The 55,657-nt window shown below is 60.3% G+C and carries 53 protein-coding genes, 2 tRNA genes, 3 pseudogenes and 1 riboswitch (1 of these 59 cut by a window edge); of the genes and pseudogenes, 33 read left to right on the forward strand and 25 right to left on the reverse strand.

All coding sequences use genetic code 11. The annotated features are described in order from the left end of the window. Nucleotides 1-237: 237 nt before the first annotated feature. The 4 genes from KGB07_RS16275 to KGB07_RS16290 form a co-directional block, all read right to left on the reverse strand. The gene (locus KGB07_RS16275) at nt 238-1,602 is read right to left on the reverse strand and encodes a DUF1329 domain-containing protein (protein ID WP_223465954.1); all 1,365 of its coding nucleotides are present in this window, start codon (nt 1,600-1,602) and stop codon (nt 238-240) included. A 28-nt stretch (nt 1,603-1,630) separates the two neighbouring features. Beyond that, nucleotides 1,631-3,535 carry a DUF1302 domain-containing protein gene (locus KGB07_RS16280; RefSeq protein ID WP_046041896.1) on the reverse strand — a complete coding sequence of 635 codons (1,905 nt, stop codon included), beginning with the start codon at nt 3,533-3,535 and terminating at the stop codon, nt 1,631-1,633. A 338-nt stretch (nt 3,536-3,873) separates the two neighbouring features. Then, nucleotides 3,874-5,556, reverse strand: a complete 1,683-nt coding sequence (locus KGB07_RS16285) for a fatty acid--CoA ligase (protein WP_046041895.1) — start codon at nt 5,554-5,556, stop codon at nt 3,874-3,876. 161 nt (nt 5,557-5,717) lie between these two features. Then, entirely contained in the window at nt 5,718-6,347 is a 630-nt protein-coding gene (locus KGB07_RS16290) for a LysE family translocator (protein ID WP_046041894.1), read from the reverse strand. Nucleotides 6,348-6,438: 91 nt separating this feature from the next. Between KGB07_RS16290 and KGB07_RS16295 the strand changes: the two genes are divergently transcribed. From KGB07_RS16295 to KGB07_RS16305, 3 genes are all read left to right on the forward strand, one after another. Then, entirely contained in the window at nt 6,439-7,404 is a 966-nt protein-coding gene (locus KGB07_RS16295; protein WP_046041893.1) for a 2-hydroxyacid dehydrogenase, read from the forward strand. A 34-nt stretch (nt 7,405-7,438) separates the two neighbouring features. Beyond that, nucleotides 7,439-8,437 (forward strand): class I SAM-dependent methyltransferase, encoded by a 999-nt coding sequence (locus tag KGB07_RS16300; RefSeq protein WP_008045980.1) that lies wholly within the window; start codon nt 7,439-7,441, stop codon nt 8,435-8,437. 52 nt (nt 8,438-8,489) lie between these two features. Beyond that, a riboswitch (yybP-ykoY riboswitch) is annotated at nt 8,490-8,612 on the forward strand. Between the two features lie 90 nt (nt 8,613-8,702). After that, nucleotides 8,703-9,287: a TMEM165/GDT1 family protein gene (locus KGB07_RS16305; protein ID WP_008016665.1), complete on the forward strand. Its 585-nt coding sequence runs from the start codon at nt 8,703-8,705 to the stop codon at nt 9,285-9,287. A gap of 184 nt (nt 9,288-9,471) precedes the next feature. Here the strand turns inward: KGB07_RS16305 and KGB07_RS16310 are convergent, their stop codons facing one another. Next, on the reverse strand, nt 9,472-10,290 hold the full coding sequence (locus KGB07_RS16310; protein WP_046041892.1) for a M48 family metallopeptidase: 819 nt from the start codon (nt 10,288-10,290) through the stop codon (nt 9,472-9,474). 1,360 nt (nt 10,291-11,650) lie between these two features. Between KGB07_RS16310 and KGB07_RS29740 the strand changes: the two are divergent. Both KGB07_RS29740 and KGB07_RS29745 read left to right on the forward strand, forming a co-directional pair. Continuing rightward, nucleotides 11,651-11,848: pseudogene (locus KGB07_RS29740) on the forward strand (HAMP domain-containing protein); the annotation flags it as partial. A gap of 111 nt (nt 11,849-11,959) precedes the next feature. Next, nucleotides 11,960-12,703, forward strand: a complete 744-nt coding sequence (locus tag KGB07_RS29745) for a methyl-accepting chemotaxis protein (protein ID WP_411741538.1) — start codon at nt 11,960-11,962, stop codon at nt 12,701-12,703. A gap of 57 nt (nt 12,704-12,760) precedes the next feature. Here the strand turns inward: KGB07_RS29745 and KGB07_RS16320 are convergent, their stop codons facing one another. The 3 genes from KGB07_RS16320 to KGB07_RS16330 are packed head-to-tail and all read right to left on the reverse strand — an operon-like array spanning nt 12,761 to nt 13,872. Beyond that, nucleotides 12,761-13,384, reverse strand: coding sequence for an SOS response-associated peptidase (locus KGB07_RS16320; RefSeq protein WP_046041890.1), 624 nt, complete (start codon nt 13,382-13,384; stop codon nt 12,761-12,763). Nucleotides 13,385-13,419: 35 nt separating this feature from the next. Then, nucleotides 13,420-13,680, reverse strand: coding sequence for a putative signal transducing protein (locus KGB07_RS16325; protein WP_008045983.1), 261 nt, complete (start codon nt 13,678-13,680; stop codon nt 13,420-13,422). A gap of 9 nt (nt 13,681-13,689) precedes the next feature. Beyond that, a complete protein-coding gene (locus KGB07_RS16330; RefSeq protein WP_046041889.1) occupies nt 13,690-13,872 on the reverse strand; it encodes a CPXCG motif-containing cysteine-rich protein in 183 nt (60 codons plus the stop codon). Nucleotides 13,873-14,011: 139 nt separating this feature from the next. Here KGB07_RS16330 and KGB07_RS16335 point away from each other — a divergent pair, with 139 nt between their 5' ends. Then, the gene (locus tag KGB07_RS16335; protein WP_046041888.1) at nt 14,012-15,178 is read left to right on the forward strand and encodes a 1-acyl-sn-glycerol-3-phosphate acyltransferase; all 1,167 of its coding nucleotides are present in this window, start codon (nt 14,012-14,014) and stop codon (nt 15,176-15,178) included. 143 nt (nt 15,179-15,321) lie between these two features. Here KGB07_RS16335 and KGB07_RS16340 read toward each other — a convergent pair whose 3' ends face one another. Then, entirely contained in the window at nt 15,322-15,600 is a 279-nt protein-coding gene (locus KGB07_RS16340; RefSeq protein WP_223465956.1) for a hypothetical protein, read from the reverse strand. A gap of 190 nt (nt 15,601-15,790) precedes the next feature. On the opposite strand from KGB07_RS16340, the gene KGB07_RS16345 reads away from it, so the two are divergent. After that, entirely contained in the window at nt 15,791-15,997 is a 207-nt protein-coding gene (locus tag KGB07_RS16345) for a hypothetical protein (RefSeq protein ID WP_033052291.1), read from the forward strand. Between the two features lie 102 nt (nt 15,998-16,099). Here the strand turns inward: KGB07_RS16345 and KGB07_RS16350 are convergent, their stop codons facing one another. Continuing rightward, nucleotides 16,100-16,684 (reverse strand): YajG family lipoprotein, encoded by a 585-nt coding sequence (locus tag KGB07_RS16350; protein WP_046041886.1) that lies wholly within the window; start codon nt 16,682-16,684, stop codon nt 16,100-16,102. A gap of 205 nt (nt 16,685-16,889) precedes the next feature. On the opposite strand from KGB07_RS16350, the gene KGB07_RS16355 reads away from it, so the two are divergent. Together KGB07_RS16355 and mqo are read left to right on the forward strand one after the other, a co-directional pair. Next, complete coding sequence (locus tag KGB07_RS16355) at nt 16,890-17,129, forward strand: hypothetical protein (protein ID WP_223465958.1); 240 nt, start codon at nt 16,890-16,892, stop codon at nt 17,127-17,129. A 737-nt stretch (nt 17,130-17,866) separates the two neighbouring features. Further along, nucleotides 17,867-19,375 (forward strand): malate dehydrogenase (quinone), encoded by a 1,509-nt coding sequence (gene mqo / locus KGB07_RS16360; RefSeq protein WP_046041884.1) that lies wholly within the window; start codon nt 17,867-17,869, stop codon nt 19,373-19,375. A gap of 92 nt (nt 19,376-19,467) precedes the next feature. On the opposite strand, the gene KGB07_RS16365 is transcribed toward mqo, so the two are convergent. The 4 genes from KGB07_RS16365 to KGB07_RS16380 form a co-directional block, all read right to left on the reverse strand. Then, on the reverse strand, nt 19,468-19,755 hold the full coding sequence (locus KGB07_RS16365; RefSeq protein ID WP_046041883.1) for a PA4642 family protein: 288 nt from the start codon (nt 19,753-19,755) through the stop codon (nt 19,468-19,470). A gap of 63 nt (nt 19,756-19,818) precedes the next feature. Further along, nucleotides 19,819-20,304: a hypothetical protein gene (locus KGB07_RS16370; protein WP_046041882.1), complete on the reverse strand. Its 486-nt coding sequence runs from the start codon at nt 20,302-20,304 to the stop codon at nt 19,819-19,821. Nucleotides 20,305-20,474: 170 nt separating this feature from the next. Continuing rightward, nucleotides 20,475-20,948, reverse strand: a complete 474-nt coding sequence (locus KGB07_RS16375; RefSeq protein ID WP_046041881.1) for a WbuC family cupin fold metalloprotein — start codon at nt 20,946-20,948, stop codon at nt 20,475-20,477. Between the two features lie 3 nt (nt 20,949-20,951). Continuing rightward, a complete protein-coding gene (locus KGB07_RS16380; protein ID WP_046041880.1) occupies nt 20,952-21,509 on the reverse strand; it encodes a hypoxanthine-guanine phosphoribosyltransferase in 558 nt (185 codons plus the stop codon). Nucleotides 21,510-21,684: 175 nt separating this feature from the next. On the opposite strand from KGB07_RS16380, the gene upp reads away from it, so the two are divergent. After that, on the forward strand, nt 21,685-22,323 hold the full coding sequence (gene upp / locus KGB07_RS16385; RefSeq protein ID WP_046041879.1) for a uracil phosphoribosyltransferase: 639 nt from the start codon (nt 21,685-21,687) through the stop codon (nt 22,321-22,323). Between the two features lie 2 nt (nt 22,324-22,325). Beyond that, complete coding sequence (locus tag KGB07_RS16390; protein WP_046041878.1) at nt 22,326-23,600, forward strand: uracil-xanthine permease family protein; 1,275 nt, start codon at nt 22,326-22,328, stop codon at nt 23,598-23,600. Nucleotides 23,601-23,703: 103 nt separating this feature from the next. Here KGB07_RS16390 and hemH read toward each other — a convergent pair whose 3' ends face one another. Beyond that, entirely contained in the window at nt 23,704-24,726 is a 1,023-nt protein-coding gene (gene hemH / locus KGB07_RS16395) for a ferrochelatase (protein WP_046041877.1), read from the reverse strand. 13 nt (nt 24,727-24,739) lie between these two features. After that, complete coding sequence (locus KGB07_RS16400) at nt 24,740-25,642, reverse strand: TIGR01777 family oxidoreductase (protein WP_223465960.1); 903 nt, start codon at nt 25,640-25,642, stop codon at nt 24,740-24,742. A gap of 196 nt (nt 25,643-25,838) precedes the next feature. Here KGB07_RS16400 and KGB07_RS16405 point away from each other — a divergent pair, with 196 nt between their 5' ends. The 7 genes and pseudogenes from KGB07_RS16405 (at nt 25,839) to KGB07_RS16435 (ending at nt 31,255) form a co-directional block, all read left to right on the forward strand. Further along, a complete protein-coding gene (locus KGB07_RS16405; protein WP_046041875.1) occupies nt 25,839-26,825 on the forward strand; it encodes an NAD(P)/FAD-dependent oxidoreductase in 987 nt (328 codons plus the stop codon). A 197-nt stretch (nt 26,826-27,022) separates the two neighbouring features. Further along, a pseudogene (locus KGB07_RS16410) lies at nt 27,023-27,565 on the forward strand (YbgA family protein); the annotation flags it as partial. Continuing rightward, nucleotides 27,565-28,506 carry a MerR family transcriptional regulator gene (locus KGB07_RS16415; RefSeq protein WP_046041874.1) on the forward strand — a complete coding sequence of 314 codons (942 nt, stop codon included), beginning with the start codon at nt 27,565-27,567 and terminating at the stop codon, nt 28,504-28,506. The pseudogene KGB07_RS16410 and the gene KGB07_RS16415, both read left to right, overlap by 1 nt. A gap of 21 nt (nt 28,507-28,527) precedes the next feature. Beyond that, a complete protein-coding gene (phrB, locus tag KGB07_RS16420) occupies nt 28,528-29,970 on the forward strand; it encodes a deoxyribodipyrimidine photo-lyase (RefSeq protein ID WP_046042017.1) in 1,443 nt (480 codons plus the stop codon). A gap of 2 nt (nt 29,971-29,972) precedes the next feature. Further along, nucleotides 29,973-30,071 (forward strand): annotated as a pseudogene (locus KGB07_RS16425) (nuclear transport factor 2 family protein); the annotation flags it as partial. Then, nucleotides 30,068-30,850, forward strand: a complete 783-nt coding sequence (locus KGB07_RS16430) for an SDR family NAD(P)-dependent oxidoreductase (RefSeq protein ID WP_046041873.1) — start codon at nt 30,068-30,070, stop codon at nt 30,848-30,850. The pseudogene KGB07_RS16425 and the gene KGB07_RS16430, both read left to right, overlap by 4 nt. A gap of 99 nt (nt 30,851-30,949) precedes the next feature. Continuing rightward, on the forward strand, nt 30,950-31,255 hold the full coding sequence (locus tag KGB07_RS16435; protein WP_007981864.1) for a YkgJ family cysteine cluster protein: 306 nt from the start codon (nt 30,950-30,952) through the stop codon (nt 31,253-31,255). Nucleotides 31,256-31,398: 143 nt separating this feature from the next. Here KGB07_RS16435 and KGB07_RS16440 read toward each other — a convergent pair whose 3' ends face one another. The 6 genes from KGB07_RS16440 to hemA form a co-directional block, all read right to left on the reverse strand. After that, entirely contained in the window at nt 31,399-31,917 is a 519-nt protein-coding gene (locus KGB07_RS16440; RefSeq protein WP_046041872.1) for an acyloxyacyl hydrolase, read from the reverse strand. A 123-nt stretch (nt 31,918-32,040) separates the two neighbouring features. Next, the gene (murI, locus tag KGB07_RS16445) at nt 32,041-32,832 is read right to left on the reverse strand and encodes a glutamate racemase (protein ID WP_046041871.1); all 792 of its coding nucleotides are present in this window, start codon (nt 32,830-32,832) and stop codon (nt 32,041-32,043) included. Beyond that, nucleotides 32,825-33,580 carry a molybdopterin-synthase adenylyltransferase MoeB gene (locus KGB07_RS16450; protein ID WP_046041870.1) on the reverse strand — a complete coding sequence of 252 codons (756 nt, stop codon included), beginning with the start codon at nt 33,578-33,580 and terminating at the stop codon, nt 32,825-32,827. Before KGB07_RS16450 ends, murI begins: the two co-directional genes overlap by 8 nt. After that, the gene (prmC, locus tag KGB07_RS16455) at nt 33,574-34,404 is read right to left on the reverse strand and encodes a peptide chain release factor N(5)-glutamine methyltransferase (RefSeq protein WP_223465962.1); all 831 of its coding nucleotides are present in this window, start codon (nt 34,402-34,404) and stop codon (nt 33,574-33,576) included. The genes KGB07_RS16450 and prmC overlap by 7 nt, the downstream gene beginning before the upstream one ends. Continuing rightward, complete coding sequence (gene prfA, locus KGB07_RS16460) at nt 34,405-35,487, reverse strand: peptide chain release factor 1 (protein ID WP_046041868.1); 1,083 nt, start codon at nt 35,485-35,487, stop codon at nt 34,405-34,407. After that, complete coding sequence (gene hemA / locus KGB07_RS16465; RefSeq protein ID WP_046041867.1) at nt 35,484-36,773, reverse strand: glutamyl-tRNA reductase; 1,290 nt, start codon at nt 36,771-36,773, stop codon at nt 35,484-35,486. Before hemA ends, prfA begins: the two co-directional genes overlap by 4 nt. Before the next feature lie 233 nt (nt 36,774-37,006). On the opposite strand from hemA, the gene KGB07_RS16470 reads away from it, so the two are divergent. The 8 genes from KGB07_RS16470 (at nt 37,007) to ychF (ending at nt 43,924) form a co-directional block, all read left to right on the forward strand. After that, a complete protein-coding gene (locus KGB07_RS16470) occupies nt 37,007-38,731 on the forward strand; it encodes a tetratricopeptide repeat protein (protein WP_046041866.1) in 1,725 nt (574 codons plus the stop codon). A 4-nt stretch (nt 38,732-38,735) separates the two neighbouring features. After that, nucleotides 38,736-39,353 (forward strand): lipoprotein insertase outer membrane protein LolB, encoded by a 618-nt coding sequence (lolB, locus tag KGB07_RS16475; RefSeq protein ID WP_046041865.1) that lies wholly within the window; start codon nt 38,736-38,738, stop codon nt 39,351-39,353. A gap of 1 nt (nt 39,354) precedes the next feature. Then, nucleotides 39,355-40,206 (forward strand): 4-(cytidine 5'-diphospho)-2-C-methyl-D-erythritol kinase, encoded by an 852-nt coding sequence (ispE, locus tag KGB07_RS16480; RefSeq protein ID WP_046041864.1) that lies wholly within the window; start codon nt 39,355-39,357, stop codon nt 40,204-40,206. A gap of 36 nt (nt 40,207-40,242) precedes the next feature. Beyond that, a tRNA-Gln gene (locus tag KGB07_RS16485) sits at nt 40,243-40,317 on the forward strand. 46 nt (nt 40,318-40,363) lie between these two features. Further along, entirely contained in the window at nt 40,364-41,305 is a 942-nt protein-coding gene (locus KGB07_RS16490; protein WP_003208392.1) for a ribose-phosphate pyrophosphokinase, read from the forward strand. Nucleotides 41,306-41,447: 142 nt separating this feature from the next. Continuing rightward, nucleotides 41,448-42,047: a 50S ribosomal protein L25/general stress protein Ctc gene (locus KGB07_RS16495; protein ID WP_046041863.1), complete on the forward strand. Its 600-nt coding sequence runs from the start codon at nt 41,448-41,450 to the stop codon at nt 42,045-42,047. Between the two features lie 169 nt (nt 42,048-42,216). Continuing rightward, nucleotides 42,217-42,801 (forward strand): aminoacyl-tRNA hydrolase, encoded by a 585-nt coding sequence (gene pth, locus KGB07_RS16500; protein ID WP_046030136.1) that lies wholly within the window; start codon nt 42,217-42,219, stop codon nt 42,799-42,801. Between the two features lie 22 nt (nt 42,802-42,823). Then, on the forward strand, nt 42,824-43,924 hold the full coding sequence (gene ychF / locus KGB07_RS16505) for a redox-regulated ATPase YchF (protein ID WP_046041862.1): 1,101 nt from the start codon (nt 42,824-42,826) through the stop codon (nt 43,922-43,924). Between the two features lie 188 nt (nt 43,925-44,112). On the opposite strand, the gene KGB07_RS16510 is transcribed toward ychF, so the two are convergent. Next, entirely contained in the window at nt 44,113-45,330 is a 1,218-nt protein-coding gene (locus KGB07_RS16510; protein ID WP_046041861.1) for an MFS transporter, read from the reverse strand. A 333-nt stretch (nt 45,331-45,663) separates the two neighbouring features. Here KGB07_RS16510 and KGB07_RS16515 point away from each other — a divergent pair, with 333 nt between their 5' ends. Further along, entirely contained in the window at nt 45,664-47,721 is a 2,058-nt protein-coding gene (locus tag KGB07_RS16515) for a methyl-accepting chemotaxis protein (protein ID WP_046041860.1), read from the forward strand. 15 nt (nt 47,722-47,736) lie between these two features. Here KGB07_RS16515 and KGB07_RS16520 read toward each other — a convergent pair whose 3' ends face one another. Then, a complete protein-coding gene (locus KGB07_RS16520; protein WP_223465964.1) occupies nt 47,737-48,642 on the reverse strand; it encodes a LysR substrate-binding domain-containing protein in 906 nt (301 codons plus the stop codon). A 228-nt stretch (nt 48,643-48,870) separates the two neighbouring features. On the opposite strand from KGB07_RS16520, the gene KGB07_RS16525 reads away from it, so the two are divergent. From KGB07_RS16525 to KGB07_RS16550, 6 genes are all read left to right on the forward strand, one after another. Then, on the forward strand, nt 48,871-49,989 hold the full coding sequence (locus tag KGB07_RS16525) for an ABC transporter ATP-binding protein (RefSeq protein WP_223465966.1): 1,119 nt from the start codon (nt 48,871-48,873) through the stop codon (nt 49,987-49,989). Between the two features lie 15 nt (nt 49,990-50,004). Then, nucleotides 50,005-50,925: an ABC transporter permease gene (locus KGB07_RS16530; RefSeq protein ID WP_046041857.1), complete on the forward strand. Its 921-nt coding sequence runs from the start codon at nt 50,005-50,007 to the stop codon at nt 50,923-50,925. Then, nucleotides 50,925-51,731, forward strand: a complete 807-nt coding sequence (locus tag KGB07_RS16535; RefSeq protein WP_046041856.1) for an ABC transporter permease — start codon at nt 50,925-50,927, stop codon at nt 51,729-51,731. Before KGB07_RS16530 ends, KGB07_RS16535 begins: the two co-directional genes overlap by 1 nt. Nucleotides 51,732-51,758: 27 nt before the next feature. Continuing rightward, the gene (locus tag KGB07_RS16540; protein ID WP_223465968.1) at nt 51,759-52,805 is read left to right on the forward strand and encodes an extracellular solute-binding protein; all 1,047 of its coding nucleotides are present in this window, start codon (nt 51,759-51,761) and stop codon (nt 52,803-52,805) included. Nucleotides 52,806-52,865: 60 nt separating this feature from the next. Next, nucleotides 52,866-54,320, forward strand: a complete 1,455-nt coding sequence (locus KGB07_RS16545; protein ID WP_046041854.1) for an amidase — start codon at nt 52,866-52,868, stop codon at nt 54,318-54,320. Between the two features lie 87 nt (nt 54,321-54,407). Then, nucleotides 54,408-54,484 (forward strand) — tRNA-Met (locus tag KGB07_RS16550). 169 nt (nt 54,485-54,653) lie between these two features. On the opposite strand, the gene KGB07_RS16555 is transcribed toward KGB07_RS16550, so the two are convergent. Further along, nucleotides 54,654-55,657 carry the 3' portion of a pyridoxal phosphate-dependent aminotransferase gene (locus KGB07_RS16555; protein ID WP_223465969.1) on the reverse strand. 175 nt of this gene lie beyond the right edge of the window, so the window shows 1,004 of its 1,179 coding nt (coding positions 176-1,179); its start codon lies off the right edge, out of view — the gene reads right to left on this strand; it ends in the stop codon at nt 54,654-54,656.

Genomic DNA, 55,657 nt, shown 5'->3' on the forward strand with positions numbered 1-55,657 from the left:
CCAGCAGTTTGCCTCGGGCTTCCTTCAGATTCGCAGTCACCCGCGACACCCTTGCCTCTGGCTAACACTTCCCCTTGCCGGGTGTGTAGAGGACTTTCACCTCCAAGTCACCAGCGAGGCCACCACAGCCAAGCTGGTTGCGCTTACGCGCAACGCGCCATGCCTGGCGCACAAGCAAAAAAAAGCCCCGAACCAGTCGGGGCGTTTTCAGAGGGTGCGGCTTCTACTCAGTTCACCTTAGCGAACACCGTCCTGACGCAGGGCGGCCGGAGTGAAGTCGCTGGTGGTGGCCTGGAAGCCGAAGTCATAGGCCGACTTCTCTTCGTTCTTCATGCCCAGCGCCAGGTAACGACCCGATTGCAGGTCATACAGGGCTTCGAGGGCATACCACGGCACTTGCTTGTCGTAGTAGTTCTCGGCATGGGCCTCACCTACACGCCACAGTTGGCCACGACCGTCGTAATGGTCAATGACCGCTGCCTGCCAAGTATCTTCGTCGATGTAGAAGTCACGCTTGGCGTAGATGTGACGCTGCCCCTCCTTCAAGGTGGCAACCACATGCCACACACGGCGCAGCTCGTAACGCGCCAGGTCCTGGTTGATGTGACCGGCCTTGATGATGTCGGTGTACTTGAGGCTCGGGTCGTCGAGCTTGTAGGCGTCGGAGGCGATGTACATCTCTTTCTTGCCTTCGAGCTTCCAGTCGTAACGATCCGGTGCACCGTTGAACATGTCCAGGTTATCGGAGGTACGCAGGCCATCGGCCGCGGTACCCGGGCCGTCATAGGACACTTGTGGCGCACGGCGCACACGACGCTGGCCGGCGTTGTAGACCCACGCCGAACGCGGCTCCTTCACCTGGTCGAGGGTCTCGTGCACCAGCAGCACACCACCGGCCAGACGAGCCGGCGCAGTCACTTTCTGCTTGAAGTAGAACAGGATGTTGCCCGGGTTTTTCGGGTCGTAGTCCTTCATCTTGTCGCGGAACACGAACTGGTCCTGGAAATACACCAGGCTGAACGAGCCGTTCGGCTGCGGCGTGGCCTGGGTCACCAGGCGAGTCACGCTGCCCCCGCGATAACGGGTGATGTGGTTCCAGATGACTTCCACACCGCTTTTCGGAATCGGGAACGGCACGGCGGTCTCGAAGTTTTCCAGGCCGTTGCCGCCGGACACCAGGTTGGTGTTGGTGGCGTTGCGCTTGATGGCAGCGAAAACGTCATCCGGCACGGTGGCACCGCGATGGGACGGATAGACCGGCATCTTGAAGGTTTCCGGGTAGCGCTTGAACATCGCGTACTGGCCCGGGGCGAGCTTTTCCTTGTACTGGTCGACGTTCTGCGCCGTGATTGTGAACAGCGGTTTTTCGCTGGCGAACGGATTGGACAGGAAACCTTTGCTGTCGACCGTACCGGCGTTCTTCGCCATAGGCTTCCAGGCCGGGATCGAACCGTCGGCGTTACCCGCCATTTCAGCGCCCATCGGGGTCAGGCTCTTGCCCAGTTTGTCGGCCTCGGCCTGGGGTACCGCCGCGATCACGCTGGTCGCCAGCAGCGAAAGGCCCAGAACACCGGCGTGGAACAGACTCTTTGTTATTTTCATATGTGTGTTCGTCCTGAAAATACTGTGCTTAGAAGTTCACGCCGAGGCTGAGCGCAACGAAGTCGCGGTCATCCACGGTGGTGTACTTGCCGTCGAAGAAGTTGGTGTAAGCCAGGCTCGCGGTATAGGTGTTCTGGTACTCGGCGTCGACACCCAGGCTCACCGCTTTGCGGCCTTCCTCGAAGTTGCCGCCAGGGCCAGGGGAGTAACCGCTCACGTCATGGGACCAGGCAACGTTCGGCTTGAGGTTCACACCAGCAAACACGTCGTTGTATTCCCAGATGGCACGACCGCGGTAGCCCCACGAAGTGGGGGTGGTGAAGCCTTCGTCGGTGCAGTTGCGGCTGCGGTTGTTGGTCGGCGTACCCGGGCCGGCACCGCTGATGGTGCTGTTGTTGAGTGTCACGCAGGTATCGAGCGCGCCAGAGGCTGGCAACTCACCCGGGCCGAAGACCGGATCGCGGCCATAACGAACGTCGGAAGTGCTTTCCAGGCCGCCAACGTGGGTCACGCCTATTTCGCCTACCAGGGTCAGACGGCTGGCGCCCATGACCTGGTCGAAGAAGTGCGTCAGGGTGGTCTGGAACTGGGTGACTTCCTTGCGACGATACCCGTGCAGGTCCTGACCCGGCACACCGGTAAGCAGCGATGCATTGGTCAACGGGTTGTTCGGGTTGTTATTGCCTATAGGACGGACACCGGAGAAGAGGATGTCGGTGGAGTTGAGCTGCACCGGTGCGTTCGGACGGTAGCTGATCTCACCGCTCCACGCCGTACCGGTAGGCAGGGTGGTGGAAAAGCTCAGGCCGTAGAGGCGGATGTCTTCCGGGTATTCGATGAAGTACTGCGAGTTACCCGCCACCAGCAATGGCGCCAGCGCGGCAAACGGGCCACCTTGGAGTGCCGCAGCAGTGTTGTAGACCGACTGCGGCGCACCGGTGGCGCTGAAGATCGGCGCACGGCTGTGGTAGTTCATGAAATAGGCGCCGAATTCGGTGTCCAGCGGGTCGAACATGTACTTGAAGGACGCGCCCCACTGGCCGCTGTCACGGGCATCACGATCGCCGCCGCGACGCACCAGAACACCCTCGTTGTTGACGTCGACGCCGTTGGCGGCCAAAGGCCCCAGGGCGATGGCCGGAATTTGCGAACGCTTGGCCAGTACGCGCAGGTTGTCGTCGCAGCCGTCGGCAACGATGTCCGGCTGGGAGAAGAACGTGCCGCAGTTGTCGACGACGGTCTGGTCCCATTCAATTTGGTAGAACGCTTCGGCCGACAGGTTTTCGGTCAGGCTCTGGGACACATAGAACATGTTGACCGGGATCAGGCCTTCCTTGATCTCGGCACCCGGACGGCGGAACGCGGACACGTCGATCGGGTTGATCGAGTTGATGCCACCACCGATGAAGGTACTTTCACCCCAGCTCACGACCTGCTTGCCCAGACGCACGGAGCCTGGTTGATCGGCAATGGAGTAGTTGTGGTAGACGAAGGCGTCGAGGATCTGGCCGCCGGCGGACTTGGCGCCTTCCTTGCGGCCCTCGTCGCTGATGTCCTTGAACGGACGGCTTTCGTCCTTCAGTTCAAAGTCGTACCAGTATTTGCCACGGACGAAAACACCGGTATCGCCGTATTTCAGTTCAAGGTCATGGATGCCCTTGAAGATCTTCGAGAAGGTTTCTCCGCTCTTGAAGTTCAGGTGACCGTCATCAGAAGTCTGGGACAGACCCTTGCCGCCGTTGTTGACACCAATGAGGTTCTTGTTCGGCTGCTCGGTAGACCAGCTGGCACCAACCGACAGGGATGAGTCGAACTGACCTTCGATTTCACCGACGTTGAAACTGACGCCGAATGCTGGCCCGGCGAGCGTAGAGGCAAGACTGACAGCCAGGGGCAGTTTCGCCCGGCGCCAGAACTGGTTTACTGATGTCATCGACGCTACTCCATGTGCATTTTATTTTTATGGCAAGAGCACTTCTAAAAACGCTGTGGATAACCGGGAGCCATGGCATCCCAAAGTCATTCCAAAGTTGCATCGCCCCGGTTCGTGCGGTTGCCCCGTTCTTAAAAATCCTTGAGCGGACTATAGCCAGCAGGTAGTAGCGCTTGATCCCTCTAAAGTGTGATTTGCAGTTGCCAGCCACTCTGGAACAGTCCTTTCGCCAGTCCGACACCCGTCGGCACGGCAAGGATGGCTGAAAAATTCGATTTGACAAGCCAAGCGCTTGCTTGGTGGGGCTGGCGTGCCCTTTCGGGCACGCCGGGAGACGCTTAAAGCGTCGAGAGGAAGGTGCTGTTGGTGGCTTGCCATTCGCTGATGTCAACACGAATGCGCTTCTTGTCGAGCTTGCCGACGCTGGTCTTGGGAATTTCAGTAACAAGGGCAATCTGACTCGGAATCGCCCACTTGCTCAAGTGTCCCAGCTCCACAAACGGCTTGAGGTGTTCCTTGAGTTCCCGCGCCCCGATTGCGTGACCCTCACGCAGCACCAGCAGGGCAAACGGCCGCTCGCCCCACTGCGGATCGGGGATCCCCACCACTGCTACTTCACGTACCGCCGCATGACGGCTGATCAGGTCTTCCAGGTCCAGGGAGGAGATCCACTCGCCACCGGTCTTGATCACGTCTTTGATCCGGTCACGAATGTCGATCACGCCCATGCTGTCCAGGGTCGCCACGTCACCGGTGTGCAGCCAGCCTCCAGCCCAGAGCTCGGCCCCCTTCTGCGGCTCGTTGAAATAACCCTCGGTCAGCCACGGTGCGCGTAACACCAGCTCGCCCTGGGTCTCGCCGTCGGCGGGCAGGAAGTTGCCCTCGGTGTCGACGATCGCCGCCTCCACCAGTGGCCCCGGCACGCCGGCCTTGATCCGGTAAGTGGTGCGTTCGTCTTCGGTACCGGCCATCAGCTCATCGTTCAAGTGTGCGCACGAAACCAGTGGCCCGGTTTCCGACATGCCGTAGGCGGCGGTCAACTGAATGCCTTTGGCCTTGGCCGCCTCGTACAACGTGCGGTTCAGGGCGCTGCCGCCGATGACGATTTTCCAGCCGCCGAAGTCGACGTTCTGCGCGGCCTTGGCATTGAGGACCATCTGCAAAATGGTCGGTACGCAATGGGAGAACGTGACCTTCTCCTTGCGCCACAACTCCACCAGGTACTCCGGGTCATAGCGGCCGGGATACACCTGTTTGAGCCCGAGCATGGTCGCCACATACGGCAAGCCCCAGGCGTGCACGTGGAACATCGGGGTGATCGGCATGTACACGTCGTTGGTGCCCAGCAGGCGCACGCTATCGATCGCGCCCATGATGGTCGATACGCCCATGGTGTGCAGCACCAGTTGCCGATGGGTGAAGTACACGCCCTTGGGGTTGCCGGTGGTACCGGTGGTATAGAACGTGGTCGCGACCGAGTTTTCGTCGAAATCCTGGAAGTCGTACTGCGGGCTCGCTGCGGCCAGCAGTTGTTCGTATTCACCGACGAGGTTCGGCAGGTCCGCGGTTTTTTCCGGCAGGTCAGTCAGCAGCAGGGTTTTGTCGACCGTGGTCAGATGCCCTTCGATGGCCTTGTAGAGACCGACGAACTCGCTGTTGACCAGCACAAAGCGGTCCTCGGCGTGATTCATGGTGTAGAGGATCTGTTCCGGCGACAGGCGCACGTTGATGGTATGGATCACCGCGCCGATCATCGGGATGGCGAACATGCATTCCAGGTAACGATGGCTGTCCCAGTCCATCACACCCACGGCATCCCCGGGCTTGACCCCGGCAGCTGTCAATACGTTGGCCAGGCGGGCCACCCGTTCGATCAGGGTCGGGTAGCTATAGCGCAACTTGTCGCGGTAGATGATCTCGCGGGTTTTCTCATAACGGGCACCGGACATCAGCAGCCGCTTGATCAACAGCGGGTACTGATAAGCGCCTTCGGCCGGGGGGATAACGCGAGTCTGCAACATAATAATCCCTTTAATCTGACTGCACGGTCGTGACTGAAAGTACGCACTGTAGTGCCCTTGAACGCCAGCCAAATCAGCCAAAGGAATGATTTGCAGAACCCTGCAAATGATAGCGTTGCGCCACCACCCGCAAGGATTCTCGATCTGTTGTAACTACGGAATCAATGCATCTCGGTAAAAGCCAGCTTCACGCCAATCGCAATCAGCACCGCGCCCATGGTCCGGTCGAACCAGTGGCCCATGCGGGCGAAACCGGCGCGTACGCGCTGCTGGCTGAACAACATCGCCACCAGGCAGAACCAGCCCGCTGTCGCTGCCGCCAGGTAAACCCCGTAACCGGCCTGCACGGCCAGCGGCGTGTGCGGGTTGATCACCACAGTGAATAGCGAGAGGAAGAACAGCGTGGCTTTCGGGTTGAGGCCGTTGGTGACGAAACCCGAAGTGAAAGCACCACGGGCGGTGCGCTCGCCGGCTTCCTTGTGCAGATCGTCCGCCACAGGCTTGGCCGGTTGCGCGCGCAGCGCCTTGTAACCGATGTACAGCAGGTAAGCGGCAGCGGCCCATTTCAAGGCATTGAACAGCACGATCGACTGGGACACGATCAGGCCGATACCCAACAGCGAGTAACCCACGTGCAGGAAAATCGCCGTACCCACACCCAGCGCGGTCCAGGTGCCAGCGCGGCGACCGTGGGTAACACTCTCGCGCACCACCACGGCAAAGTCCGGGCCGGGGCTGGCCACGGCCAGCAGGTGAATCAGGGCAACGGTCAAGAACTCTGTCCAGTACATGGGGGCTCCTTCAGGCCAAGCGTAACTATTTATTTCATCTGGTAGGCTCGGCAGATTACGCCTTCAGTTCATTGCACAAAAGGTACAGTTGATGACGAACACTCGCCGCGCCGTATTCCTCGACCACCCGTCCCTGGACCTCGGCGACCTTGACCTCGACCCGCTGCGCAGTTGTTTCAGCGATTTGCAGCTGTTCGCCCAGACCTTGCCCGATCAAGTCATCGAACACCTCAAGGGTGCCACCGTCGCAATCAGCAACAAAATTGTCATCGATGCCGCCGCCATGGCCGCCAGCCCTGATCTCAAGCTGATCCTGATCACCGCCACCGGCACCAACAACGTCGATCTCGCCGCCGCCCGCACCCACGGGATTACCGTGTGCAACTGCCAGGGTTACGGCACACCGTCGGTGGCGCAGCACACGATCATGCTGCTGCTCAACCTGGCCACGCGCCTGGCCGATTATCAAAAAGCCGTCGGCGAAGGCCGCTGGCAGCAGGCCAAACAGTTCTGTTTGCTGGATTACCCGATCGTCGAACTCGAAGGCAAAACCCTTGGCCTGCTGGGACATGGCGAATTGGGCGGCGCGGTCGCACGGTTGGCTGAAGCCTTCGGTATGCGCGTTGTGCTGGGGCAAATTCCCGGACGCCCTGCCCGCCCGGACCGCCTGCCACTGAATGAACTGTTGCCACAGGTCGATGCGCTGACTCTGCACTGCCCGCTCAACGAGCACACTCGCCACTTCATCGGCGCCCGTGAACTGGCCTCGATGAAACCCGGCGCGTTCGTGGTCAACACCGCTCGCGGTGGGTTGATTGATGAACAGGCGCTGGCCGACGCCTTGCGCAACGGGCATCTGGGGGGCGCCGCCACTGACGTGCTGAGCGTCGAGCCTCCCGTCAACGGCAATCCGCTGCTGGCCCACGACATCCCACGCCTGATCGTCACCCCGCACAACGCATGGGGCAGCCGCGAAGCGCGCCAGAGAATCGTTGGCCAAGTGAGCGAAAACGCACTGGGATACTTCAGCGGTAAGGCGCTGCGGGTCGTCAGTTGATAAACTGCGGCACTTTTTTTCCACGGGAGCAGTTATGGATCCGCGCAGTGAAGTACTGCTTCGTCAGGCCGAGTTATTCCAGGGTTCGGTGTTGTTGGCCGGTTTGCCCGCCGACGACTTGCTGGGCCGTTTGCCCGAAGCTCATGGCTGGTGCTGGCACGCCGGCGATCAGGCCGCGCTGGACGCCCGCTTCGCCGAGCGCAGCCATTTTGGCGTGAATGCGCCAGAGCGTGAGTTCGATACAGCGGTGGTCTTTCTGCCCAAGGCCAAGGACCTGACCGACTACATCCTCAACGCCCTCGCCTCACGGCTGGCCGGCCGTGAGCTGTACCTGGTCGGCGAGAAAAAAAGCGGCATCGAAGGTGCCGCCAAACAGCTCAACCCGTTCGGCAAGCCGCGTAAACTCGACAGCGCGCGCCACTGCCAGCTCTGGCTGGTCACTGTGGCCAACGCGCCTGAAGCCAAACCGCTGGAAAGCCTGGCGCAGACCTACGAACTGCCGCTGGCCGAAGGCCCGTTGAAGGTCATCAGCCTGCCAGGGGTGTTCAGCCATGGTCGCCTGGATCGTGGCAGCGCGCTGCTGCTGGAGCATCTGGACAAACTGCCCAGCGGTCACTTGCTCGATTTCGGTTGCGGCGCAGGGGTTCTGGGGGCGGCAGTGAAACGTCGTTACCCACACAACCAGGTCACGTTGCTGGATGTGGATGCCTTTGCCGCTGCCAGCAGTCGCCTGACCCTGGCTGCCAATGGTCTGGAAGCCGAGGTGATTACCGGTGACGGAATCGATGCCGCGCCGATGGGTTTGAGTGCGATCCTGAGCAATCCGCCGTTCCATGTCGGCGTACACACCGACTATTTCGCAACGGAGAACTTGCTGCGAAAAGCAGCCAAACATCTGAAAAACGGTGGCGAACTGCGCTTGGTAGCGAACAGTTTCCTGAAGTATCAACCGCTGATCGAAGAGCACCTGGGCGTGTGTGCAATCAAGGCCGAAGGACAGGGTTTCAGAATCTACCGGGCAAAGCGCGGCTGAAACTTTTTTTGAAAAAGAAGGCTTGCCGAATGGGTTTTGCAAAGGCAGAATCCGCTCCGTCCTAGGGGAGTAGTCTCCCACGAGCGCCACGCTCGTCCGGCATGCGTCAACATACTTGGTCCTCAGACCATGGCGCATGCGACCCAAGCATCCATATCAGATGGATCGCAGGGTTTGACAAGACCTATGACACGAACACCTTACCCGGGGCGGGAAGGCTGTACGTGTCATAGCCGTGTCGACCCGCCCCTTAGGAAAACCCCTGATGCTGGATTCACTACTCGTACCTACCGCAATCGTTGCCTTGGCCGAAATCGGCGACAAGACGCAACTGCTCGCGCTCATTCTCGCTGCCCGTTTCCGCAAGCCCTGGCCGATCATCGCCGGTATCGTCGCCGCGACCCTGGCCAACCACGCGGCCGCCGGTGCAGTCGGTGCCTGGGTCGGGAGTTTCTTCTCGGATACGATGCTGCACTGGATCCTCGCCGCGAGCTTCGCCGCCACGGCGCTGTGGACCCTGGTCCCGGACAAGATGGATGACGACGAGGCCAGCACCGCCCGCAAGTTCGGGCCGTTCCTGACCACGCTTATCGCGTTCTTCCTGGCGGAAATCGGCGACAAGACGCAGATCGCGACAGTAATGCTCGCAGCCCAGTATCCAGAGCTTTGGCTGGTGATCATCGGTACCACCCTCGGCATGCTGATTGCCAACGTGCCCGTGGTATTGGCCGGTAACTTTGCTGCGGACAAATTGCCACTGACCCTGATCCGTCGACTGGCGGCGTCGGCGTTCTTCATCCTGGCGATTGTCGCGGTGTACAAGGCGATGCAGAGCAGCGGGTGGGTTTGACGGGGTAAGGCAGTCATTGTGGCGAGGGAGCTTGCTCCCGCTGGGCTGCATAGCAGCCCCAAACCAGATGATCGCGTTTTGTCAGATTCGACGCGTAATCAGGATCTACGACTGCTCCGCAGCCGAGCGGGAGCAAGCTCCCTCGCCACAAAAGCCGAGGAGTCTCATCTTTTGTTGAACTCAATCAGGACTTCTTGGCTTGCTCGTAAAGCGGCATGACTTTCGGAATCGCCGCCTGCAACGCCGCAATACGGCTCGACGACGCCGGGTGAGTACTCATGAACTCCGGTGGCGCACCATCCGAGACCTTGCTCATCTTGTTCCACAGGGTGATCGCGGCATTCGGGTTGTAACCGGCGCGGGCGGCCAGTTCCAGGCCAATCAGGTCCGCCTCGTTTTCATTGGCGCGGCTGTTGGGCAAGGTCATGCCGTAGTTGGCCACGGTATCGGCCAGGGCCATGGTGTCCTGCCCCAATCCTAACAAGGCACCGGCGCCCTGCTTGGCCATTTCGATGCCGTAAGCCTTGGACATCGCTTCACGACCGTGCTCGCGCAGGGCGTGGGCGATTTCATGGCCCATGATCGCGGCGATTTCATCGTCGGTCAGCTTCAGGGTGTCGATCAACCCGGTGTAAAAGATGATCTTGCCGCCAGGGCCGCAGTTGGCGTTGAGCTCATCGCTCTTGATCAGGTTGACTTCCCACTTCCACTGGGCCGCGTCCGGACGAAACGTCGGCGCCTGGGCAATCAGCCGGTCGGCAATCGCCTGAACCCGTCTGGCTTCAGCGCTGGTTTTGTCCAGCACACCTTTGCTGGACGCTTCGCCCACGGTCTTCTGATAGGACTGAGCGTACATCTGGTCGACCTCTTGCGAGGACAACATGCTGAACATGTACTGCTTGCGTTCAATGCCCACGGCACCGCCGCTGGTGGTATTGACCGACTGACAACCGGTGAGCAGCAGCGCTGTGCTCAGTGCGCTGACAACCAAAATCTTGTTCATCAAAAAACTCCCAGAAAACATGCCGCGTATCCTAGGCGTGGAAATGTATCGACGCCAGATACAATGGATGTAAGACGCACAATTCGGACAAATCTCTCATCGCCGTAGAAAAAAATTCACATACAGCGACAACCCGCAATTCATCACACGCGCATTGATTCAATTACGACATCCGGCATGCAAAAACAGTCATTTCAGCTGCCCACGCTCATGCCCGCCCGACACCCTGCCGATACAGCTCCGCAGACGTCCTTTCCCGTGCGGAGCCCCCATGAAATTCAAGTCGATCCAGTTTTCCGTGGCGGCCCTTGCCGGCGCCATTGTCCTTAGTGTCGTGGCAGCGCTGGTGGTGTACGCGCTGTTCTCCGGCGCCCGGACCCAAGACATGGTCCAGGAGCGGACCCAGGCCCAATTCGAGCAAGTCATCGAACAGCGCCTGACGTCCCTGGCGCAAACCCAGGTCAGCCAGATCCAGCGCGAACTCGAAGCACCGCTGCTGATTGCCGGCGGACTGGTGCGAGTGAACGCCCTGATCGGCACACCGAGGGCCGACGGCCAGCCGGCACTGAGCCTCAGCCGCGAGCAACTTATCGGCCTGATCAAGGAAAACGTGGTCAAGAACCCGAAAATCCTCGGCACCTACATCGGTTGGGAAAAAGACGCACTGGATCACAACGACGCGGCCTACGTCGGCACCCAGGTAGTCGGCATCGACGCCGCCAACGGGCGTTTCCTGCCCTGGTGGTTCCGCAACGACGACGGCACCCTGGGCCTGGACAAACTGGTGGACGTCGACGACCAGAAGACCCTGTCCACCGGCGTACGCGCCAGCGAGTACTACCTGTGCTCGAAAGAAACCAAAAAATCCTGCGTGATCGATCCGGCGCCTTATAAGGTCGGCGATAAAATCGTCATGCTCGCCTCCTTCATTGAACCGATCATGCTCAACGGCGCTTTCCAGGGCATCGTCGGCGCCGACCTGTCGGTGAACTTCATCCAGGAAATGCTCCTGGGCGCCAACCAGAAACTCTACAGCGGCGCCGGGGAAATGGCCCTGATCGGCGGCAATGGCCGGATCGTTGCCTACACCAAGGATCCGGGCAAATTCGGCGAGAAGGTCAGCGACATCCTCGACAGCAAACAGATCGCCAACATGGCCAATCTCAAGCGCGGCGAAGTTACCTACACCGTCGACAAGGCCCAGGGCCGGATCGAGTTGTACCTGCCGTTCGGCATCGGCCAGACCGATGCCCGCTGGACCCTGATGCTGCAATTGCCGCTGAATGCGGTCATGGCCGACCTGCAAAAACTCCAGGCCGACCTGGACGCACAGCGCAAATCCGACACCTTCGGCATGGCGATGGTCGGCCTGGTGATTGCCGGTATCGGCTTGCTGGTGATCTGGCTGGTGGGCCACGGCATCGCCCGCCCGCTCAAGCAGATGGTGGCCATGCTCGACGATATCGCCCAGGGCGAAGGTGACCTGACCCGACGCCTGAGCAGCGACCGTGCCGATGAACTGGGCTCGATCGCCAAGGGTTTCAATACTTTCCTGGCCAAGTTGCAGGCGATGATCACCCAGGTGGTGACGTCGGTGCAGAGCGTCAGCGATTCGTCGGAACACACCGCCGACATCGCCATCCGCACCAACACCGGTGTGCACAAGCAGATGGCCGAGATCGATCAGGTGGCCACCGCCGTGCAGGAAATGACCGCCACCGCCCAGGACGTGGCGCGCAATGCGACCCAGGCCGCACAAGCCGCCAGCCATGCCGACCAAGCCGCGAGCCAGGGCATGCAGATCGTGCGCGACACCTCGAACTCGATTGGCGCCCTCGCCGTGGAAATCGGCCGGGCTGTCGGCGTGGTGCAAACCCTGGCCAAGGACAGCGAAAACATCAACGCCATCCTCACTGCCATTCGCGGGATCGCCGAGCAGACCAACCTGCTGGCCCTGAACGCGGCCATCGAAGCCGCCCGCGCTGGTGAACAGGGCCGAGGTTTTGCCGTGGTGGCCGACGAGGTGCGTAACCTGGCGCAGAAGACGCAAAAGGCCACCGAAGAAATCCAGGCCATGATTCAGCAGCTGCAACAAGGCACGCGGGACGTGGTGCGGGTCATGGAAGACAGCCAGAACCGCACGGACGAAAGCGTGCAGCACGCGGCCAAGGCTGCCGAAGCGCTGGAAACCATTACTCAAGCGGTGTCGGTGATCAACGACATGAACACCCAGATTGCCAGCGCGGCTGAAGAGCAAAGTGCAGTGGCGGACGACATCAACCGCAACGTGATCAACATCGGCCAAGTGGCCAACGAAGTGGCCGGTGGTGCGGATGAGTCGAGTGCGGCCAGTGCGGACTTGACCAAGCTGGCCGAGCAGCAGCGACGCTTGATCAATCAGTTCAGGGTTTGACCTTCAGGCCCTCTCGCGAGCTTGCTCGCGATGGGGCCGGTTCAGCCACCCAATAACTCAACCCGGAGTGAGGCACTCCGGCCCATTGAGCTTCGGATCATTCACCATGTTGGCCAGGACCCGTTCGCGCAATGCGGCAGGCTCGCTGGCCAGCAAGGCTTGCAAAGCATGCAACGGCGTCTCGGGATCCAGCCACGCGGCCTGCCCCGCCTCATCAAGAATCAACGGCCGCCGCTGGCTCGCCGCCGGCTGGGTAATCACGGCGGTACTCAGCCACACCTGCTCCTGCACCGGATACGCCTCCCAGATCGCCGCAAAAAATAATGACGAGCCCTCCCCCGGCGTCAGCCAGTACGGGCGCTTGCGCGTCGTACCGCGCCATTCGTAGAAACCATTGGCCGGCAACAGGCAGCGGCGCTCGCGCAAGGCCTGGCGAAACATTGGCTGTTCGGCAACGGTTTCGGCGCGGGCGTGGGCCGGGGTGCGAGACAGATCGGTCAGCCAGGGGGGCGTCAGGCCCCAGCGGGCACGAGCCAGCGTGCGCTGGCCGTCAGGCTCGGCCCGCAGCATCAACACCGAATCATTGGGGGAAATGTTCCACTGCGCCTGCTGGTCGGCGGGAAAACCAGGCAGCGCCGCGAAGGCGGGGTTCCAGCGAAACAGGGCATAACGTCCACACATGGGGCAACACGGCTCTTGATCAAACGAACGCCAGCCTAACAGACCAGCGTGCCGGGAAAGCTGTCCGGTTCATCGCCGGACAGCGGCAGCGCGGCATTGTACGCGGTGATCAGCTCGCGGGCGTAAGCAGCCTGATCGTTCTCGACCGACAGCCCGAGCAGGCCATAGATCGGCAACTCGCCGCTGCCTCCGAGCAAATCACGGCCCACCAGATGCGCCTCGATACCCTCGCTGGCGAGCATGCCTTGCAGCAACTCGCCTTCCATCAGGTTTTCCGGATCGTAGATGCGCTGCATACACGCTCCTCACTCGTTTTCGCTGAACACTTCGAGATGCCATTCCTCATCATGAACCTGCAACACGAAGGTTATCGGCCGGCAGCACACCTGGCAGTCTTCAATATAGGTCTGATCGCCACCGGACAAATCCAGCGTCGTCTCGACTTCCTCACCACAATACGGACATTCATATTGCGTAGTTTCCAGCATCGCGGTCTCCCAGGTGACTTGTGCGTATAATCGCCGGTCTATTTGCAGGGCTATTTTTGTCTGGCTACTTTTTCAGACCGTGCCCCGCCGGTTTTCGATCAAAACCTTTACTTACCCTAGCCGTTTCTAACAAGAGAGCATGATGGGCGAATTCGATGCCATCCGACCTTACGACGACAGTGAAGTCCCGGCAGTGCTGGCACGACTGCTCGGCGACAAGGCGTTTCTAGATATCCTCACCCACTTTCGCTTCCCGCGTTTCGCCGGCGCTTTAGGCTGGGCACTCAAACCTCTTATAGCCCATCGGCTGCGCCGTGAGTTTGCCGGCATTACCTCCGTGGCCACGTTACAGGACAAAGTCGAGCATTACGTCGACCATACCATCGAGCGCGCCACCGACGGTGTTACCTATACCGGGGTGGAGCAATTCAAGTCCGGCAGCGCCTACCTGTTCATCGCCAACCACCGCGACATTGTGATGGACCCGGCCTTCGTCAACTATGCCGTGTACCACGCAGGCCTGCCGACCCCGCGTATCGCCATTGGCGACAACCTGCTGCAAAAGCCTTTCGTCAGCGACCTGATGCGCCTGAACAAGAGCTTCATCGTGCACCGCTCGATCAGCGGACGCCGGGAGAAAATGGCGACTTATCAACTGTTGTCGGCGTACATCAACCATTCGATCCGCAACGATTGCGCCTCGATCTGGATCGCCCAGGCCGAAGGCCGCGCCAAGGACGGTGACGATCGTACCGAATCGGCGATCCTCAAGATGTTCCACATGAGCCGCAAGGACGAGCCGTTCGGCGAAGTCATTCAGTCGCTGAACCTGACCCCGGTGTCGATCAGCTACGAGTACGACCCATGCGATCAGGCCAAGGCCCGCGAGCTTTACATCCGCGCCACCACCGGCAGCTACACCAAGGTGCCGGGCGAGGATGACGTGAGCATCGCCAAGGGCATCACCGGCTACAAGGGCCGGGTGCACGTGAACTTTGCCGCGCCGATCACCGAACTGTTCGAAGACACCAAGCAATTGGCGGTCGAGATGGACAGGCAAATCCTCAGCGGATACCGCCTGTTCCCGGTGCACTACCTGGCTTACGCGCAGTGGAAAGACGCCGATTCGCAGTTGCAGGTGCCGAAAGCGGCCGAAGTGTTCCCGGCCGCGGAGCTGGCCAAGGCCCGGGAAGAATGGCAACGCCGCCTGGATGCCTGCCCTGAAGAGCATCGTCCATTCCTGGTGCTGCAATATGCGACGCCGGTGCGCAATCAGTACCGGGTGAAGGCAGGGTTGCCGCTGTAAGCGGTTTCGGCCAGATGTGAAAACGGCGCTTTTTGTGGCGAGGGGGCTTGCCCCCGTTCGGCTGCGTAGCAGTCGCAAGCTTCTTGGGGCCGCTTCGCAGCCCAACGGGGGCATGCCCCCTCGCCACAGGGTTTACTTCAGATTCAAACCTGAGTGCTGATCCACGACACCAGCAACGCCATCCCCATGCAGGCAAAACCGAAGATGTAGAAAAACCGGTTCATGCGCAAGGTCGCCCAGTCCAGCGTGGGCTCTACGTTGGGGCTGCTCTGGCGCTGCGCCTGCAAACTGGCCATCGCGCGCAGTTCGCGACGACGGGTGGCGTGCAGCAACCAGCCGCCCGGGAAGGCAAAGAGCAAGGCCAGCAAATTGATCAATTTGGCGGGATGGGCGAAAAACAGCGTCATCAAGTGCAGCGACATCACGAACCTCAAGTAAAACAGGTGGCAGGTGCCAGACCGGCGACCGCGGCGCGGATTCTACCGAAAGCCTGCGCGCCTGCCCTCTGTTTCCGACAAATAACGAAGCAGTTGATCAATGGCTGTCCTGAGTCACGGCTTCGTCATCTGTATCGGCGATCATTCGCGCCTCGAAACCGACAGGGACCTCGTCATGCTCCACGCCGAAAACCAGGATCGTCTTTACCTCATCACCCCCAGCGAAGAACAACAAGCCCTCGTCGGCAGCCTCGCCTTCAACGTTCAGGATCGCCATTGGCTGGTGTATTGCGCACTCGGTGGCCACCAGCATGCGGATTTGCCGGAGGCGGATTTACTGACGGGCGTGAGCGTGCTGGACTTTTACTCGCAAGCTGCCTGACACCCCTGATCCCCTGTGGGCCGGTGTACATCCATAAAAAACGCAGCCATGAAAAAGCCCGGGACCATCACTGGCACCGGGCTTTTTCACATCCAGCGAAGGTTACTCGCCGAGAATCTGACCCACGGTCGGGTCCTTGAACAGGCGGGTCAACGCATCACTGAGCACATCGCTGACCAGCTTGGTGTTGGTTTCCTGGTTCGGCGCCATACCGAAGCGCTGGTCCAGGGACGAACCATAACGGCCGCTGTAGCGACGGTTGGCGTTCTGCACATCCGAGCGGAAGGTCGCACCGATGGTGGCTTCGGTCACGTACATGCCTTCCTTGGGCGACTGGTACTTCAACTCCGTCAGGGTCACGGTCAGTTGCGGTGCATTCATGGCGTTGTTCGTCGGGGTAAAGCCCAGCAGACGCACGGCGGCTTCAGCCTGGGCCTGCAGCTTCGGCAGGATCTGCGCGCTCTGCACGGTGATTGCGCTGGTTTCCGGATACAGGCCACCACGGGTGCCCAGCGTCGGCGACGGGCGACCGTCCACTACACGCACCACGACGGGCTGACCATGGCCGACCGGGGCCAGTTGAGTGGTCAGCTTGGGTTCCGGGCTCAGTTGTTGCGGGCTGTTGGCGCAGCCAACCAGAGTCAAACTGGTCACAGTGATCAAACCGAACAACAGGCGTTGCAACATGCTCTTCTCTCCAGAATCAGGCACAAACAGGCCGGCAGTATAGCGGTGCGCCACTGCCGGGAACCAGCACCTGACAGTGATAACTGAAATGTCTGACCATCCTATTTGAGAGCGGTTTCCTGTCACCAAGATGTCACTACTCAGACACTTGCGCGTCATCACCCGTGCGCTATGTTGGCGTTAGTCACCTAATACGGTAATCATCATGCGCCATTTGATTTCGCTGTTCGCGCCACGCCCACTGCATCGCTGCTTCGCCCTGCTCGACCGCAACGGCCACTGCCAGGCCTTCAAGCAGTGCAGTCTCCAGCCCCTGGGCGATGGCTGGGTTGAAATCGAAGAGATCCGCCTGAACTGGCTGAATCAGCCGCTGCCTGCCGGCACCCGCGTCGTTTCGCAGCAGCAACAGCCACGCTCGCGTGCACAGCAACTGATGACGACCTGACCAAACACCTAATAAAAGTCATTAAACACGACCATTTCCCTGCGTTTCTTAGATACAATCTCCCCCCGATTATAAGGACGTCTCCTGATCGGGCCTCGCAGCATCGTCAATGCGCTTGTATTGACACCCCGCACTGCCCACAGAGAGCCGCCCACACAGATCGAGTGAAGCTGGCGCGCTTGCTGTTTTGTTGAGCAAAACCTCCACTTTTCGCGAATCTGCAGAGCTGTCATTACGCTCGGTCACTGAGCTGTTTGCCCGTTTTGCCTGCCCTGTATCCCATGGCGGCAATCCATCCGGGCACGGTGCCAGGCTGGGACAGCCCTTTTTGAGGTTCACGTCTTCAAAAGAGCGTGAAAAAAACGGGTTTTCACAACTTCACAAGAGTGTGGCGAGCAAATGAATAGTTTTGCGTCTGAACATGCACCATTAGCGTCTACAACAGCCCAACGACACAGGACCGAGTATTCCTCGAACACCGGAGCCTGAAGCCTGTCCGCTACGGATTTGGTTGCACAAACGGATGTATCGACCATAAGTCGAATTGCCTCCCGCGCGCTGAAATGAGTTCATATGGCTCATAGGCCCGGCAGGTAGCGTCCGTCGAAGTTGCGATAAATTGCGAAGATTCGGACATGGCGATCCTGCCATGGGTACCTGGGGCAACACTGACACGCCCCGTCACTCCTGGCAGCCATGCCGACAATTTGGTGCTGCAGATTTTGGAGACGCGTTAAATGGCGCATAACGAAGCAGTCGACGTAGTACTGGTTGGGGCCGGCATCATGAGTGCCACCCTTGCAGTACTGCTCAAAGAGCTCGACCCCGCGATCAAGCTGGAAGTCGTCGAGCTGATGGATTCCGGTGCCGCGGAGAGTTCCAACCCGTGGAACAACGCCGGTACCGGTCACGCCGGGCTGTGTGAGCTCAACTACACGCCGCAGGCCGCCGATGGCGCCGTCGACATCAAGAAAGCCGTGCACATCAACACCCAGTTCGAGGTGTCGAAGCAATTCTGGTCGTACCTGACCAAAAAAGGCACGTTCGGCTCGTGCAAATCGTTTATCAGCCCGGTGCCACACCTGAGCTTCGTGCAGGGCGACAGCGGCGTGTCCTTCCTCAAGGAACGCTTCAAGGTGCTGAGCAAGCACCACGCCTTCTCGGACATGGAATACACCGAAGACAAGGCCAAAATGGCCGAGTGGATGCCGCTGATGATGCCTGGCCGCGATCCTGGCGAAAACCTCGCCGCGACCCGCGTGATCAATGGCACCGACGTAAACTTCGGCGCCCTGACCAACCAGTTGCTCAAGCACCTGACCAGCGCACCCGATGCCCAGGTCAAGTACTGCAAGCGCGTGACCGGCCTCAAGCGCAGCAACGGCGGCTGGACTGTCAGCATCAAGGACGTCAACAGCGGCAACACCCGTGAAGTCGACGCCAAGTTCGTCTTCCTCGGCGCTGGCGGTGCGGCACTGCCGTTGCTGCAGGCTTCGGGCATCGAAGAGAGCAAAGGCTTCGGCGGTTTCCCGATCAGCGGCCAATGGCTGCGTTGCGATAACCCGGAAGTGGTCAAGCACCACCAGGCCAAGGTCTACAGCCAGGCTGCCGTAGGCTCGCCGCCAATGTCCGTGCCGCACCTGGACACCCGTGTAGTCGAAGGCAAGAAGTCCCTGCTGTTCGGACCTTATGCCGGCTTCACCACCAAGTTCCTCAAGCACGGCTCCTTCATGGACCTGCCGATGTCGGTTCGCGCCGGCAACATCGGGCCGATGCTGTCCGTGGCAAAAAACAACATGGACCTGACCAAGTACCTGGTCAGCGAAGTGATGCAGTCGATGGAGCAGCGCCTGGAGTCCCTGCGTCGCTTCTACCCTGAGGCGAAAGCTGAAGACTGGCGCCTGGAAGTGGCCGGCCAACGGGTGCAGATCATCAAGAAAGACCCGAAAAAAGGCGGCATCCTGCAATTCGGCACCGAACTGGTCGCAGCCAAGGACGGTTCCCTGGCAGCACTGCTCGGCGCTTCGCCAGGTGCCTCGGTGACTGTTTCGATCATGCTTGAGCTGATCGAAAAATGCTTCCCGGGCAAAACCAAGGGCGAATGGGCTACCAAACTGGCCGAAATTTTCCCGGCCCGTGAAAAGGTCCTGGAAACCGACGCTGCGCTGTATCGCAAGATCAACACGCAGAACAACGTTGCCCTGGAACTGGTTGAAGCCAGCAGCGAGACCGAAAGCTACGCTTGATTCGGCCTTATGAAAAACGCCCCGTTCTCACTGAGAGCGGGGCGTTTTTTTATGTCCGGGCAAACCTGATTCGTGGCGATGTGCCTGAGGAATCAGCCGCGAGCTTTTTCGATCAACTCGATGTAGTCCGGCGCGTTGCGCTGATCCTTGATCAGGGCAACGAAGTCGTTGCCGTGCTCATCCTTGCCATTCACGTCGTAACCCGCTTCGACGAAGAACGTCAGGAAACGCGCGAAATCGTCGATGCGCAGGCCACGGTAGGCCTTGACCAGCTTGTGCAGGGACGGAGAAGTCGCGTCGACCGGTTCGAAATCGAGGAACAACTTGATCTGCTCATCGCCGATCTCGTCACCAATCACTTGTTTTTTATCTTTACGCATTGCCGACTCCAGCTCGCAGACATTTCACGGGGCGGGCAGTTTACCCCTGCGCGGGCTCAAGGCTCAACGCGGACGAGTGCTGCCAGTGTGCAGATCGGCCCAGACATGGCCATTGGCGTAGCTGAGAAACTGGCAATACACCGTGTCGTTGCGCAACAAGTCGATCACCACCCGGTATTGCGCCAGCGGGTAATAGAGGGTCAGGGTCTTGCTCGACTCGTCGTAAACCGGTTTTTTCAGGCTTTTGCTTTCACCATCGAAGTTGACCAGCACCTGACTGATGGTGGCGCCCTTGTTCAGGGATTTGCCCTTGAGCCGAATCATCAGCGGCGAAGTGACCGGAATCGGCTGTTGATTGGACTGACGCTGAGCGCCGACCACCACCGAATAATCGGTGACCTGCATCAGTTGCTGCTGTTCGGGGTCAGCATCGCGCAGCGTTAGATCGTCCGGCGGCAGAAATTGACTGTGCATGGGCGCCGGCGCGGCGGCCAATGGCAGGCTGAGGACCAGCAACAGGGCGGCGCAGCTGCGGATAAAAGGGCTCATGGCAGGCTCCGGAGTCGGGGCCGGGCACTTTACCATGGGCTGAAGGAAGTGGTTCAAGTGCACAGAAACCACTGTGGGAGCGAGCTTGTTCGCGATGACGTCGGCACATCCAGCATCAATGTGTCAGTGACATAGCCATTGCGAGCAAGCTCGCTCCCACAAGTTAAGGATCAGTCGAACTGCGCGCGCATCCAGGCCTGATACTCGGCAACGCCGGGCTCGCCTTCGCGCGGTGCCCAATGCGCCAGCTCACCCTCACCTACCGGACGGTAAGGACCGGCCTTGCATTCGAACATCAGGCTGTCGGCCTCCAGTACCACCAAACCGTGGAACACACCGCTTGGCAGGTCCACGCCAACACAGTCGCCACCGGCCTGCAGCACGGTCTTGCTCAGCACCGTACCGACCTCGTCAAAGATCAACACGCCCAGCCGCCCCTTGAGGACCAACAGGGTTTCGGCCTTGTTGTCGCCCAGATGCCGGTGAGGCGGGATATACGTGGACGGCTGCAACCCCACCGCCATGCGATGGCAAGCGTCTTCCATCTGATGGAAGTTGTAATGCTGGCGCCCACGAGGATTAGTCGCGGCTTTCCCGGCCAGTTCGGCGAACAAGGTCTGATCCAGAAAGCGAGGCGTATCCATGTCTTACATTCCTTTAACGGCGAAAATCCCGTTGGCATTACGCCAGTAGCCTTTGTAGTCCATACCGTAACCGAAGATGTAGCGGTCGATGCACGGCAGACCGACGAAATCGGCCTTCAGGTCCGGACGGGCCTTGCGGTCGTGGTCTTTGTCGATCAGCACGGCAGTGTGCACTTTACGGGCACCGGCGTGTTTACAGAAATCGATGATCGCGCCCAGGGTGTGACCTTCATCGAGGATGTCGTCGATGATCAGCACGTCACGGTCGATGAAGGAAACTTCCGGCTTGGCTTTCCAGAACAGGTCGCCCCCGCTGGTTTCGTTGCGATAGCGGGTGGCGTGCAGGTAGGACGCTTCCAGCGGGAAGTTCAGATAGGTCAGCAGCTTGCCGGAGAAAATCAGCCCGCCGTTCATCACGCAGAACACCACCGGGTTGCTGTCGGCCATTTGTTCGTTGATTTGTGCACCGACGCGGGCGATGGCCGCCTCGACTTCAGCTTCGGTGTACAGGCAGTCAGCCTCTCGCATGATTTGACGGATATGCTCGAGATCAGCGGACATGGCGCTCTCCAGGGGTTTGAGGGGGAGGGACGGATTCGGAAAAGCGGGCAAAGGTACGCATCCCGCACGGCCAGATCAAGCGTTTGTGGACTAACGTACTGTATGTCTATAGGACAACACCCTCGGATAGATTAATCTAGGCCGGTTTTTTTGCCCGCCGCCGGAGCCTTTCCCCATGCCCATCCATGAGATCCGCCACCCGCTGATCCGTCATAAACTTGGCCTGATGCGCCGCGCAGACATCAGCACCAAGAATTTCCGTGAGCTCGCTCAGGAAGTCGGCGCCTTGCTGACCTATGAAGCCACCAAAGACCTGCCGCTGGAATCCTACGATATCGAAGGCTGGTGCGGCACTGTGTCGGTCGAGAAAATCGCTGGCAAGAAGATTACTGTCGTGCCAATCCTGCGTGCCGGCATCGGCATGCTCGAAGGCGTGCTAAGCCTGATCCCGGGCGCCAAAGTCAGCGCCGTGGGCGTGGCCCGTAACGAAGAAACTCTCGAAGCCCACACCTACCTCGAGAAGCTGGTGCCGGAAATCGACGAACGCCTGGCCATGATCATCGACCCGATGCTCGCCACCGGCGGCTCGATGGTTGCCACCATCGACCTGCTGAAAAAGGCCGGCTGCCGCGACATCCGAGCCATGGTGCTGGTTGCCGCGCCGGAAGGCATCGCCGCCGTAGAGAAAGCTCACCCGGACGTGATCATCTACACCGCTTCCATTGATCAAAAACTGAACGAACACGGTTACATCATCCCAGGGCTGGGCGATGCCGGTGACAAGATCTTCGGCACCAAGCAGAAGGACGCGTGACCATGCAGCAAGAGTTCAACGATCCGCTCTGGCGCACGGTGCTGTCGGGTGCACAGATGCTGTTCGTGGCCTTCGGCGCCCTGGTGTTGATGCCGCTGATTACCGGCCTCGACCCGAACGTGGCGCTGTTCACGGCCGGCCTGGGGACGATCCTGTTCCAGATCGTCACCGGGCGTCAGGTGCCGGTGTTCCTGGCATCGAGCTTTGCCTTCATCACCCCGATCATTCTCGCCAAGGGTCAGTTCGGCCTGGCTGCGACCATGGGCGGCGTGATGGCGGCAGGTTTCGTCTACACCTTCCTCGGCCTGGCCGTGAAGATCAAAGGCACAGGCTTCATCGACCGCCTGCTGCCGCCGGTGGTGATCGGGCCGGTGATCATTTCGATCGGCCTGGCCATGGCACCGATTGCCGCCAACATGGCCATGGGCAAGGCCGGCGACGGCAGCGAATTGATTCATTACCAGACGGCGATGATGATCTCGATGCCCGCGTTGCTGACCACGCTGATCGTCGCGGTATTCGGCAAGGGCATCTTCCGCCTTGTGCCGATCATCTCCGGCGTGCTGGTGGGCTTCGGCATGGCGTTCTACTTCGGCGTGGTCGATACCGCGAAGATTGCGGCGGCACCGTGGTTCGCCATCCCGCACTTCACCGCACCGGAATTCAACTGGCAGGCGATTCTGTTCATCGTTCCGGTAGCCCTGGCCCCGGCCATCGAACACATCGGCGGCGTGATTGCCGTAGGTAGCGTGACCGGTCGCGATTACCTGAAGAAGCCCGGCCTGCACCGCACCCTGCTCGGCGACGGCATCGCCACCACGGCGGCCGGTCTGTTCGGCGGTCCGCCCAACACCACCTACGCCGAGGTGACCGGCGCAGTCATGCTGACCAAGAACTACAACCCGAAAATCATGACCTGGGCGGCGATCTTCGCCATCAGCCTGGCGTTCATCGGCAAGTTCGGCGCACTGTTGCAAAGCATTCCGGTGCCGGTGATGGGCGGGATTCTGTGCCTGTTGTTCGGTTCGATCGCGGCGGTGGGGATGAACACGCTGATCCGCCACAAGATCGATCTGGGCGAGGCGCGCAATCTGGTGATTGTTTCGGTGACCCTGGTGTTCGGGATCGGCGGCGTGCTGATCGGTACCGGTACCGGGCCGGACGATTTCGGCCTCAAGGGCATCGCGCTGTGCGCGGTGGTGGCGATTGGCTTGAACCTGATTCTGCCGGGCAATGACAGCTGGAAGCACAAGAAGGCGGATGAGCCGCTGATCTAACAGCTTGAGATGTTTGTAGTCTGCCAGATAGCTATCGCGAGCAAGCTCGCTCCCACAAATTGGAATGCATTTCCCTGTGGGAGCGAGCCTGCTCGCGAAGCTTTTAAAGCGCCAACGGCGCGCGCTCGCACAACGCACTCAACGCCCGCGCCCAATGCGGATCATCGTTGAGGCACGGCACCAGCACCAGGTCCTCGCCCCCCGCTGCGCGGAATTGCTCCTTGCCGCGATCACCGATCTCTTCCAGGGTCTCGATGCAATCGGCAACGAACGCCGGGCACATCACCAGAACCTTTTTCACCCCGCTTTTGGCCAATTCATCCAGGCGCGCCTCGGTGTAGGGTTCGATCCATTTGGCGCGCCCCAGACGCGACTGGAACGACACCGACCACTTGCCCTCCGGCAACCCCATGCGTTTGGCAAACTCTGCCGCCGTACGCAGGCACTGGCCGCGATAACAGGTGGCGACCACCTCCGGTGGCGCCCCGGCGCAGCAATCACCGCCACCCTCGAAGCTGTGACCGGGGTTGAGCTTCTTCAGATGCCGTTCCGGCAACCCATGAAAACTCATCAGCAAGTGATCGAAGTCCTGCTGCAAATGCGGCCGGGTCGTGACCACCAGCGCATCGAGGTATTCCGGCTGGTCGTAGAAAGGCTGGAGCACCGACAACTGTACATCGAGGTTTTTCTCGCGCACCACGCGCTTGGCCTCTTCGATGACCGTAGTCGTGGTGCTGTCGGCGAACTGTGGATACAGCGGCGCCAGGGTGATTCGCTTGTGCCCCGCCGCAACCATCCGAACCAGAGTCGATTCAATCGACGGCTCGCCGTAACGCATCGCCAATTCGACCGGGCCGTGCTGCCATTGACGGGTCATCGCTTGTTGCAGGCGACGACTGAGCACCACCAGCGGCGAGCCCTCGTTCCACCAGATCGAGGCATAAGCATGGGCCGACTGCTCGGGACGCTTGATCAGGATCAGCGACACCAGCAGACGCCGAACCGGCCATGGCAGGTCGATCACGTACGGGTCCATCAGAAATTGATTGAGGTAGCTGCGCACATCCGCCACCGAGGTGGAAGCAGGTGAGCCCAGGTTGACCAGAAGCAACGCGTGATCGGTCATGCAACGTCCTATTTCAAAGGCGACCGGACAGATCGTCCAGAGCCGCGCGCAAATCCATGAACTTAAAAGTGAAACCAGCCTGTAACAAACGCACGGGAGTGGCGCGCTGGCCGCCCAGCAGCAACAGCGACAACTCGCCCAGCCCCACCTTCAATGCGAAGGCCGGCATCGGCATGAACGCCGGGCGATTCAACACGCCGCCCAACGCCTTGGCAAACTCGCGATTGCGCACCGGTTTGGGCGCGCACGCATTATAGGGACCGCCGGCCTCGTTGCGATGCAGAAGAAAATCAATCAGGGCGATTTGATCGTCGATATGAATCCATGGCATCCACTGCCGGCCGTTGCCGATCGGCCCACCCAGGCCCAGTTTGAACGGCAGTAACAGCCGCGACAAAAAGCCGCCCTCCGCCGACAGCACCAACCCGGTTCGAATGAGGATGACGCGAATGCCCAGCGTTTCAGCCCGCAGTGCAGTCTCTTCCCAGGCAATGCACAACTGGCTGGCGAAATCTTCGCTGACCGGCCCCGAGTCCTCGGTCAGTTCGCGCTCGCCACCGTCGCCATACCAGCCGACAGCCGAACCGGAAATCAATACCCGTGGTTTCTGCTCGCGATTTTCGAGCCACGCCAGCAAGGTTTCGGTGAGGGTGATGCGGCTGCTCCACAACAAGGCTTTACGCTTGTGCGTCCAAGGCCGGTCGGCAATCGGCGCTCCGGCCAGATTGACGATCGCATCGATCTGCTCCTGCCCCAGATCCTCCAGCCGGGCAACTCCACGCACTTGGGCACCACATATTTTCGCGACTTTTTCAGGCTTGCGACTCCAGACTGTCAGGCGATGTCCCTGGCCCAACCAGTGCCGACAGAGCTGACGTCCTATCAAACCAGTACCGCCGGTCAGCAATATGTGCATGACTTCTCCCTCGCGTGGCGTTTTACCTTGTCCATTAGTCTATTTTTATAAGCAGGGATCTTTGGTATCGAACAGGCGCTATGTTTAACAATAGGCCAAGCTGTCAGATCGAGAGCGCTAAAAGTTATACCAAAAAACAATATTGTACAGGTTTGAACCCCGGCGTAGTCTGTACAGAAAGGTAAACGAGGCCCCTATGACTGTACCTATCGCAATCATCGGCACCGGCATTGCCGGACTCTCCGCCGCCCAAGCCCTGACTGACCTCGGGCATGTGGTTCAACTGTTCGATAAAAGTCGTGGCAGCGGCGGGCGCATGTCGAGCAAGCGCAGCGATGCGGGGGCTCTGGACATGGGCACGCAGTATTTCACTGCCCGCGACCGGCGTTTTGTCAACGAAGTTCAGCGCTGGCAGGCCAAAGGCTGGGTCGCCGAGTGGACGCCGCAGCTGTACACCTACCATGGCGGCCAACTCAACCTGTCGCCGGACGAACAGACCCGCTGGGTCGGCACGCCCCGCATGAGTGCCATCACCCGCGCGCTGCTCGGCGACCTCGAAGTGCATTTCGCCTGCCGGATCACCGAAGTTTATCGCGGTGAAGAACACTGGCACCTGCAGGACGCCGAGGGCTTCACCCACGGACCGTTCAGCCACGTGGTCATCGCCACGCCGGCCCCCCAGGCCACGGCTCTGCTGGCATCAGCGCCGAAACTCGCCGGAGCCGCCGCCGGGGTGAAAATGGACCCGACCTGGGCCATAGCCCTGGCCTTCGAAACGCCGCTGGAAACGCCCATGGAAGGCTGCTTCGTGCAGGACAGCCCCCTCGACTGGCTGGCCCGCAACCGCAGCAAACCCGGACGTGACAACACCCTCGACACTTGGGTGCTGCACGCCACCAGCGCCTGGAGTCGCCAGCACATCGACTTGTCCAAGGAAGCGGTGATCGAACAGTTGCACGGCGCCTTTGCCGAACTGCTGCACGATTCCATGCCCGCGCCGAGCTTCAGCCTCGCCCACCGCTGGCTTTACGCCCGCCCCGCCAGCAGTCACGAATGGGGCACCCTGGCCGATGCCGACCTGGGGCTGTACGCCTGTGGCGACTGGTGCCTGTCCGGACGCGTCGAAGGAGCCTGGCTCAGCGGTCAGGAAGCCGCCCGCCGCTTGCATGAGCACCTGCAGTAAAGAGCATCAATCCGAACAAATCGCTGCTGTCGTCCTGGACAGCAGCCCGCCACAAAACTTATACACAATGTTTGACTTGTACAACTTCGAATCTATGATGAAGTTATCTTGTACAGACTCGACCGTCTGCACAGGTTCAGATTCGAGGTGCTCCGATGTCCCATGCCCCCGCCAAACAGAAAATCGCCATCAACGCCTGCCTGCTGCACCCGGACTTGCCAGTGGAAGAAGACAGCCGGCTCAATGATCCGGTGCTGCGGGAAAACTTCCTCACCCGCGTGTTCGCCTACAGCGCCTGGCAGCAGCTACGCCAGGAAGGCCTGACCCGGCGCGGTCTCACGGACTTTCACTCGCGCTACAAATACCTGCTGATGGCCCACAACCCGGAGCAGTACAAAGTGCTCGGCAATCTGCTGGGGATCATGGGTCATACCGATCCGAAGGAACTTGGCCCGCGCTACTTCAGTGAACTGATGGTGGCCCTGAAAAAGTGCGCCACCCGCCGCACCCATACCAACGTCCTGCAACACCTCAGTGGCTACCTGAAACAGGCCATCAGCCACGAAGACAAGCAGGAAGTGCAGCACGTGATCAGCCAGTACCGCCTGGGCATCGTGCCGCTGGTGGTGCCGCTGACGCTGCTCAAACATCACTTTCGCCAACACCCCGATCCGTACATCGCACAGCAGGTTTACCTGCAACCGCACCCGGAAAACCTCAGCCTGCGAAACGCCATCTGATGAAAAAAGCACTCGACACCAGTGCCCGCGAAGACCTCGGCGATGACCTTAAAAAGGCGCTGGACGAAGGCTGGCTGCCGATCCGTGAAGTGGCGCGGCAAACCGGCGTCAATGCCGTGACCTTGCGCGCCTGGGAGCGGCGCTACGGCCTGATCGTGCCGCAACGCACACCCAAGGGCCATCGGTTGTTCTCGGCCGACCACGTACAACGCATCCAGACCATCCTCACCTGGCTCAACCGTGGCGTTGCCGTCAGCCAGGTCAAGCCATTGCTCGACACGCCGCAAGCCTTCAGCGAGTCCGTCGACAACGATTGGCACGTCTTGCTGCAAACGTTGTTGCAGGCGGTCAGCGGATTGCAGGAACGTGCCCTGGATGACAGCGTCAATCAGGCGATGGCGCTGTATCCGCCGCGAACCCTGTGCGAGCAATTGCTGATGCCCTTGCTGGCTACTCTGGAGCAACGCTGGCAAGGCCAGTTCGGGGCGCAGATGGAGCGGGGCTTTTTTTGTGCCTGGCTACGCAGCAAGTTCGGTGCGCGCATCTACCATAATAATCGTCAGTTGCGCACCGCGCCGCTGCTGCTGGTCAACCACTCGGACCTGCCCATGGAGCCGCACCTTTGGCTAACGGCCTGGCTGATCAGCAGCGCGGATTGCCCGGTGGAGGTCTTCGACTGGCCGCTGCCTGTCGGAGAACTGGCATTGGCGGTCGAATTTCTGCAGCCCCGTGGGGTTCTGCTGTACTCAAGCAAAGCCCTGAATCCGGCGCAGCTGCCGAAACTTTTCAAAGGCGTCAGTTGCCCAAAAATGATTGCCGGACCAACGGTATGCATCCACCACACCGAGTTGTCCGCAAGTACTGCCGAGATCGCTGATCTGTACCTGGCCGAAGATCCGTTGTCGGCACATCAGGCACTCGTTCAGCACGGGCTGATTTAAATGAATAGCGCGGATACCAAAATGCAATTGATCTGGCTGCGCAGTGACTTGCGCCTACATGACAACACCGCCCTCTCGGCCGCAGCGGCTCGCGGCCCCTGCGTGGCGGTGTATCTGCTGAGTCCGGAACAATGGCTGGAACACGACGATGCGCCCTGCAAAGTGGACTTCTGGTTGCGTAACCTGCGCGAGTTGAGCCGCGAACTGGGTCAACTGAACATTCCCCTGCTGATCCGCCAGGCATCGCGCTGGGATGACGCACCCAGCGTATTGCTGAACCTGTGCCGACAGTGGCAGGTCGACGCGCTGTATCTCAACGAAGAGTACGGCATCCACGAATCCCGTCGCGATGCAGCGGTCGCCCGGACGCTACAGGCCGAAGGCATCGAAGTTCGCCGCTACCTCGATCAATTGTTGTTCAAGCCAGGGAGCGTACTGACCCGCACCGGCACTTACTTTCAGGTCTTCAGCCAATTCCGCAAAGTCTGCTACGAACGACTGCACCACTCGCTGCCCAGCCTGGTCCGCGCGCCGCACAAACAAGCGCCGCTGAACATTGCCAGCGATCCGATCCCCTTGAGCGTCGACGGCTTCGCAACACCTGCTGACAACCTGCGCAACCTGTGGCCGGCGGGCGAAGCGGAAGCCCGGCATCGCCTCGACAGCTTTAGCGTTGCGCAGATCGAGCACTATCAAAGCGAACGGGATTTCCCGGCGAAGCCCGGCACCAGCCAGCTCTCGGCCTATCTGGCCGCCGGGGTGATTTCTGTGCGCCAATGCCTGCACGCGGCCTTGAACAGCAATCAAGGCGAATTCGAAAGCGGCAAGAGCGGCGCCGTTACCTGGATCAACGAACTGCTGTGGCGAGAGTTCTATAAACACATCCTGGTGGGCTACCCACGGGTTTCCTGGCACCGCGCATTTCGTCCGGAAACTGAAGCTCTGGCCTGGCGCAACGCCCCCGAAGAACTGGCCGCCTGGCAACAGGCTCGTACCGGCTTGCCAATCATCGACGCCGCCATGCGCCAACTACTGGCAACTGGCTGGATGCACAACCGCCTGCGCATGGTGGTGGCGATGTTCCTGAGCAAAAACTTGCTGATCGACTGGCGCGAAGGCGAACGTTTTTTCATGCGTCACCTGATCGATGGCGACTTGGCAGCGAACAATGGTGGCTGGCAGTGGAGTTCCTCCACCGGCACCGACTCGGCGCCTTACTTCCGGATTTTCAACCCGTTGAGCCAGTCGGAAAAATTCGACCCCGAAGGCGTGTTCATCAAGCAATGGCTTCCGGAACTGGCCGGGTTGAATAAAAAAAACGTGCACAACCCCGCCAATCTCGGCGGTCTTTTCGGTGTTGTGGATTACCCCTCACCGATCGTCGACCTGAGTACTTCCCGTACACGTGCGTTGACGGCATTCAAAAACCTGCCCTCGCGGCAATACGCCGCGGTTGGGTCATGAATTACCGCCACCGGGATGACTTCGATGCCGGGTCTTTGCATTATGAACATTTACCCGTATTGGGCCGGGCAATTGCCCGGCTGAAAAGGAGATTGGGATGAGTCGTACACTCGCACGACGATACTGGCTGACAGGCGCAAGCAGTGGCATCGGCGCCGCCCTGGCCGAAGAAATCCTGAAAACCGGTGCGCACCTGGCCGTCAGTTCACGCACCGTGGCACCACTGAAAAACTTGTCGCTACGTTACCCGGGGCAGGTGCTGGTGGTCGCCGGAGACCTGACCAACAGCCAGACCGTACGCGAGATCGGCGAGCAGATTGCCGAGGACTGGGGCTCGCTGGACACCGTGATACTCAACGCCGGCACCTGCGAGTACGTGGATGCCAAGCAGTTCGATGCGTCGATTGTCGAACATGTGGTGCGCACTAACCTGTTGGCCAGCAGCTTTTGCATCGACGCCGCACTGCCTTTGCTGCGGGCCGGCACCGCACCGCATATGGTAGCCATGGCCAGTACGGTGACTTACCTGCCGCTGCCCAAGGCAGAAGCCTACGGCACCTCGAAGGCCGGGCTGCGTTACCTGTTCGAATCCCTGCGCATCGACCTGGCGCATGAAGGTATAGAACTCACGGTGATCAGCCCCGGGTTTGTCGAGACTCCGCTGACGACGAAAAACGACTCCCCCATGGCCTTGAGTTGGCCGGTGGAGAAAGCCGCGCGGCACATCTTCGAAAAACTCAAGGACCGACCGCTGGAAATCGCTTTCCCGGCAGCGTTCATGGCCGCCCTCTGGCCGCTCTCCAAACGGCCGGACCAAGTGAAACTGGAGATAGGCAAACGCATGGTGCGCAGCCAGCCGCCGATCAAGGATCAACCCTGAAAGTCGTCATCATCGGCGGCGGTATCCCGGACGTTTCGATACTTGAGCGTCCGTCAGACCTTTCACACAGCACCCGGTGACTGCCTTACACTGCGCACCATGAAAACCATCCCCCATACGCAAATCGCGGAACCCGCGGTCACCTGCTCGACCTGCGCAGCCTGCTGCTGCCAGCTCGAAGTCATGCTGATCACCGATACGGGCGTGCCTGAACGGTTCATCGATACCGATGACTGGGGCGGGGAAGTGATGCTGCGCCTGGACGACGGCTGGTGTGCCGCGCTGGATCGCAACACGATGATGTGCACCATCTACGAAAAACGCCCGTTGATCTGCCGGGAGTTCGAGATGGGCGCACCGGAGTGCATCGACGAACGCCAGGGGATTTCGACGGCGTATCGCTGAACTGGAAAACAACGTGTCCCCCTGTGGGAGCGAGCTTACTCGCGATAGCGATTTCAGATTCAACATTGATGTTGAATGAAATATCGTCATCGCGAGCAAGCTCGCTCCCACAGGGGATTTGCAACCCGCTGAAACCGTGGTGCTTACAACGGCAAGGTGTAATGCAGCGAGTAGCTTTCTACACCGTCGTTGGAACTGGCGAGCCCGGCGTTGGAATAGTGCGTCGCGCGGACCCCGACTTCGTGGCCACCATTGAAGCGCAGGCCAAAACCGAACCGGTCTTCAAACTGGAAGGCACTGCCGATGTTGTTGTCTTCGAGTCGGGTATTGGAAAACACCGCCACGCCAATGCCTGCTTCAACGTACGGTTTGACGTTCTGACCGGCAAATTCGTAAACGAACACCGGAGAGAACGACAGGCTGTTATTGCTCGAGGTCTTGTCGCCCTCCCAATAGGTGTAGGCACCGCTCCAGTAACCGGTCACACGGCCAACGTCACTCTGCCACCAGCTCTGGTCCCAATCGAATTGCATGCCCAGTCGATACGTCATGGTCGAATCGCTGGTCTGACCAACCGCGAACTCCACACCTGCCGCCTGCGCGGTAAAAGTGTGCCCCATTAGTGCGGCCGCAATCGCGGCCAAGCAGAATAGTCGCTTCACTAGAAACATCCTTTTGCGAACGATTTCGTATGGTTTTTTTGTTGCAAAGCCCTGCAAAAACTATAGAAGTCAGCGATTTATCAGAAGTTCACCCGACTCTTCGTATTCCCCCCGGACAGCCTTCTACCTGTTGAAGCTTCGCACAACGCCAGAGGTATTCCACAGTATCGGCAAGATATTTCTGAAATGAAGCGGATCGGCGCTGGTCCAGAACTGCGCCTCACGGGCCGGTCCCTCGGCGAGCAGCTCGCCTTCGGCCAGCAGACGCTGAAGTTGCCGCGCGACGGCGGCGCCGGTGTCGATCAGGCTGATGTCCTCGGGGATCATCTGCCGCAGCATCGGCTTGAGAAAGGGGTAATGGGTGCAGCCGAGAATCAGGGTGTCGGCGCCGGCAGCCAGCAATGGCTCGACATACCCGGCCAACAGCTGACGCAGCTCGGGGCTGCGCAGGTCGCCGTTTTCAATCAGCTCCACAAGCCCTGGACAGGGCTGGGTAATGACTTTCACGTCCGTGGCGAAGCGGTCGAGCAATGCGGCGAACTTGGCGCTCTGCAAGGTGCCGGTAGTGGCCAGCACCCCCACCACGCCGGAACGGGTTGCGGCGGCGGCCGGTTTGACTGCCGGCTCCATGCCGACGATGGGCCATTCGGGATAGTCGCGACGCAAGTCGGCGACGCCGGCCACCGTCGCCGTGTTGCACGCCAGCACCAAAGCCTTGGCGCCCTGCTGCCGAAAGAATTCAGCCATCACGCTGCAACGCTGTTGGATAAACTGCGGGGTTTTCTCACCATAGGGAACATTCCCGCAGTCGGCGACGTACAGCAGAGACTCATTGGGCAACAAACGCTGGATCTCGGCCAGTACCGAGAGCCCGCCGACACCGGAGTCGAACACGCCAATCGGCGCTTCACGCATGTTTCGACCCACAGACACTGCAACCCGGATCGCGCTTGACCCGCAATTCACGGAAGCGTGTACCCAAGGCATCGATCAACAGCAGACGCCCCACCAGCGGCTCGCCAAATCCGGCCAGCAACTTCAGCGCTTCGAGGGCTTGCAAACTGCCAACCAGCCCCACCAGCGGACCGACTACGCCAGCCTCGCTACAGGTCAATTCGGCTTCACTGCCGTGCCCGTATAAACAGTGGTAGCACGGACTCTCCGGCCGACGCGGATCGAACACCGACAGTTGCCCTTCGAGGCGAATCGCCGCACCGCTGACCAGCGGTTTGCCGGCGGTTACGCAAGCGGCGTTGACCGCTTCACGGGTGGAAAAATTGTCAGAACAATCGAGGACCAGATCCACCCCGGCCACCACGGCGGCCAGCGAATCTTCATCCAGCGCCGCACGATGAGCGATCAACTGAATCTCGGGATTGATCGCGCTCAGGCGCTTGATTGCCGAATCGACCTTGGTCATGCCGACACTGTCGGTGTCGTGAATGATCTGGCGCTGCAGGTTGGTCAAGTCGACCGTATCGAAATCCGCCAGGTGCAACTCGCCAACACCGGCGGCTGCCAGATACAGCGCCACTGGCGCGCCAAGGCCACCAAGACCGACGATCAATACGCGGCTTTCCTTGAGCCGCAACTGGCCGTCGATATCGATGTGTTGCAGCAGAATCTGCCGACTGTAGCGCAGCAATTCCTGATCATTCAGCACGGCAGGCGCCCCAGACTGATGCGTTGGTGACCGCCCAGATCGGTGCGGCTGTGGACTTCTTCAAAACCCCGGGTCAGCAGCAAATCGCGGACCGCCTCGGCCTGATCATAGCCGTGTTCGAGCATCAGCCAGCCGCCGGTGTCCAGATGGTCCGGTGCCTGGGCGACGATCAGACGCAGATCGTCGAGCCCGTCGACACCCGCCACCAGGGCGCTGGCCGGTTCGAAGCGCACATCGCCCTCGACCAGATGCGGATCGGTCGCTGCGATGTAGGGCGGGTTGCTGATGATCAGTTGAAAACGCAGACCTTCCAGGGCGCTGAACCAATGGCTGCTCAGCACGGTGGCGTTGCCCAGGTGCAGGCGCTGGCGATTGCGTTCGGCCAGGGCCACGGCTTCCAGGACACGATCCACAGCGGTGACATTCCACGCCGGACGTTCGCTGGCGAGGGCCAGGGCAATCGCGCCGCTGCCGGTGCCGAGGTCGAGTACCTTGGCCGGTGTGGCCGGCAACAGCTCCAGCGCGGCTTCCACCAGCAACTCGGTGTCGGGGCGCGGTATCAGCGTGTGCGGTGCCACTTCCAGGTCCAGCTTCCAGAAACCCTGCTGGCCGAGAATATAGGCCACCGGCTCACCACTGCGGCGGCGCTGCAAATATTCGGCGAACGTCAGCGCCGCTTCGCTCGGCACGATGCGCTCCGGCCAGGTGTGCAGGAAACTGCGGGACTTGCCCAACGCCGCCGCCAGCAGCAATTCGGCATCCAGACGCGCCGTCGGCGAGTCGGGCAAATCGGCGGCGCGCAACAAACTGGCAATGATCGTCATTTACTCACCTATCGCTGCCAGTTGATCGGCCTGGTACTCGGCCAGCAACGGCTCGATCACCGCCTCGACACCACCGGCGAGGATCTCGTCGAGGGAATACAAGGTCAGGTTGACCCGGTGGTCGGTGACCCGGCCCTGGGCAAAATTATAGGTGCGGATGCGCTCGGAACGGTCGCCGGAGCCGACCAGCAACTTGCGTTCGCTGGCGATGGCGTTAGCTGCGGCAGAGGTCTGCTGATCGTTCAGCTTGGCCGACAACCAGGACATCGCTCGGGCGCGGTTCTTGTGCTGCGAACGTTCTTCCTGGCACTCGACGACAATGCCGGACGGCAAGTGCGTGATACGGATTGCCGAGTCGGTCTTGTTGACGTGCTGGCCACCGGCGCCGGAGGAGCGATAGGTATCGACGCGCAGGTCGGCCGGGTTGATCTCGATGACTTCCTGTTCGTCCGGCTCGGGCAATACCGCCACGGTGCAGGCCGACGTGTGGATGCGGCCTTGGGATTCGGTCGCCGGAACCCGCTGCACGCGGTGCGCACCGGATTCGAATTTCAGCTTGCCGTAGACGTTGTCGCCTTCGACCCGGGCAATCACCTCTTTATAGCCGCCGTGCTCACCCTCGTTTTCCGAGAGGATTTCCACCCGCCAGCCACGACGCTCGGCGTAACGCGAATACATGCGGAACAGGTCGCCGGAGAAAATCGCCGCCTCGTCGCCGCCGGTACCGGCACGGATTTCGAGGAACACGTTGCGCCCGTCGTTCGGGTCCTTGGGCAGCAGCATGCGCTGCAGGTCGGCTTCGAGCGTGATCAGGCGCTCCTTGGCCTCGCGGACTTCTTCCACGGCCATTTCACGCATGTCCGGGTCGCTGTCCTTGAGCAGTGCCTGGGCGCCTTCGAGGTCGTCCTGCACTTTCAGCAGTGCTTTATAGGCGCCCACGATCGGCTCAACTTCCGCGTACTCCTTGGAATAGGTGCGGAACTTGTTCTGATCGGAAATGACCTCGCCGTCGCCCAGCAGGGCAGTCAATTCCTCGAAACGGTCCTGGAGAATATCCAGCTTATTGAGCAGTGACGCTTTCATTGCGGTTTTTTATCCGAAAAGCTATCCGATGAGCCCTCACCGAGGGCAAAGAGTTCCTGGGCCATCGCCAGCGCATCCAGGCGACCTTCGGCAGAGAGCTTTTTCAACTGCACGCTCGGTGCGTGCAACAGTTTGTTGGTCAGCCCGCGGGCCAGTTGCACCAGCACCTCTTCGGCACTGGTGCCGTTGGCCAGCATGCGCTGGGCCTTTTGCAATTCTTCGTCGCGCAGGCGTTCGCTCTGTTGACGATAGGCCTTGAGCACGTCCACCGCTGCCAACTCGCGCAGGCGGACCATAAAGTCTTCGGCGCCGATCGAGACCATCTCTTCGGCGGCCTGGGCTGCGCCCTGACGGCTCTTGAGGTTCTCGGCGACCACTTCGTGGAGATCGTCGACGCTATAGAGGTAAACGTCGTCCAGTTCACCGACTTCTGGCTCGATGTCGCGGGGAACAGCGATATCCACCATGAAGATCGGTTTGTGCTTGCGCAGTTTCAAGGCGCTTTCCACCGCACCCTTGCCCAGGATCGGCAACTGGCTGGCGGTGGAACTGATGACGATATCGCTGCGCACCAGCTCTGCCGGAATATCCGACAGCAACACCGCATGGGCGCCGAACTGCTCGGCCAGAATGCTCGCGCGCTCCAGGGTGCGGTTGGCGACCACAATGCGTTTTACACCCAGGTCATGCAGATGGCGGGCGACCAGGGTGATGGTCTCGCCGGCGCCGATCAACAAGGCCTGGCTGCGTTGCAGGTCGCTGAAAATCTGCTTGGCCAGGCTCACCGCGGCAAACGCCACCGACACAGGGTTTTCGCCGATGGCCGTGTCGGTGCGCACCTGCTTGGCCGCATTGAACGTGGCCTGGAACAGCCGCCCGAGCAACGGCCCGATGGTGCCGGCCTCGCGGGCCACGGCATAGGCCGATTTCATCTGGCCGAGAATCTGCGGCTCGCCCAACACCAGCGAGTCGAGCCCGGAAGCGACCCGCATCATGTGACGAACTGCCGCATCATCTTCATGCACATAGGCGCTTTCGCGCAGCTCGTCGTAGCTCAAATGATGATATTCGGCCAGCCAGCGCAGCACGACGTCCGCCGACAGATGATCCTGTTCTATATAGAGTTCACTGCGATTGCAGGTGGAGAGGATCGCAGCTTCGCGGCTGTCGGTGAGTCGGCAGAGCTGCTGCAAGGCCTCAACCAGCTGTTCAGGGGTAAAAGCCACGCGCTCGCGGACGTCTACTGAAGCAGTCTTGTGGTTAATACCGAGTGCAAGGAAGGCCATTCAAAGTCGCTGATTGTGACGTGAAGCCGACAATTGTCCTACTTCGACGGAATCAGAACAACTACTCGATATCTATCGCGCCGGTAGACGACGCCGACGTTGCGAGCGGTTCTCGTTTAAAGGATCGCCCAGAGTCTTCTATCGGGTTGGCAGGTAAATTGCCGGGCCGGTTATGTTTGGCCGAAAGCTTGTGTCATGATGATCCGACCGCAGGTTAGTCGTCCTCCTCCTATATGAATAGATCTTCCGCGTTGCTTCTCGCTCTTGTCTTCCTCAGCGGCTGCCAAGCCTTGGCACCCGTATCGTCGGACGGTACGCCGCCGGCTGAAGACAGCACCCCGGCCCCTGAAAAGCCCAAGGTCTACAGCTCATTCAGCGAGGAAACCATCTTCAGCCTGTTGAGCGCCGAACTGGCTGGCCAGCGCAATCGTTTCGACATTGCCCTGGACAACTATGTGACCCAGGCCATCAACACCCAGGATCCGGGCATCTCCGAGCGGGCATTTCGCATCGCCGAATATCTGGGCGCCGACCAGGCAGCCCTGGATACCGCGCTGATCTGGGCCAGGAACGCCCCCGACGACCTCGAAGCGCAACGCGCCGCCGCCGTGCAACTGGCACGTGCCGGGCGTTATGACGATTCCATGGTCTATATGGAGAAAGTCCTGCAAGGCAAGGGCGACACCCATTTCGACTTCCTTGCGCTGTCCGCGGCCGACACCGACCAGGACACCCGCAACGGTTTGATGAAAAGCTTCGACCGTTTGTTGCAGCGTCATCCGGACAACAGCCAGCTGATTTTCGGCAAGGCTTTGCTGATGCAGCAGGACGGCGACGCCAAAGGCGCGTTGAAGCTGCTGGAAGACAATCCGCCGGACGACGGCGAAATCGCACCGATCCTGCTGCGCGCACGCCTGCTGCAAACCCTCCATCGCGGTGACGAGGCCTTGCCGCTGCTGCAAAAAAGCATCAAGAAATACCCGGATGACAAGCGCCTGCGCCTGACTTACGCGCGCATGCTGGTTGAACAGGACCGCATGGACGACGCCAAGGCCGAGTTCTCGAGCCTGGTCCAGCAATACCCGGAAGACGACGAACTGCGTTACTCCCTGGCACTGGTCTGCCTGGAAGCCAAGGCCTGGAACGAGGCCAAGGGTTATCTTGAAGACCTGATCGCCCGGGAAAGCCATGTCGACTCGGCACACCTGAACCTCGGCCGCATCGCCGAAGAACAAAACGACCCGCAAGGCGCGCTGATCGAATACGCCAAGGTTGGCCCGGGCAGCGACTACCTGCCGGCGCAACTGCGTCAGGCCGACATCCTGATCGACAACGGCAAGACCGCCGAAGCCCAACGCAAACTGGCGGCAGAGCGCGACGAGCAGCCGGATTACGCGATCCAGTTGTACCTGATCGAAGCCGAAACCCTGTCCGCCAACAATCAGGGCGACAAGGCCTGGAACGTTCTGCAACAAGCCTTGCAGCAATATCCGGACGATTTGAACCTGCTCTACACCCGCGCCATGCAGGCGGAAAAACGCAATGACCTGGCGCAGATGGAAAAAGACCTGCGCACGATCATCAAGCGTGACCCGGACAATGCCATGGCGTTGAACGCCCTCGGCTACACCCTGTCCGACCGCACTACGCGCTACGCCGAAGCCAAGGCCCTGATCGAACAGGCGCACCGGATCAGTCCGGAAGACCCGGCGGTACTCGACAGCCTTGGCTGGGTGAATTACCGCATGGGCAATCTCGACGAAGCCGAGCGCCTGCTGCGCCAGGCCCTGGAACGCTTCCCAGACCAGGAAGTCGCCGCTCACTTGGGCGAAGTCCTGTGGGCCAACGGCAAACAGCGCGAAGCGAAACAAGTCTGGGGCAAGTTCCTCAAGGAACAACCCGACAGCCCGACCCTGCGCGGCACCATCAAACGCCTGACCGGATCAGAGACTCTTTAAGATTATGTTTTTGCGCCATTTCATCGTTTTCAGTTTCATCACCCTGCTCGCCGGTTGTGCTGGCCTGGGTCCCCGCGAATCGGTCGAGGGGCACGGCGACCCTGCCCAATGGCGCGAGCACAAAGAACAACTGACCAGCCTCGATGGCTGGCAGATCGACGGCAAGATCGGCATTCGCGCACCGAAAGACTCGGGCAGCGGCACGCTGTTCTGGTTGCAGCGCCAGGATTACTACGATATTCGCCTGTCCGGACCACTGGGCCGCGGCGCGGCTCGCCTGACCGGACGCCCGGGCAAGGTGTCGCTGGAGGTCGCCAACCAGGGACGCTACGACGCGCCGAACCCGGAAGTGCTGCTCGAAGAACAGCTGGGCTGGAAATTGCCGGTGTCCAACCTGGCCTGGTGGGTGCGCGGCCTCCCGGCTCCCGGCAGCAAAAGTCGCCTGACCCTGGACGGCGACAGCCGCCTGGCCAGCCTGGAACAGGATGGCTGGAAGGTCGACTACACCGCCTACACCCAGCAAAACGGTTACTGGTTGCCCGAGCGCATCAAGCTCAGCGGCACCGACCTTGATGTCACGCTGGTGATCAAGGTCTGGCAACCGCGCAAACTGGGGCAATGACATGCCGGACAATCGCCTGACGCTGCCTTCGCCAGCCAAACTCAATTTGATGCTGCACATCCTGGGGCGCCGTGAAGACGGCTACCACGAACTGCAGACGATGTTTCAATTTCTCGATTACGGCGACGAAATCACCTATGCCCTGCGCGATGACGGTGTCATCCGACTGCACACTGAGTTCCCGGGCGTTCCCCACGACAGCAACCTGATCGTCAAGGCCGCCAGAAAACTTCAGGAGCAATCCGCTTGCTCGCTGGGTGTCGACATCTGGATCGAAAAAATCCTGCCCATGGGCGGCGGCATCGGTGGCGGAAGTTCGAATGCAGCAACAACATTGCTTGGTTTGAATCATCTGTGGCAATTGGGCTGGGATGAAGATCGCCTGGCCGGGCTGGGGTTGACGCTGGGCGCCGACGTCCCGGTTTTCGTACGTGGCCACGCGGCTTTCGCCGAGGGCGTGGGGGAGAAACTGACCCCTGTCGACCCGGAAGAACCGTGGTATCTGGTGCTGGTGCCGCAAGTCTCTGTTAGTACGGCAGAAATTTTTTCAGATCCGTTGTTGACACGTAACACTCCTCCCATTAAAGTGCGCCCCGTTCCCAAGGGAAACAGTCGTAATGACTGCTTGCCGGTGGTAACAAGGCGTTATCCAGAGGTACGTAACGCTTTGAATTTGTTAGGTAAATTTACCGAAGCAAAACTCACCGGAACTGGAAGTTGTGTGTTTGGGGGCTTCCCAAGCAAAGCTGAAGCTGATAAAGTCTCGGCCCTTCTTACAGAGACCCTTACAGGGTTTGTAGCAAAAGGAAGCAACATTTCGATGTTGCATCGCAAGCTGCAAAGCCTGCTCTAAAGGAACCGATTACTGGGTAATCGTTGCAACAGATACAGGGGCGTCGCCAAGCGGTAAGGCAGCAGGTTTTGATCCTGCCATGCGTTGGTTCGAATCCAGCCGCCCCTGCCATTTTCCTATACTCATCCAGGTTACCCTCAGCCTTCAGGTACTGCGCGTGTCCAAGATGATGGTCTTTACGGGGAACGCTAACCCCGATCTGGCTCGGCGTGTTGTACGTCAGCTGCATATCCCTCTCGGTGACATCTCTGTCGGTAAATTCTCCGACGGCGAAATTACAGCCGAGATCAATGAAAACGTTCGCGGTAAAGACGTCTTCATTATTCAGCCGACTTGCGCTCCGACCAACGATAACCTGATGGAACTGGTAGTGATGGCTGACGCCTTCCGCCGCTCCTCGGCTACTCGTATCACTGCTGTTATTCCTTACTTTGGTTATGCCCGTCAGGATCGCCGTCCGCGTTCCGCACGTGTGGCTATCAGCGCGAAAGTCGTGGCTGACATGCTTACCGTAGTCGGCATCGACCGTGTTCTCACGGTTGATCTGCATGCTGACCAAATCCAGGGTTTCTTCGATATTCCGGTAGATAACATCTACGGCTCCCCCGTTCTGGTGGATGACATCGAAGATCAGCGCTTCGAAAACCTGATGATCGTGTCCCCGGACATTGGCGGCGTCGTGCGTGCACGTGCCGTTGCCAAATCCCTGGGCGTGGATCTCGGGATCATCGACAAACGCCGTGAGAAAGCCAATCACTCTGAAGTGATGCATATCATCGGTGATGTCGAAGGGCGTACCTGTATTCTGGTCGATGACATGGTCGATACCGCCGGCACCCTGTGCCACGCGGCCAAGGCCTTGAAAGAGCATGGCGCTGCCAAGGTTTTCGCCTACTGCACACACCCTGTGCTGTCCGGTCGGGCGATCGAAAACATCGAAAATTCCATGCTGGACGAACTGGTGGTGACTAACACCATCCCGTTGTCCGCTGCTGCACAAGCCTGCTCGCGTATCCGTCAACTGGATATCGCGCCGGTAGTTGCCGAGGCGGTTCGCCGCATCAGCAATGAAGAATCGATCAGCGCGATGTTCCGCTAAGGGCCCTGCCCTTCTCGAAATGTCTCGTTGACGAAAAGCGCCCCGCCCCGGCATTCCTGTCGGGGCGGGGCTTTTTTGCCCATATCGCCTTTAGCGCTGGTCGCAAACGCTGGGGCGAATGTGGTTATTTTGGAGATACAACATGAACGAATTTACCCTGAATGCTGAAGTGCGTTCCGACCTGGGGAAAGGTGCGAGCCGCCGCCTGCGTCGTCTCGCGAGCCTGGTTCCAGCTGTAGTTTACGGTGGCGAAAAAGCCCCTGAATCCATCAGCATGCTGGCCAAAGAAGTTGCCAAACTGCTCGAAAACGAAGCGGCTTACAGCCACATCATCGAGCTGAACGTTGGTGGCACCAAGCAGAACGTCGTGATCAAAGCCCTGCAGCGTCACCCGGCCAAAGGCCACGTGATGCACGCTGACTTCGTACGCGTAGTAGCTGGCCAGAAACTGACCGCTATCGTTCCAGTGCACTTCATCAACGAAGAAGCACCGACCAAGAAAGGCGGCGAAATCTCGCACGTTGTTGCCGAGATCGAAGTTTCCTGCCTGCCGAAAGATCTGCCTGAGTTCATCGAAGTCGACCTGGCTAACGCCGAAGTCGGTTCGATCATTCACCTGTCGAACCTCAAAGCTCCTAAAGGCGTTGAGTTCGTGGCCCTGGCACACGGCGATGACAAGGCTGTTGCCAACGTCCACGCTCCACGTGTTGCTCCAGAAGCTGCAGAAGGCGCTGCAGAGTAATTTTACTCTGTACGCCGGAGTGACCGGAAACATCGCGGACTAGAGCATAGCGAGAAAGCGGGCGAGAACGCGGAGTTTACATCATGGTAAATGAGCAATTTTCGTCCACTTTCGCCGCTCTCCCTGATTGCGGCGATGTTATCCACCACTCCAAGGAAGGGCCCCTATCGTGACTGCCATCAAACTGATCGTTGGCCTGGGAAATCCAGGCGCTGAATACGAGCAGACCCGGCATAACGCAGGGGCCCTTTTTGTTGAGCGCATCGCGAACGCACAAGGCGTGAACCTTGTGGCGGACCGCAAGTATTTCGGCCTGACCGGGCGCTATTCGCATCAGGGTCAGGATGTTCGTCTGCTGATTCCCACCACGTACATGAACCGCAGCGGCCAGGCCGTAGCGGCACTCGCCGGTTTCTTCCGCATCAAGCCTGAAGAAATCCTCGTGGCGCACGACGAACTCGACCTGCCACCCGGTGTTGCCAAGCTCAAGCAGGGCGGCGGCCATGGCGGTCACAACGGGTTACGCGACATCATTGCGCAACTGGGCAATCAGAATACCTTTCATCGCTTGCGGCTTGGCATTGGCCACCCGGGCGTTGCCAGTATGGTTTCAAATTTCGTCCTGGGTCGTGCGCCACGCGCCGAACAGGAAAAACTCGATGCCAGCATCGACTTTGCCCTCGGCGTGCTGCCGGATATCCTCGCCGGGGAATGGAACCGCGCGATGAAAAACCTGCACAGCCAGAAGGCCTGACTCTTATCCGAGGGGAAACACCATGGGATTCAATTGCGGCATCGTCGGCCTGCCTAACGTCGGCAAGTCCACCCTGTTCAACGCCCTGACCAAATCCGGGATCGCGGCCGAGAACTTCCCCTTCTGCACCATCGAACCCAACAGCGGTATCGTGCCGATGCCCGATCCGCGCCTGGATGCCTTGGCAGTCATCGTCAATCCAAAGCGCATCCTGCCGACCACCATGGAATTCGTCGACATCGCGGGCCTGGTAGCCGGTGCGTCGAAAGGTGAAGGCCTGGGTAACAAGTTCCTGGCCAACATCCGTGAAACCGATGCCATCGCCCACGTGGTCCGCTGCTTCGAAGACGAGAACGTGATTCACGTTTCCAACAGCGTCGATCCGAAACGCGACATCGAAATCATCGAGCTGGAACTGATCTTCGCCGACCTCGACAGCTGCGAGAAGCAACTGCAGAAAGTCGCGCGTAACGCCAAGGGCGGTGACAAGGACGCAGTGGTCCAGAAAGGCCTGCTGGAGCAACTGATCGCCCACTTCACCGAAGGCAAGCCCGCACGCAGCCTGATGAAGAACATGGGCGCCGACGAAAAAGCAGTGATCAAGGGCTTCCACCTGCTGACCACCAAGCCGGTCATGTACATTGCCAACGTCGCTGAAGACGGGTTCGAAAACAACCCGCACCTGGACGTAGTACGCGCCATCGCCGAAGAAGAAGGCGCCGTGGTTGTTCCTGTGTGCAACAAGATCGAAGCGGAAATTGCCGAGCTGGATGACGGCGAAGAGAAAGACATGTTCCTCGAAGCCCTGGGCCTCGAAGAGCCTGGCCTGAACCGCGTGATCCGCGCTGGCTACGAAATGCTGCACCTGCAGACCTACTTCACCGCCGGTGTCGAAGAAGTCCGCGCCTGGACCGTCCGCGTCGGTGCCACCGCACCACAAGCCGCTGGCGTGATCCACACCGACTTCGAAAAAGGCTTCATCCGCGCCGAAGTGATCGCCTACAACGACTTCATCCAGTACAAGGGCGAAGCCGGTACCAAGGAAGCCGGTAAATGGCGCCTGGAAGGCAAGGACTACATCGTCAAAGACGGCGACGTGATGCACTTCCGCTTCAACGTGTAAGCCTCACGCCCAAGAAAAAGCCGCGTTTGATACGCGGCTTTTTTGTGCCTGAAACAATCACCCGCCCCACCACCAATTCCCTGTAGGAGTGAGCCTGCTCGCGATGACGGTCTGTCAGTCGACAGAATCGCTAACTGACACACCGTCATCGCGAGCAGGCTCACTCCTACATTGGGAAATGTGTTGGATCAGGCCTTTTTGGTTCGCGGCAGGAAGATCGCCAACACCCCGAACAACGGCAAGAACGAACACAGGTAGTACACGTACTCGATGCCGTGAATGTCCGCCAGATGCCCGAGCAACGCTGCGCCAATCCCGCCGAAGCCGAACATCAGGCCGAAGAACACTCCGGCGATCATCCCGACATTGCCCGGCACCAGTTCCTGGGCATACACCACGATGGCCGAGAACGCCGAGGCGAGGATGAAGCCGATGATGACGCTGAGGATGCTGGTCCAGAACAGGTCGACATGGGGCAGCAGCAATGTGAAGGGTGCAACGCCGAGGATCGAGAACCAGATCACCGCCTTGCGCCCGATCTTGTCGCCGATCGGCCCGCCGAAGAATGTCCCCGCCGCGACCGCGCCCAGAAACAGGAACAGGTGCAACTGCGAACTGGCCACCGACAGGTCGAACTTCTCGATCAGGTAGAAGGTGAAGTAGCTGGTGAGGCTCGACATGTAGAAATACTTGGAGAACACCAGCAACCCGAGTACCACCAGCGCGCTGGTCACTCGGCTCTTGGACAGGCCGTGAGTCGCCGCCTGGCCTTGCTTGAGCTTGAACAGGTTCAAGTGGTTGGCGTACCAGCGGCTGATCCGGTAAAGCACGAACAGCGCAAACACCGCGAACAGGCCGAACCACGCCACGTGTCCCTGACCGTAGGGAATGATGATTGCCGCCGCCAGCAACGGGCCGAACGCCGAGCCTGCGTTACCGCCGACCTGGAAGGTCGATTGCGCCAGCCCGAAGCGACCGCCCGAGGCCAGTCGCGCCACGCGGGACGCTTCCGGGTGGAAGGTCGATGAACCGATGCCGATCAAGCCCGCCGCCAGCAGGATTAGCGGGAAACTGGCGACCACCGACATCATCAGAATCCCGACCAGGGTGCAGACCGTCCCCGCCGGCAACAACCACGGCTTGGGATGGCGGTCGGTGTAGTAGCCGACCCACGGCTGCAGCAGCGAGGCCGTCAACTGGAACGTCAGGGTGATCAGGCCGACCTGGGTGAAGGTCAGGCCATAGTTGGCCTTGAGCATCGGATAGATCGACGGCAGCACCGACTGGATCAGGTCGTTGATCAAATGCGCCAGCGCCACCGCGCCGATGATGCGCATCACCAGGGGACTGCTTTGGGGCGTAGTGGAAGCCGGCACTGAGCCGGTCTGGGCGTTGCTGATAGCCATGGGAATTTCCAGACAACAGGAGGTACAAACGTGCAGGTGCGTCAATGTGCCATTTTTCAGTGCAGCAACGCCATCCCCTTAGCCTGCTAACGACTTGGTTTTTCATCGCCACAACCTTGATGGCGCAAAGCCATGGTCTGAATCTTGCCTTCCTTGTCAGCTTGAACGCGGCTTCCTTACAAAGGAGACCGACAATGGGAAGTTTCGCTACAGAGTCGGCCTACAGAGCGGACAAGGGTGAACTTTCGAGGCCTTTTTAGAGGGCACGAGTCGGGGGTGCAACAACCTCCGGCGCACGCCAATAGTGCGTGGTGTCCAGAGGAGTCTTGGGGCATGCAGGCTTTTTTATCACCGGGGATCGGGCTGCTGGGGCGCTTTGGCTTCGCACGTAAATTCCAGCTGTTGTTTCTGCTGTTTATCCTGCCGCTGGCCGGCAGCCTGTGGATGATCGGCCAGGACTATCGCGACAAACTCAGCCTGATCTCCGGCGAACGCGCCGGGGTGCGGCAACTGCTTGCGCTTGATGCGCTGGATGACCTGCTCGCCGCCCAGCGTGATCGCGCCGCCCGATGGCGCGCCACGGAAACCAATCGCCAGCCGACGCCGGCCACCCTCGCCGCGATGGCCGCCTTCGATGCGGTTCAGCCCGCCGTCAGCCAGGCCACTGCCGAGTTGGGCAATGCCCTGCAAAAAGAAAGCGACGAGGGCGAAACCCTGTCGCGTTATCAGGCCCTGCAAACCGCTCTCGATGGCCTCGATTCAAAAAGCCTGAGCAATGTCGGCTGGTGGCCCGATGGCTACGATCGCTTCACCAACGCCTTGAGCGCCCTGCAAGCCTTGCGCGAGCAGATCGCCATGGACAATCGCCTGACGCTGGCACCGTGGTTGGAAACCTACTTGCTGACGCAGATCTCCACCCAGCATGCGCCGGACCTGATCGAACGGGTCGGTCGTCTGGCGGCGGTGGGCCAGGCCTCGGTGGTGTCCGGGCAGTTCACCCTGCAAAGCCGCCTGCAACTGCGCGACCTGCGCAGTCGCATCGGCGATGCGCGAGAGCAGCTTGTGAAAACGGCTGGCCTGCTCGAAGCGCGCTTGCCCAGCGCCCTGCAAACCTGGGCCGGGCAATACCACGACAGCCTCAAGCGCCTCGATGCGGGCCTGAAGGTGCTGGATGACGGCGTGTTCGGCGGCAGCATCAACCTCAAGCCGGAGGACTTCGAACGCAGTCTCGATGCCCTGCTCTCCGACCTCGCCTCGTTGCGCCAGCAGTCGCTGGTGTCGCTGGATCAACGCCTGGATTACTACCACGGCTCGGCGATCCGCCAGTTCATTGTGGTGGCCGCCGTGTTGGGCTGCCTGCTGTTGGCCGCGCTGTATCTGTTCATCTGTTTGCAGGCCTCGATCCGCCGCAGCGCCAGCGGCATCACGCTACTGGCCGAGGCCTTGCGCGATGGAAATCTGAGCCTGCAGGTGCCGGTTCAGGGTCGAGACGAACTGGCAGTCATCAGCACCGCGCTGAACGTCGCCGTGGTGCAACTGCGCACCAGCCTGCAAGGGGTGGATCATGAAACCCTGCAACTGAGCAACGCGGTACAAACCCTCAACCATCATTCCAGCGACGCCCTGGGCGAAGTCGAAGCCCAGCAGTTGCAGATCAGCCAGATTGCCGCAGCGGCGACGCAACTGGCCGCCACCTCCAAAGGGGTGGCCCACAGTTGCGAACAGGCGTCCGGCAGCGCCCAGCACACCCGGCGCATTGCCGCCGACAGCAGCCGTGACAGCCAGCGCACTACCGCGAGCATCCAGCAACTCAATCAACGCCTGAACGACACTGCTGCGGCGCTGGGCCGGGTAAGCGAGCAGGGACAGCAGATTCAACTGGTGGTCGACACCATTCGCGGCGTCGCCGAGCAGACCAACCTGTTGGCCCTCAACGCCGCCATCGAGGCGGCCCGGGCGGGCGAGCAAGGGCGTGGCTTCGCGGTGGTGGCCGATGAAGTGCGCAGCCTGTCGCAACGCACGCAATCGTCGACCGCACAGATTGCTGGCACGGTCGACAGCCTGCGCAACACAGTGAATGAGGCCGTCAGCCTGATGCAAGCCGCGTGCAGTCAGGCAGAGTCCGATGCGCAAGCGGTCACCGGCCTCGGCGAACGGCTCGGGGAAATCGCCAGTGCAGTGCAGAGCGTCACCGATACCCTGGCGCAAATCGCCACGGCGGTGGAGGAACAGGCCAGTACCGCCGACGAGGTCAGCGGCAACATCCAGCAAGTCGATCAAGCGGCGGTGCGTTTGCTCGAAGGCGCCCGCGCGGTGAACCAGGCAGCGGACACCCTGAGCCACGGCAGCAAGGCCCTCAGCGACAACACCGGGCGCTTCCGCTTGAGTTGAGTCAGCCAGGACTTCTCAGGCGCGGATCACCGCCTCCGGGAAGTCCTGCTCCAGTTCGCTCTTGAGCCAGTCGATAAACCACGCCACGTCCGCCGAGAGCTCGGCGGACGGCGTCAGCACCCGATAGCTTTCCAGCTTCACTTGCGCGTCCACCACCCGCACCAGCTTGCCGCTATGGAGTTCTTCGCGCACCAGCACTTCGTTGGCCAGCGCAATGCCCTGCCCGCTCTCGGCCACCGACAGCGCGTGGTCGTTGTTGACGTAGAGCATGTCCGAATTGAGGTGGATGTCGAGGTCGTTGGCGGCGAACCACAGGTTCCACCACTCGCCGTCATCGACGTGGATCAGGTTGTGTTTCACCAGGTCCGCGGGGCTGTCGATGGGCTCGACGCTGGCCAGATAATCGGGGGAACAGATCGGAAACACCCGAGGACAAATCAGGCTGGTGCGCGAGTGGGCATATTGGCCGTCCACCCCGTAGACGATGCCCAGGTCAGCGCTTTTGCCATCCACTTCAGTGAAAGTTGAATTGGGTTCGATGGCGAACTTCAAGCCCGGGCGCAGATGACGCATGGTCTCGATGCGCGGCATCAGCCAACGCTTGGCAAACCCCGGCACCACCATGATGCGCAGCCAGCGTTCGGCGTGTTTTGGCTGCGCCTCTTTTCCGGCCTCGATGATCAGCTGCAAGGCGGCGGTGATCTTGCGGTGGTACTTCTCCCCCGCCACCGTCAGGTTGACCCCGCGAGAGGTGCGCTCGAACAGTTGGATGCCCAGCCAGTCTTCCAGCAACTTCACGTGACGGCCGATGGCCGGCTGGGTCACGTGCAGGGCTTTGGAGGCTTCGACATAGCTGCCCAACCGGGCCGCGGCATCAAAGGCACGCACCGCGTTGAGCGGCGGCAAACGGTGGTCAGGCATGGTTTCCGGGCGCCTTCTGCTGTTAAATTTTTTAACAACCCCTATGTTAAAATTGAAGTTTCGCCCCCGCAACCCCTCGCTGATAATCGATCCACAGCAGAACAAAAAAACAGCTGGTTACAACACCCGAACGCAATCTCGATCCTGCCCAAAAAAATAATATCCATGGCCCGACGACACAGCTGTTTTCAGCAGGTGCGCAGGCGATGGGGGAATCGGAGGTAACGCATGAATGCCCTGCATTCGCTGCAAACGCTGGCGGTGTCCATCCGCTCAGTGCGCAAAGTCTACGGTGATCCAAAGACTGGCCCGGTGGCGCTCAAAAGCATCGACCTGGACATTCGCGACAACGAATTCTTCACCCTTCTCGGCCCGTCGGGCTGCGGCAAAACCACGCTCCTGCGGATGATCGCCGGGTTCGAGTTTCCTACCGAAGGCGAGATTCTGCTCTACGGCGAAAACATCGCCGACCGCCCGCCCTTCCAGCGCCCGGTCAACACGGTGTTCCAGCATTACGCGCTGTTCCCGCACATGACCATCGCCGAGAACCTGGCCTTTGGTCTTGAGTCCCACCCGATGGGCAAAGTCCTGAACAAAACGCAAATGGCCGAACGAGTGCGCGAGATGCTCGCCCTGGTGCAGATGGAGCGATTTGCCAACCGCAAGCCGGCGCAATTGTCCGGCGGTCAGCAACAGCGTGTCGCCCTGGCTCGTGCACTGGCGCCGCACCCCAAGGTCTTGCTGCTCGACGAACCGCTCTCGGCGCTGGACCTCAAGCTGCGCCAGGCCATGCGCGAAGAGCTGAAAACCATTCAGGCCCGCACCGGCATCACCTTCATCTTCGTCACCCATGACCAGGAAGAAGCCCTGACCATGTCCGACCGCATCGCCGTGTTGTCCGAAGGCGAAGTGCAACAGGTCGGCCGCCCGGAGGACATCTACGAACGCCCGCGCAATCGCTTCGTGGCGGACTTCATCGGTGAGACCAACTTCATCGAAGGTACGGTCACCCGTGTCGAAGACGGTCTGGCCTGGTTCGCCGGCCCGGCTGGTCATCCGCTGCCTGCACAGCCATGCAGTGATGTGCGGGTCGGTGCCAACGTTGCGTTGTCCGTGCGCCCCGAGCGTCTGCATCTGGTGCCAGCCACCACTGAAAACGCTCTGCCGTGCCGGATCGAAGCGCAGATCTACCTCGGTACCGACCTGCAATATCAGGTCAGCCTGAGCGACGGTTCACGCCTCACCGTGCGCACCCCCAACTGCGTCGACCAGAGCAAACGCTTCGCCGTCGGCAGCCAGACCGGTCTGTTGTTCGACCAGGGCAGCGCCAGCGTCCTGCACGATTGAGCACGAGGAATTGCCATGCACGCTTTACCGATTGCCAACACCCTGGAACGTCGGCGGGCCTTCCAGAGCTTTCTCGGTGTCAGCCCCGCGCTGATCGCCATCGGCCTGTTCCTGATCGTGCCGATCCTGATCGTCATCGGTTACTCGCTGATGGAGGCCAACCCCTACGGCGGGGTGAACAAGGTGTTCAGCAGTGACGCCTACACCTCGCTGCTGTTCGAGCGACAACTGGACGACAGCCTGGCCTTCGCCGACTCCTACCTGATCATTGCCTTGCGCTCGATCGGCATCGCCGGGCTGACCACGCTCATCACTTTGCTGATCGGTTTTCCGGTGGCGGTATGGCTGGCCATGCAACCGGCCCATCGTCGCGGCTTGCTGATCTTCCTGATCACCGTGCCGTTCTGGGCCAACCTGCTGATCCGCACCTATGCGTGGATTCTGCTGCTGCGCAACACCGGGGTGATCAACAACAGCCTGATGGGCCTCGGGGTCATCGACCAGCCGCTGCAACTGCTCTACACCGACGGTGCGGTGCTGCTGGGGCTGGTTTATACCTACGCGCCCTTCGTCGTGCTGCCGATCTACGCCACCCTGGAAAAAATGGACATCCGCCTGCTCGAGGCCGCTCAGGACCTCTACGCCGGGCGCGTTAGAACCTTGCGCAGGGTGGTATTACCCATCGCCAAGCCGGGAATTCTCGCCGGCGCCATCCTCACCTTCGTGCCTTGCCTGGGCGCGATGATCGCCCCGGAACTGCTCGGCGGCGGCACGCGGATGATGCTCGGCAACCTGATCTTCCGCCAGTTCAGCGATGCGCGTAACTGGCCATTCGGCGCGGCCCTGTCGCTGGTGTTGATGGCGGCGGTGATGTTGGTACTGACGGTTTATGCCCTGCGTGCAGAACGCCAGCGCATCGCCAAAGGAGGTGCGTGATGATCGGCCTGTTCAAACGCAACACGCTGGGCGTGCAGGATTTCCCGGGCTTCGGCGGTTTCAGTTTCCTGTTCTACCTGTACCTCTACGCGCCGATCGTGGTGCTGGTGGCGTTCTCGTTCAACGCCAACCAGTCGGCCACGGTGTGGACCGGCTTCAGCCTCGACTGGTATCGCGCGGCCTTCGCCAACCAGGCCCTGCGCCAGGCGGCCGGCAACAGCCTGTTGATCGCGGTGTGCGCCAGCATGGTCGCCACGGCCATCGCCACCCTCGCTGCCCTCGGCACGTCACGGGGTGCGAAGTTCAAGGGCCTGCAACTGTCCATGGGCGCGATCATGTTGCCCCTGGTGCTGCCGGAAATCGTGGTCGGCGTCGCCACCCTGGCGTTGTTCTCCACCATCGGTCTGTCCTTGGGCTACGGCAACCTGATCATCGCCCATACGGTGTTCTGTATCCCGTTCGCCTTTCTGCCGATTCGGGCACGCCTGAACGACATGGACCTGTCCCTGGAACAAGCCTCGGCCGACCTGTATGCCGGCCCGTGGCGGACCTTCCGCAAGGTCACCCTGCCACTGCTGATGCCGGGGATTTTCTCCGGGCTGATGCTGGCCTTCATCGTGTCGCTGGATAACTTCGTGATCTCGATGATGGTCTCCCAGGCCGGCACCACCACCTTGCCGATCTTCATCTTCGGCCTGTTACGCATGGGCGTGACACCGGACGTCAACGCCGTCTCGACCCTGATCCTGGGCGTCTCGGTGCTGTTCGTCACGCTCTCTTATCTGCTGGGCAAAAAGAAAACCTGAACCTTCTACGTACCGTGGGGAAATAGCATGAGCAAGTTGATTGCAAGCATCGGCACTTCGTTGTTCCTGACTTTACCGCTGACTATGGTCGGCAGCGTTCAGGCCGCGGAAAAACTCAACGTGGTGAGCTGGAGCGGTTACTTTTCGCCGGAGATTCTCGCCAAGTTCCAGAAGCAGACCGGCATCGAAGTCACCGTCGACTCCTACGATTCCAACGAAACCCTGCTGGCCAAATTGAAACAGGGCGGGGCCGGTTATGACGTGGCAATCCCGTCGCACCAGTTCGTGCCGATCCTGATCAAGGAAAAACTGCTGGAGCGTTTCGACCCGGTCAACGAGCCCTACTACGCCAGCGTCGTCGACAACCTGAAAAAACCCACCTGGGACCCGGAAGGCGCCTATTCCGTGCCGTTCATCTGGGGCACCACCAGCGTGGTGCTCAACACCGAGCGCTACAAGGACCCCACCGACAGCCTCAAGGTGCTTTACGAGCCACCGGCCGAGCTGCAAGGGCGGATCAACATGTTCGACTCGGTCAGCGACGTGGTGGACATGGCCAGCCTGTACCTGAACATTCCGCTGTGCAGCGAAGACCCGAAGCAGATGCAGCAGATTCTGACCCTGCTCAAGGCGCAGAAACCCTTCGTCAAGACCTACAGCTCCAAGGCCGGCTCGATCCGCGAAAACCTCGCCTCGGGTGAAATCGACATGTCGACCTTCTGGGGCGGCTCGTCGATGCGCGCCCGGGAGATGAAACCGAGCCTGAAATACCTGTACCCGAAAGAAGGTGTGCTGGCCTGGGTCGACAACATGGTCATTCCGGCCGGCAGCAAGAACCCGACGAACGCCAAGGCCTTCATCGCGTTCCTCAGCCAGCCTGAAAACGCGGCGATGACCCAGAACTTCCTCAAGCACCAGAGCCCGATCAAGGGGGTGGAACCGTTCCTCGACGCGGGCCTGAAAGACGCCCCGGAACTGCACATTCCCGAAGGCACCAACGTGGTGTTCAGCAAGACCTGCGGCGAAGGCGCGATCCGCCTTGCCGATCGTCTCTGGACCAACCTGATGCGTTGATCTCTACCGCCCCGACGCGATGGCGGGGCGTTTTTCCAGCCGTCTGAAAGGCCGCTTGCAATGAACTCTAATAACATCAGCGAACTGGTCCTGTTGCAGGCCCACGAGCTCGCCGACCGCATCCGCCTGCGCCAGGTTTCCTGCCGGGAAGTGATGCAGACTTATCTTGCCCATATCGAACGCTTCAACCCGCAGGTCAATGCGCTGGTGAGCCTGCAAGCGCCAGAAGGCCTGCTGGCCCAGGCCGATATCCGCGACGCCGAACTGGCGAAAGGTCAATACCGTGGCTGGATGCACGGCCTGCCCCACGCCATCAAGGACTTGTCCCTGACCCGCGGCATCCGCACCACCCTGGGTTCGCCGCTGTACAAGGACTTCATCCCCGAGCGCGACGGCATCATGGTCGAGCGGATCAAGGCCGCGGGCGCGATCATCATCGGCAAGAGCAACACCCCGGAATTCGGCCTCGGCTCGCAAAGCTATAACCCGCTGTTCGGCGCGACCGGTTGCGCCTACGACCCGAGCAAGACCGCTGGCGGCAGCAGCGGCGGCGCGGCGGCGGCGCTGGCCATGCACCTGGTGCCGGTGGCCGACGGCAGCGACATGATGGGCTCGCTGCGCAACCCGGCGGCCTTCAACAACATCTTCGGTTTCCGTCCGTCCCAGGGCCGCGTGCCATTCGATGACAGTGCCGATCTGTTTATCGACCAACTCGGCTACGAAGGCCCCATGGCTCGCAGCGTGCGCGATGCAGCGTTGCTGTTGTCGGTGCAGGCCGGGGCCGATGCGCGGGCGCCACTGTCCATTGCCGAGCCCGGTAGCGCCTTTGCGGCACCACTGGATCGAGACTTCAAAGGCACGCGTCTGGGCTGGCTCGGCGACTTCAGCGGCTACCTGCCAATGGAGCAAGGCATCCTCTCGCTGTGCGAGAAGGCCTTTGCCGACTTCGAAAGCCTGGGTTGCCACATTGAACCGGTTCAGTCCGAATTCGCGCCAGAGAGGCTTTGGAGCAGTTGGCGGACGTTGCGCCACTGGATGGTCGCCGGCTCGTTGGGCGCGACCTATGCCGACCCGCAAAAACGTGCGCTGTTGAAACCGGAAGCCTGCTGGGAAGTCGAAAACGGCCTGAAACTCTCGGCCACCGATGTGTTTGCCGCCTCGGTGACGCGCAGCGACTGGTATCGGGCGATCTCCAGGCTATTCGAAAAATACGACTACCTGCTGTTGCCCAGCGCCCAGGTGTTCCCGTTCGATAAAACCCAACCGTGGCCCGCCGTCATCGAAGGCGTGACCATGGACACCTATCACCGCTGGATGGAGGTGGTGATTCCCGGCACCTTGTCCGGCTGCCCGGTGGCCAACGTACAGGTTGGCTTCAACGCCAGCGGCCTGCCCATGGGCCTGCAGATCATCGGCAGACACCAGGCCGACTTCGCTGTCCTGCAACTGGCGCACGCGTACGAACAGGCCAGCCGCTGGTTCCAGCGCTGCCCTTCGCCACTGCTCAGAGGATAGATTTTGATAAACGGTTGAAAGCGCAGAGAAATATTTTAGATTTATGCTTGACGCATCCCCGTTACCGGTGAATAATGCGCGCCACTTGGCTACATAGCTCAGTTGGTTAGAGCATAGCATTCATAATGCTGGGGTCCGGGGTTCAAGTCCCTGTGTAGCCACCAAGTACTAAAAACGGCTTACCGCAAGGTAAGCCGTTTTTTTATGCCTCGAGAAAAGTGCACTGCGGTGACAGGAATTCCTGCACCGCAGTATTGAAGTTATCGCATCGGATTTCGAAGGCTGCCAAGACAGTCAGGGGCAGGTCCCCTACCCCCCGTGGCAGCAGAAACGTCATTGCCCGCGAAGGCGCTCGATGAAGCCTGCGATTCGACCGCAGGCATCACTGAGCGCTGCGTCGGATACCGTGAACGAGATGCGTACGAAGCCGGCGGTGCTGGCGCCAAAAGCGCTGGCATCGAGTACGGCAACACCGGTTTCACGGAACAGTTGCCAGGCAAAGTCCGTGCTCGACAAGCCCGTCTCACGCACATCCACCAGCATGAACATGCCCGCCTCAGGCACCTTGCACTTGAGCAGCGGCACATGGCGCAAACCTTCGACCACCAGGTCCCGGCGCCGGCGGTAAAGAGCCCGCCCTTCCCCGACCACTTGCTCATCCAGTTCCAGCGCCTTGAGCGCAGCGGCCTGAATGAACCCCGGCAAGCCGTAGAGCATGCACAGCAACAAGTTATCGAGGTGGCCGATCAGCTCTTGCGGCCCCACCACCCAGCCGACTCGCCAACCGGTCATGGCGTGGGATTTGGACAGACTGTTCAAAATGACGGTGCGCTCGGCCATGCCCTCAAGGGTGGCCACGCTCTGGTGCGGACGGTCATAGGTCAGCTGACCATAAACCTCGTCGCTGATGACCCACAGGTTGTGGCGTTGGGCAATCAGTGCAACGGCCTCCAGCTCCTCGCGGGTGTAGACATTGCCGGTGGGATTGTTCGGCGTGGCCAGGGCAATGCCACGGGTCTTGTCGGTCACCACCGCTTCCAGCGCGGCCAGGGTCAGGCGGAAGTCTTCTTCGGCCGGCTGGGCAATCGGCACCAGGCATGCACCTGATGCCTGGATGCTCGCCGCGTACGTCAGGTACATGGGTTCCGGCACCAGCACTTCATCGCCTTGTTCGAACAGGCACATGGCCGTGGCATACAAACCGTTCTGTGCGCCGGCCACCAGTGCCACGTTGTCGGCGGACACCGGCCGGCCGAGCAATGCCGACTGCTTGGCGGCAATCGCTTCGCGCAGGGCCGGGCGCCCGATCACGTGGGTGTAGTGGGTGTCGCCCTCAT

It is taken from the genome of Pseudomonas sp. GL-RE-26 (assembly GCF_019956275.1).
GTDB lineage: Bacteria > Pseudomonadota > Gammaproteobacteria > Pseudomonadales > Pseudomonadaceae > Aquipseudomonas > Aquipseudomonas grandcourensis.

Excerpts from the sequence above, each read along its gene's own strand:
- KGB07_RS16295 (WP_046041893.1), top strand. The coding sequence starts at position 6,439 with ATGACGAACACTCGCCGCGCCGTATTCCTCGACCACCCGTCCCTGGAC.
- KGB07_RS16535 (WP_046041856.1), top strand. The coding sequence starts at position 50,925 with ATGATCGGCCTGTTCAAACGCAACACGCTGGGCGTGCAGGATTTCCCG.
- KGB07_RS16510 (WP_046041861.1), bottom strand. The coding sequence starts at position 45,330 with ATGGCTATCAGCAACGCCCAGACCGGCTCAGTGCCGGCTTCCACTACG.
- KGB07_RS16290 (WP_046041894.1), bottom strand. The coding sequence starts at position 6,347 with ATGTACTGGACAGAGTTCTTGACCGTTGCCCTGATTCACCTGCTGGCC.
- KGB07_RS16520 (WP_223465964.1), bottom strand. The coding sequence starts at position 48,642 with ATGCCTGACCACCGTTTGCCGCCGCTCAACGCGGTGCGTGCCTTTGAT.
- mqo (WP_046041884.1), top strand. The coding sequence starts at position 17,867 with ATGGCGCATAACGAAGCAGTCGACGTAGTACTGGTTGGGGCCGGCATC.
- prmC (WP_223465962.1), bottom strand. The coding sequence starts at position 34,404 with ATGACGATCATTGCCAGTTTGTTGCGCGCCGCCGATTTGCCCGACTCG.
- KGB07_RS16350 (WP_046041886.1), bottom strand. The coding sequence starts at position 16,684 with ATGTTGCAACGCCTGTTGTTCGGTTTGATCACTGTGACCAGTTTGACT.
- KGB07_RS16355 (WP_223465958.1), top strand. The coding sequence starts at position 16,890 with ATGCGCCATTTGATTTCGCTGTTCGCGCCACGCCCACTGCATCGCTGC.
- KGB07_RS16380 (WP_046041880.1), bottom strand. The coding sequence starts at position 21,509 with ATGTCCGCTGATCTCGAGCATATCCGTCAAATCATGCGAGAGGCTGAC.
- KGB07_RS16335 (WP_046041888.1), top strand. The coding sequence starts at position 14,012 with ATGATGGGCGAATTCGATGCCATCCGACCTTACGACGACAGTGAAGTC.
- KGB07_RS16300 (WP_008045980.1), top strand. The coding sequence starts at position 7,439 with ATGGATCCGCGCAGTGAAGTACTGCTTCGTCAGGCCGAGTTATTCCAG.
- KGB07_RS16525 (WP_223465966.1), top strand. The coding sequence starts at position 48,871 with ATGAATGCCCTGCATTCGCTGCAAACGCTGGCGGTGTCCATCCGCTCA.
- KGB07_RS16275 (WP_223465954.1), bottom strand. The coding sequence starts at position 1,602 with ATGAAAATAACAAAGAGTCTGTTCCACGCCGGTGTTCTGGGCCTTTCG.
- KGB07_RS16320 (WP_046041890.1), bottom strand. The coding sequence starts at position 13,384 with ATGTGTGGACGTTATGCCCTGTTTCGCTGGAACCCCGCCTTCGCGGCG.
- KGB07_RS16430 (WP_046041873.1), top strand. The coding sequence starts at position 30,068 with ATGAGTCGTACACTCGCACGACGATACTGGCTGACAGGCGCAAGCAGT.
- KGB07_RS29745 (WP_411741538.1), top strand. The coding sequence starts at position 11,960 with ATGGCCGAGATCGATCAGGTGGCCACCGCCGTGCAGGAAATGACCGCC.
- KGB07_RS16415 (WP_046041874.1), top strand. The coding sequence starts at position 27,565 with ATGAAAAAAGCACTCGACACCAGTGCCCGCGAAGACCTCGGCGATGAC.
- murI (WP_046041871.1), bottom strand. The coding sequence starts at position 32,832 with ATGCGTGAAGCGCCGATTGGCGTGTTCGACTCCGGTGTCGGCGGGCTC.
- ispE (WP_046041864.1), top strand. The coding sequence starts at position 39,355 with ATGCCGGACAATCGCCTGACGCTGCCTTCGCCAGCCAAACTCAATTTG.
- lolB (WP_046041865.1), top strand. The coding sequence starts at position 38,736 with ATGTTTTTGCGCCATTTCATCGTTTTCAGTTTCATCACCCTGCTCGCC.
- KGB07_RS16400 (WP_223465960.1), bottom strand. The coding sequence starts at position 25,642 with ATGCACATATTGCTGACCGGCGGTACTGGTTTGATAGGACGTCAGCTC.
- KGB07_RS16390 (WP_046041878.1), top strand. The coding sequence starts at position 22,326 with ATGCAGCAAGAGTTCAACGATCCGCTCTGGCGCACGGTGCTGTCGGGT.
- prfA (WP_046041868.1), bottom strand. The coding sequence starts at position 35,487 with ATGAAAGCGTCACTGCTCAATAAGCTGGATATTCTCCAGGACCGTTTC.
- hemH (WP_046041877.1), bottom strand. The coding sequence starts at position 24,726 with ATGACCGATCACGCGTTGCTTCTGGTCAACCTGGGCTCACCTGCTTCC.
- KGB07_RS16435 (WP_007981864.1), top strand. The coding sequence starts at position 30,950 with ATGAAAACCATCCCCCATACGCAAATCGCGGAACCCGCGGTCACCTGC.
- KGB07_RS16340 (WP_223465956.1), bottom strand. The coding sequence starts at position 15,600 with ATGTCGCTGCACTTGATGACGCTGTTTTTCGCCCATCCCGCCAAATTG.
- KGB07_RS16310 (WP_046041892.1), bottom strand. The coding sequence starts at position 10,290 with ATGAACAAGATTTTGGTTGTCAGCGCACTGAGCACAGCGCTGCTGCTC.
- KGB07_RS16470 (WP_046041866.1), top strand. The coding sequence starts at position 37,007 with ATGAATAGATCTTCCGCGTTGCTTCTCGCTCTTGTCTTCCTCAGCGGC.
- ychF (WP_046041862.1), top strand. The coding sequence starts at position 42,824 with ATGGGATTCAATTGCGGCATCGTCGGCCTGCCTAACGTCGGCAAGTCC.
- KGB07_RS16370 (WP_046041882.1), bottom strand. The coding sequence starts at position 20,304 with ATGAGCCCTTTTATCCGCAGCTGCGCCGCCCTGTTGCTGGTCCTCAGC.
- KGB07_RS16345 (WP_033052291.1), top strand. The coding sequence starts at position 15,791 with ATGCTCCACGCCGAAAACCAGGATCGTCTTTACCTCATCACCCCCAGC.
- KGB07_RS16515 (WP_046041860.1), top strand. The coding sequence starts at position 45,664 with ATGCAGGCTTTTTTATCACCGGGGATCGGGCTGCTGGGGCGCTTTGGC.
- KGB07_RS16330 (WP_046041889.1), bottom strand. The coding sequence starts at position 13,872 with ATGCTGGAAACTACGCAATATGAATGTCCGTATTGTGGTGAGGAAGTC.
- hemA (WP_046041867.1), bottom strand. The coding sequence starts at position 36,773 with ATGGCCTTCCTTGCACTCGGTATTAACCACAAGACTGCTTCAGTAGAC.
- KGB07_RS16540 (WP_223465968.1), top strand. The coding sequence starts at position 51,759 with ATGAGCAAGTTGATTGCAAGCATCGGCACTTCGTTGTTCCTGACTTTA.
- KGB07_RS16405 (WP_046041875.1), top strand. The coding sequence starts at position 25,839 with ATGACTGTACCTATCGCAATCATCGGCACCGGCATTGCCGGACTCTCC.
- KGB07_RS16285 (WP_046041895.1), bottom strand. The coding sequence starts at position 5,556 with ATGTTGCAGACTCGCGTTATCCCCCCGGCCGAAGGCGCTTATCAGTAC.
- KGB07_RS16530 (WP_046041857.1), top strand. The coding sequence starts at position 50,005 with ATGCACGCTTTACCGATTGCCAACACCCTGGAACGTCGGCGGGCCTTC.
- KGB07_RS16305 (WP_008016665.1), top strand. The coding sequence starts at position 8,703 with ATGCTGGATTCACTACTCGTACCTACCGCAATCGTTGCCTTGGCCGAA.
- KGB07_RS16325 (WP_008045983.1), bottom strand. The coding sequence starts at position 13,680 with ATGCAGCGCATCTACGATCCGGAAAACCTGATGGAAGGCGAGTTGCTG.
- phrB (WP_046042017.1), top strand. The coding sequence starts at position 28,528 with ATGCAATTGATCTGGCTGCGCAGTGACTTGCGCCTACATGACAACACC.
- KGB07_RS16280 (WP_046041896.1), bottom strand. The coding sequence starts at position 3,535 with ATGACATCAGTAAACCAGTTCTGGCGCCGGGCGAAACTGCCCCTGGCT.
- KGB07_RS16495 (WP_046041863.1), top strand. The coding sequence starts at position 41,448 with ATGAACGAATTTACCCTGAATGCTGAAGTGCGTTCCGACCTGGGGAAA.
- KGB07_RS16545 (WP_046041854.1), top strand. The coding sequence starts at position 52,866 with ATGAACTCTAATAACATCAGCGAACTGGTCCTGTTGCAGGCCCACGAG.
- upp (WP_046041879.1), top strand. The coding sequence starts at position 21,685 with ATGCCCATCCATGAGATCCGCCACCCGCTGATCCGTCATAAACTTGGC.
- KGB07_RS16375 (WP_046041881.1), bottom strand. The coding sequence starts at position 20,948 with ATGGATACGCCTCGCTTTCTGGATCAGACCTTGTTCGCCGAACTGGCC.
- KGB07_RS16365 (WP_046041883.1), bottom strand. The coding sequence starts at position 19,755 with ATGCGTAAAGATAAAAAACAAGTGATTGGTGACGAGATCGGCGATGAG.